38 protein-coding genes and 3 pseudogenes are annotated in these 45,686 nt (G+C 69.7%); 5 read left to right on the top strand and 36 right to left on the bottom strand.

Translation table 11 applies throughout. From position 1 onward, the window contains the following. The 6 genes and pseudogenes from ACZ518_RS09020 to ACZ518_RS08995 form a co-directional block, all read right to left on the bottom strand. Positions 1-2,772 (bottom strand): AAA family ATPase, encoded by a 2,772-nt coding sequence (locus tag ACZ518_RS09020; RefSeq protein WP_469112324.1) that lies wholly within the window; start codon positions 2,770-2,772, stop codon positions 1-3. A 217-nt stretch (positions 2,773-2,989) separates the two neighbouring features. Continuing rightward, positions 2,990-3,859, bottom strand: a complete 870-nt coding sequence (locus ACZ518_RS09015) for a P-loop NTPase family protein (protein ID WP_469112323.1) — start codon at positions 3,857-3,859, stop codon at positions 2,990-2,992. A gap of 256 nt (positions 3,860-4,115) precedes the next feature. After that, positions 4,116-4,532 (bottom strand): hypothetical protein, encoded by a 417-nt coding sequence (locus ACZ518_RS09010; RefSeq protein WP_469112322.1) that lies wholly within the window; start codon positions 4,530-4,532, stop codon positions 4,116-4,118. Between the two features lie 63 nt (positions 4,533-4,595). Next, a complete protein-coding gene (locus tag ACZ518_RS09005) occupies positions 4,596-5,717 on the bottom strand; it encodes a DnaB-like helicase N-terminal domain-containing protein (RefSeq protein WP_469112321.1) in 1,122 nt (373 codons plus the stop codon). Between the two features lies 1 nt (position 5,718). Beyond that, the gene (locus ACZ518_RS09000; protein ID WP_469112320.1) at positions 5,719-6,960 is read right to left on the bottom strand and encodes a DNA cytosine methyltransferase; all 1,242 of its coding nucleotides are present in this window, start codon (positions 6,958-6,960) and stop codon (positions 5,719-5,721) included. Continuing rightward, positions 6,957-7,580, bottom strand: a pseudogene (locus ACZ518_RS08995) (hypothetical protein); the annotation flags it as partial. The pseudogene ACZ518_RS08995 and the gene ACZ518_RS09000, both read right to left, overlap by 4 nt. A 236-nt stretch (positions 7,581-7,816) precedes the next feature. Between ACZ518_RS08995 and ACZ518_RS08990 the strand changes: the two are divergent. Beyond that, positions 7,817-8,248, top strand: a complete 432-nt coding sequence (locus ACZ518_RS08990) for a hypothetical protein (protein ID WP_469112319.1) — start codon at positions 7,817-7,819, stop codon at positions 8,246-8,248. Between the two features lie 28 nt (positions 8,249-8,276). On the opposite strand, the gene ACZ518_RS08985 is transcribed toward ACZ518_RS08990, so the two are convergent. The 19 genes and pseudogenes from ACZ518_RS08985 to ACZ518_RS08895 form a co-directional block, all read right to left on the bottom strand. Then, complete coding sequence (locus ACZ518_RS08985; RefSeq protein ID WP_469112318.1) at positions 8,277-10,652, bottom strand: tyrosine-type recombinase/integrase; 2,376 nt, start codon at positions 10,650-10,652, stop codon at positions 8,277-8,279. A gap of 73 nt (positions 10,653-10,725) precedes the next feature. Continuing rightward, complete coding sequence (locus tag ACZ518_RS08980) at positions 10,726-11,922, bottom strand: tyrosine-type recombinase/integrase (RefSeq protein WP_469112317.1); 1,197 nt, start codon at positions 11,920-11,922, stop codon at positions 10,726-10,728. Between the two features lie 66 nt (positions 11,923-11,988). Beyond that, positions 11,989-12,312 (bottom strand): annotated as a pseudogene (locus tag ACZ518_RS08975) (adenine nucleotide alpha hydrolase family protein); the annotation flags it as partial. Between the two features lie 178 nt (positions 12,313-12,490). Further along, positions 12,491-13,315, bottom strand: a complete 825-nt coding sequence (locus ACZ518_RS08970; protein WP_469112316.1) for a hypothetical protein — start codon at positions 13,313-13,315, stop codon at positions 12,491-12,493. Between the two features lie 407 nt (positions 13,316-13,722). Continuing rightward, a complete protein-coding gene (locus ACZ518_RS08965; RefSeq protein WP_469112315.1) occupies positions 13,723-14,370 on the bottom strand; it encodes a hypothetical protein in 648 nt (215 codons plus the stop codon). Between the two features lie 608 nt (positions 14,371-14,978). Next, a pseudogene (locus tag ACZ518_RS08960) lies at positions 14,979-15,335 on the bottom strand (XF1762 family protein); the annotation flags it as partial. Next, positions 15,332-17,056: a type IV secretory system conjugative DNA transfer family protein gene (locus ACZ518_RS08955; protein ID WP_469112357.1), complete on the bottom strand. Its 1,725-nt coding sequence runs from the start codon at positions 17,054-17,056 to the stop codon at positions 15,332-15,334. The gene ACZ518_RS08955 and the pseudogene ACZ518_RS08960, both read right to left, overlap by 4 nt. Before the next feature lie 88 nt (positions 17,057-17,144). After that, on the bottom strand, positions 17,145-17,783 hold the full coding sequence (locus ACZ518_RS08950; protein WP_469112314.1) for an SPDY domain-containing protein: 639 nt from the start codon (positions 17,781-17,783) through the stop codon (positions 17,145-17,147). Positions 17,784-17,913: 130 nt separating this feature from the next. Then, positions 17,914-18,504, bottom strand: coding sequence for a hypothetical protein (locus ACZ518_RS08945; RefSeq protein ID WP_469112313.1), 591 nt, complete (start codon positions 18,502-18,504; stop codon positions 17,914-17,916). A gap of 40 nt (positions 18,505-18,544) precedes the next feature. Further along, positions 18,545-19,369, bottom strand: a complete 825-nt coding sequence (locus ACZ518_RS08940) for an SPDY domain-containing protein (RefSeq protein ID WP_469112312.1) — start codon at positions 19,367-19,369, stop codon at positions 18,545-18,547. 26 nt (positions 19,370-19,395) lie between these two features. Further along, complete coding sequence (locus tag ACZ518_RS08935; RefSeq protein ID WP_469112311.1) at positions 19,396-20,214, bottom strand: SPDY domain-containing protein; 819 nt, start codon at positions 20,212-20,214, stop codon at positions 19,396-19,398. Further along, positions 20,211-20,588, bottom strand: a complete 378-nt coding sequence (locus ACZ518_RS08930) for a type II secretion system F family protein (protein WP_469112310.1) — start codon at positions 20,586-20,588, stop codon at positions 20,211-20,213. Before ACZ518_RS08930 ends, ACZ518_RS08935 begins: the two co-directional genes overlap by 4 nt. A 270-nt stretch (positions 20,589-20,858) precedes the next feature. Beyond that, on the bottom strand, positions 20,859-21,260 hold the full coding sequence (locus ACZ518_RS08925) for a hypothetical protein (protein ID WP_469112309.1): 402 nt from the start codon (positions 21,258-21,260) through the stop codon (positions 20,859-20,861). Positions 21,261-21,436: 176 nt separating this feature from the next. Next, positions 21,437-22,051: a hypothetical protein gene (locus ACZ518_RS08920; protein ID WP_469112308.1), complete on the bottom strand. Its 615-nt coding sequence runs from the start codon at positions 22,049-22,051 to the stop codon at positions 21,437-21,439. A gap of 116 nt (positions 22,052-22,167) precedes the next feature. Then, the gene (locus ACZ518_RS08915; protein WP_469112307.1) at positions 22,168-22,917 is read right to left on the bottom strand and encodes a hypothetical protein; all 750 of its coding nucleotides are present in this window, start codon (positions 22,915-22,917) and stop codon (positions 22,168-22,170) included. A 32-nt stretch (positions 22,918-22,949) separates the two neighbouring features. Beyond that, on the bottom strand, positions 22,950-23,657 hold the full coding sequence (locus tag ACZ518_RS08910; RefSeq protein ID WP_469112306.1) for a hypothetical protein: 708 nt from the start codon (positions 23,655-23,657) through the stop codon (positions 22,950-22,952). 23 nt (positions 23,658-23,680) lie between these two features. After that, a complete protein-coding gene (locus ACZ518_RS08905; RefSeq protein ID WP_469112305.1) occupies positions 23,681-24,541 on the bottom strand; it encodes a hypothetical protein in 861 nt (286 codons plus the stop codon). After that, a complete protein-coding gene (locus ACZ518_RS08900; RefSeq protein ID WP_469112304.1) occupies positions 24,538-24,957 on the bottom strand; it encodes a hypothetical protein in 420 nt (139 codons plus the stop codon). Before ACZ518_RS08900 ends, ACZ518_RS08905 begins: the two co-directional genes overlap by 4 nt. 134 nt (positions 24,958-25,091) lie before the next feature. After that, positions 25,092-25,529, bottom strand: coding sequence for a hypothetical protein (locus ACZ518_RS08895; RefSeq protein ID WP_469112356.1), 438 nt, complete (start codon positions 25,527-25,529; stop codon positions 25,092-25,094). Positions 25,530-25,746: 217 nt separating this feature from the next. Between ACZ518_RS08895 and ACZ518_RS08890 the strand changes: the two genes are divergently transcribed. From ACZ518_RS08890 to ACZ518_RS08875, 4 genes are all read left to right on the top strand, one after another. Continuing rightward, entirely contained in the window at positions 25,747-26,859 is a 1,113-nt protein-coding gene (locus ACZ518_RS08890; RefSeq protein WP_469112303.1) for a tyrosine-type recombinase/integrase, read from the top strand. Between the two features lie 16 nt (positions 26,860-26,875). Next, the gene (locus ACZ518_RS08885; RefSeq protein WP_469112302.1) at positions 26,876-27,253 is read left to right on the top strand and encodes a helix-turn-helix domain-containing protein; all 378 of its coding nucleotides are present in this window, start codon (positions 26,876-26,878) and stop codon (positions 27,251-27,253) included. A gap of 18 nt (positions 27,254-27,271) precedes the next feature. Then, positions 27,272-29,788 carry a hypothetical protein gene (locus ACZ518_RS08880; protein ID WP_469112301.1) on the top strand — a complete coding sequence of 839 codons (2,517 nt, stop codon included), beginning with the start codon at positions 27,272-27,274 and terminating at the stop codon, positions 29,786-29,788. A gap of 538 nt (positions 29,789-30,326) precedes the next feature. Then, on the top strand, positions 30,327-31,292 hold the full coding sequence (locus tag ACZ518_RS08875) for a hypothetical protein (RefSeq protein WP_469112300.1): 966 nt from the start codon (positions 30,327-30,329) through the stop codon (positions 31,290-31,292). 183 nt (positions 31,293-31,475) lie between these two features. Here ACZ518_RS08875 and ACZ518_RS08870 read toward each other — a convergent pair whose 3' ends face one another. From ACZ518_RS08870 to ACZ518_RS08820, 11 genes are all read right to left on the bottom strand, one after another. Then, entirely contained in the window at positions 31,476-32,924 is a 1,449-nt protein-coding gene (locus ACZ518_RS08870; RefSeq protein ID WP_469112299.1) for a hypothetical protein, read from the bottom strand. Positions 32,925-34,841: 1,917 nt separating this feature from the next. Further along, complete coding sequence (locus tag ACZ518_RS08865; RefSeq protein ID WP_469112298.1) at positions 34,842-36,167, bottom strand: MFS transporter; 1,326 nt, start codon at positions 36,165-36,167, stop codon at positions 34,842-34,844. 271 nt (positions 36,168-36,438) lie between these two features. After that, positions 36,439-37,686 (bottom strand): hypothetical protein, encoded by a 1,248-nt coding sequence (locus ACZ518_RS08860; RefSeq protein ID WP_469112297.1) that lies wholly within the window; start codon positions 37,684-37,686, stop codon positions 36,439-36,441. 270 nt (positions 37,687-37,956) lie between these two features. After that, positions 37,957-38,307 carry a hypothetical protein gene (locus ACZ518_RS08855; RefSeq protein WP_469112296.1) on the bottom strand — a complete coding sequence of 117 codons (351 nt, stop codon included), beginning with the start codon at positions 38,305-38,307 and terminating at the stop codon, positions 37,957-37,959. 449 nt (positions 38,308-38,756) lie between these two features. Next, the gene (locus tag ACZ518_RS08850) at positions 38,757-39,194 is read right to left on the bottom strand and encodes a hypothetical protein (protein WP_469112295.1); all 438 of its coding nucleotides are present in this window, start codon (positions 39,192-39,194) and stop codon (positions 38,757-38,759) included. A 649-nt stretch (positions 39,195-39,843) separates the two neighbouring features. Continuing rightward, positions 39,844-40,080, bottom strand: coding sequence for a hypothetical protein (locus tag ACZ518_RS08845; RefSeq protein ID WP_469112294.1), 237 nt, complete (start codon positions 40,078-40,080; stop codon positions 39,844-39,846). 33 nt (positions 40,081-40,113) lie between these two features. Continuing rightward, the gene (locus ACZ518_RS08840) at positions 40,114-40,632 is read right to left on the bottom strand and encodes a hypothetical protein (RefSeq protein WP_469112293.1); all 519 of its coding nucleotides are present in this window, start codon (positions 40,630-40,632) and stop codon (positions 40,114-40,116) included. 112 nt (positions 40,633-40,744) lie between these two features. Continuing rightward, on the bottom strand, positions 40,745-42,253 hold the full coding sequence (locus ACZ518_RS08835) for an ATP-binding protein (protein WP_469112355.1): 1,509 nt from the start codon (positions 42,251-42,253) through the stop codon (positions 40,745-40,747). A gap of 39 nt (positions 42,254-42,292) precedes the next feature. Beyond that, complete coding sequence (locus ACZ518_RS08830) at positions 42,293-43,216, bottom strand: D-alanyl-D-alanine carboxypeptidase family protein (RefSeq protein WP_469112354.1); 924 nt, start codon at positions 43,214-43,216, stop codon at positions 42,293-42,295. A 157-nt stretch (positions 43,217-43,373) separates the two neighbouring features. After that, a complete protein-coding gene (locus ACZ518_RS08825) occupies positions 43,374-44,906 on the bottom strand; it encodes an FG-GAP-like repeat-containing protein (protein ID WP_469112292.1) in 1,533 nt (510 codons plus the stop codon). A gap of 244 nt (positions 44,907-45,150) precedes the next feature. Then, complete coding sequence (locus ACZ518_RS08820; protein ID WP_469112291.1) at positions 45,151-45,678, bottom strand: hypothetical protein; 528 nt, start codon at positions 45,676-45,678, stop codon at positions 45,151-45,153. Positions 45,679-45,686: the final 8 nt, after the last annotated feature.

Below are 45,686 nucleotides of genomic sequence, written 5' to 3'. Positions count from 1 at the left end.
CTACTCCCCAGACTCCCGCCCACGACCAGCGCGAGCACCCCGGGGACCGGTCACACCAGCCCTTTGACCTGCTACTTCAAGTTGGCGAAGGCTCAGTTGGGTGCCGGTGGTCAGGTCCCAGACGGTCACGGTGCCGTCCTGGCTGGTGGTGACGGCGATGGGGGTTCCGTCAGGCCCCATCGCGGTGGCAACGGTTTCCACCCGGCGTGTAGGCAAGGTGAGGACGTGCAACCGGCTGCCGGAAGTTAGGTCCCACACAATCGCGGTGCCCTCGGTGCTGGCAGTGATGGCAAGGGGAGCGCCGTCGGGCCGAGTCGCAGTTGCGATGGGGGTTGCCCGGTTAGTGCTGACCTTTAGCGTGTGCCGACGTGCCGGGTGGGCCTGGCGGGTGGCCCAAAGAGGGACCGCGTCGGCGGGACGGCCATAAAGCGGCACATTGGCGATCGCTAGGGCGAGATCGGGTTGTTGCCAGCTCGCCGCGTCGAGGGCGAGCAAGTCGCGTCGCGCGTCAGGGTAGTTGCGCCAAAATTGGTGAGCTGTGGTGGTGCGGTAGATATGGGCGCGTAGGAGACCCTGTTCAGTGCCAGCGTGGTGGAGGTGGGGGCTGAGGGTATCTGGTTCCGCGTGGACCAGAAATTGCGGATCCTCAAGGAGTGAGTCGAGAGAGCTACTGTCTGCGGCTGCTGCGTGGTCGGCGGCGTGGTGCAGTAGATAGGGCTGAGCGTGGGCCCAGTCGGGGCTGCTGCCGGTGGTGATCGTGTTGATCAGGGCGTTGTAGATGGCTGTCGGGTCGCCATGAGGTTTGGTGTGGTCGGTTAGGGCCTGGTGGAAGTAGCGGTAGAGGAGGCGCTGCTCGGTGTCGGGGGTTGTCCGCAGGTAGAACGAGGCTTTGGTGAGGGCGCGGCGCGTGTCGCTCAGCTGGGGCGTGGACTGCTGCGGGGCGGGGGGCTGGTTGGCGAGGGCGGAGGCATGGATGAGGTCGAGGGGCATGCCCTGGCCGCGGGCCTGGCCGAGGACGGTGAGGACGGGAAGAATCCACGGGTCTGTGGCCGCGAGAGCCTCTGTGTGGAGCTCGAAGACCTCGGTGATCGTGCAGGGCGGGTCGCCACTGATGGGCTCGTCGCAAGCAAGTAGGTGGGCGGCGTACAGGGCCGCAACGAGGAATGCACCACTGTCGCTGTAGACGGCGAGCCTGTCGGCTATGCGTTTGATCTCCGAGCGTGGGTAGCGTCGGCGGGGGAGGAGCTTGATTAGGTAGTTAGCTAGGTCGTTCGCGAGAACACGGCGGTCGTCGTCGGTGGCGGGGTCGAGGTCGAGAGCCGCGCCGGGCCGATCGGTCAGGTATTGCTTGAGGGCGGGCAAGGTATCCCACCAGGGCCGGGTGCCGATCACGATGCGACAGTGGGTGGCTGGCATGCTGTCGTTTGCACCGGCCAGCGGCAGGAGGAGTTCTTCGACGACGGCCGCTGGGTCGGCGGCCTCGTCGAGGGCATCCAGGACCACCAGCACGTCGTGGGTATCCCGCAGTTCTTGTAGGAGCGCTCTCGTGCTCCCCAGGTCCGGGAGGTCCGGGCTCTCTGTGTGTGAGCTGTCATTGGGGCTGGTACGGCCGGCGGTCTGACGGTGGAGCTGGTGGCACAGTGAGTCGGTGATCTGCTGGAGCGTGAGTTGGCGGGCGTGGACCGCCAGGACGATGCTGGGCATGCGGGGTTCGAAGTGATCGACCGCTGGGCCAACTAGAACGCCCAGGGGCTCAAGTTCGGGGTGCACCAGGCAGACCGTCACGCCGAGGAGCGCTGACTTGCCGCTGCCGGGACCGCCGGTGACCACCAATAGCCGGCCCTGAGCACCGTCGTCGTTGTTGATCCAGCCTTGCATCCGCTGGAGCTGAGAGCGACGGCCGGAGAAGTGGATGGTACTCGCGGTGGGGTTGCCAGCGGCTCGGGTGGCGAAGTGTAGGGGGTCCAGGCCGGGGGCGCAGCCGAGGGCGAACTCGCGAAGCAGGGGGTTCATGCCGGTCAGGAGGCGGGCCCCTGGTTCGTTGGTGTGGGCGGGGTTTCGGAAGAACGGTTGCGGCTCCGGAGCGGCTTGGATATGCGGGCTGTGTACGACTGTCTGAGCGGGGCGTCCGACAGCGTGATCGGTTCGGGCGAGTTCGCGGTCGATGGCGGCGGCCAGGGTTTCGACAGGCACGTATTCCAGGGTGGGGGTGATGTCGAGGTTGCCGTCGACCAGTTGGTGCAGAACTTCGGCGGTGGCGGTGGTGAAGCGGGCGCCGTAGGTGATGGCGTTGTCGGTGCAAGCACCGATGATCCACACGTTGCGCACCGCGTCCTGCCGCCGCCTGGAGGCTAGTTCGAGCAGCTGCTGCTGGACGATAGCCTGTCCGGCCTCGCAAACGTCCAGGATGAACAGCACAGGCCGACTGCCGTTCTCCGCTGTTCGCAAGAGACGGTCGAAGCTGACGCAGGTGTCTTCCAGTAGATCGTCGCGCGCCTCACCGCCGGCCGTGGCCAGGTAGAGGGCACCGCCGTCATCGGGCTGGGTGCCGTGGCCGGCGAAGTGCACGATGAGGGGCTCGCCGACGCCAGCATGCTGACGCAGCTCCTTCCACCGGTCCATGAACTCGCGCTCGTCGCAGTCCAGCAGCGGGTCGCCACCGGTCGCGGCGCTGGCCCGGTTCAGGGCGGAGGCTAGAGTCCGCACCGCATCCGTGACAGCAGGTAGTGGCGTGAACGCTTTGACGCCGTCGGCCTGGTCGTCCTCGCTCACGTACGGATCGGGGAAGCGCCCTACCCCCACCACCAGTGCCTTTACCACCATCCCCCCAGTCAGCCACGCTCAGCGGCTCCTTGCCGCACGCCACACAGCCACAACCGCGCCCCGGCCGCTGCTCCGCCACAGAGACAACTCGCCCAAATGTCCACTAGGACCACCACCAACGTTTGGACGAACCCCTGTGCAGAGCACAGCAACGGCCGATTCCCAATCACGAAAGGTAGGGGGCGATGGCAGCTGCCACCAACCCATTCCCCAGATAGCCGCTGAAGCCGTGGAAGCCCAACCCGTTGTCGCAGGTGTCCTCGAAGTCGACAGGGAAGACCTCGCCCAGCTTCGGCGGGATTGCAACGAAGTCACCGACATCGGCGACGTTGACCCACCGATCCACCCCTGCGGGCTTGGACCCTCGCCCACTGCGCAGCCCAGGCTCCAGCCGACGCAACAGAGATGGAACCCGCAGCGGTGAGCCCACCGTGACCAACAGTTCCACCTCAAGATCCGGGAAAGCGTGCAGGGTCTCATAGGTGACGAAGGACCCCAGCGAGTGCGCCACCACCACGGTCGGCCGCTCACGTCGAATCACCGCGGCGACACGCTCACGCACCAGTCTGCGTCGGTCCGACCACGAACTGTATGCCTCCACCTCGCGCAGGTTCGTCACGAGCGCGCGTTCCACGCGGCGCATCGTCTGCTCACGTACCGCTCCGACGAGGTGGCCGCCGCGGTCGCCGAACAGCCACCCCAGCATCTGCCGTAGCGGCGCGAGCCCCACGTTCTGCGGATCCTCGGGCAGCGGAGCACCTGCCGTCGCCAGCCACTCCGCTGCCTCCACCCGCTGCACGCCGGTGAGATCCTCAAAATTCGCGTCGTCCCCGACCGCTTGCACCTGTTCCGGCAGGTCCACCCGTAGCAGGTCCGCGTAGTAGGCCATTACCAGCTCTGGTACGTCCACCGAAAGACGCCCGAGGCTTTCGGCGAACTTCGGACGGCAGTCTGCCATCCGGCGCAGAGCCGCCTGCTCGGGCGTCGCTCCGCGAACGTGGTTGAAAATCCCGTGCACCAGCACGACGGGCGCCATCAAACACTCCCCGCTGACAGGCCGGGTCCGCCCCCGGCTGCTTGCCCTGCGCCTACCGAACGCCTACATCCCACCACACCAAGGTCTCCGCCCCTCGGCAAATCCTAATGTCAACTAGCCGTTGAACCCGCGGACTCTGATCTCGCCCCACACCTCGGAGCCCGAAAGATTCCGCGAGACGCCCGCGACACGGGAGACGGGAGAGATCACCGGGCGGCAGCGTGTCTGGGCCAACTTCGTCAGCTCGATCGACACCTCATGAGACAGATCTGAACTGTCCCAAGAAGAGGTGGATCTTCAGGCGGCCGGCGGCGATGTCGTCGTGGATGTGCTGCGAGGTGGCGCTGACCTGTCGGATCTCCTCGCGTGTGAGGTGGGTCATGGGGTGGTTGGCCCAGGTCCACTCCGTGTCGATCTCTTCTTGGAGGGCGGGCTCGATGTCGACGTCGTAGTCGTGCTGGAGGTCGTGGGCGGTCTGCTGGGTGTAGTGGGGCTCTTCTCGGTCGATGCGGGCGAGCACCATGGAGCCTGCGCCGGTGTCGCGGAATCCGTGGGCAGCGAGGGCGATGCGGGCCTCGGCGCTCCTGGGGCCGGTCACGATGGCGGTGACGGCGGGCGGATGGTCGGGGTGAACTGAGGAGTGGATGCGGGTGTCCGGTGTCGGCTGGGGCATGGTGCGCCTTCGGGGTTGCGGCTCCGGCCGGTGGGGTGCCGGCCGGAGCCTGGGACGGATGGGTCAGCGGGCGGCGCGCGCGGTGGCTGCGGGCCGGGGTGGGACAGGACCGGCCCGGGGTGGGGCCGGGCCCGCGGACTGGGTCGTCCTGGGCAGGGTGGGATGGGTGGCACGGTGCCAGCGGGCGCGGACGGCGGCGAGGTCGGCGAGGGCGCGGCGGGTGCCGGTGAGGAGTTGGTGGACGGTGTTGGTGTCGTCCTGGGTGTAGGCGAGGACGGTGAGGCCGGTGGTGTGGGCGCGGGCGAGCATCGAGCGCCGCAGGACGGCCTCGGCCCAGTGCTCCGTGGCCACACCGTGGCCGTCGGTGAGGATGCCGAGGAGGTCGGCCGGGGGCAGCGTGGGTGTGATCAGCCCTTGGTGTTGGGCTTCCCACAGCACGGTGACCGGGTCGATGGGGTCGCCGCGCCGGGCGACGTTGAGCAGGCAGCCGAAGAGTCGGCCGTGCAGAGGGTCGAGGAAGTCGCCGGGCTGGAGCCAGCGCGCGGCCTCGGTGGGGCGGGGGCGGGCGCTGAGCGCCGCGAGGAGCAGCCGCTCGTCCTGGACGTCCTCGTGGTCGGGGTCGCGGACGGGGTGAGCCGGGGCGGGGGTGCGGGGCAGGGTGCTGGAGTGGGCGGGGAACCGGCCGTCGAGGTGCTCCAGGGCGTCTGCGAGTTTGTCGGCGGCGGTGAGGGCGGCGCTGGGCTGGTCTTCCAGCATGGGGTCACCGGCGGTGTGGACGAGTTGTTCGGCGTGGGCGGTCAGGGTTCGGCGGGCGTGGCCGGCGCGGACGATCGCCTCGTACGCGGGGGCGTGGGCGGGGTCGGGGCAGGTGCTGACGAGATGGTGGAGGTAGGCGGCGGTGAGTCCGTGGGCGGCGGGCCGGGCGTGTTCCAGAACGGCCGTGAGCCAGACCGGCTTGCTGGCGTGGACCTCGGGCGGGGGCGGGGCGAGGGTGATCATGGCGTCGAACACCGCCAGGTGCCCGGCGTGGGCGAAGTCGGCCGGGTGAAGCGTGCCGAGGGTCTTGATGCGGTCCGGTTCGAGGAGGAGCGCGCCGAGGAGGGCCTGCTCGGCGTAGTGGCCGGCGGGAGCGGGCGGGATGTCGAGCAGGTCGAAGTCGGCTTCGGGGAAGACGGATTGGGGCAATCTAGGCGGCCAGGGTGAAGTTGTCGCGGGTGAGGGTGATGCCCACGTGTGGGGCGAGGAGGTGGGCGGCCAGGCGGGGCGGGACAGCGTTGCCGATCTGGGAGAACTGCTGGCCCTTGTTGCCCTGCCAGGGGTAGTTGGCGGGGAAGGACTGCAGGGCACCGGCCTCGGCAGCAGTAATTCGGATCGCCTCCGGCGCTGTACCTGGTGGGCCTTTCAGGCCTGGATTCGTGGCGGTGGGCTCGGCCACCCACACGCACTCGTTGGCACGGTGCCCGAAGAACAACGTCCCGGCCGGCTCGTCAACCGTGCGGACGGTGGCGTTGGCCTGGTTGTTGCTCCGCAGCGACCAGGACCACGCCCCTCCGCCACTGGCCTTCCCGGCCGGGCCGACGCGAGGGGCGCGCCCGCTGGCGCGGCTGACGGCAGGGTGCTTCCACCGGCCGCGCTCTCTGGCGTCGGCGAGCGTCTTGCGGGCGCCGGAGGGAAACGGTTCGGGGCCGCCACCCGTGCCGCCGCCGGCGCACACGGTGGGGGTGGGCCGGTCGGTGGCGCCCCAGCCGAGTGCCTCGGCCATCGACACCCACCGCTCGCGGCCCGGCCCGAACAGGGACTCGGGCTCCGCGACGGGCGCGTGGGTCGGTGGCGGCGGCTCGGCGGTGCGGACCCGGGAGGCGAGCAGGATCGCCCGCCGCCTCGTCTGGGGTACGCCGTAGTCGGCGGCGTTGAGGATGCCGGTCCACACTGAGAACCCCCAGCCCCTGAGGATGGCCGCGTACTGGCGCCACAGAGGAAGGACGTCGGGGACTTCCTCCATCGCTATCCACTCCGGCTCGCCCACAGAGTTCAGGGCGTGGAGGTAGCGCATGGGCTCGGCGGCCAGCAGGGAGCGGGCGTCCTGGCAGGCGGCCAGCAGCTCGGCACGGGTGTCGCGTCCGGCGGCGAGGTCGGCGACGGCCTGGTGGACCAACGGCTGGTCGACCAGCCCGAGCCGCTTGCCTGCCATGCTCCACGCCTGACAAGGAGGCGACCCCAAGACCCCCCAGACCCGGCTGGCCAGCGGCCAGGTCGGATACAGGGCCACGTCGGTTCGAATCGTCAACTGCCCCGCTGCGGCCCGGGTCTTGCAGGCCCACTCGTCCCACTCGAGCCCGACCTCGCGTATGCCGAACACCTTCAGGGGGTGGCCCCAGCCGCCTGCGCCGGCGAACAGGTCCAGGACGAACTGGTCGTGCGCCCTCACGCGGTGAGCCCGAAGTCGTCCTGGACCGGCTCTGCTTCGCTGCCGCGGCAGGCCCAGGGCGAGCAGCCGTTCTCCACACCCTGCTCCAGCTCCTCCAGATCCGCCTCGCCGGCATCGGCTGCGGCCTGCTGGGCGGCCCATTCCGCAGCCGTGACGTGGTCGATCGGAGCCTGGTCGAGCGGGACGCGGGAGCGGTGCAGAAAAGCCTGCCCCAGAAGCCGGTTTCCAGTAGCGTTGGCGCGGGCGTTCCCGGCCCGGACCGCCGCATCGAACTCCACCACATCCGCCCACTCTGCGGGCGAATTTTCGCGGATACTTCGCCACTGCGCGTTGCCGTGAAATGGGCACCCAAGGCAGCTTGATTTCGGCGTTTCGGCCAGCCCTAGGCCGGTGAGATAGCGGATGCAGTCCGAGCGGGACCAGCCCATGTCGATGAGGGGGTGCCGGTTGCGCATGTACTTGATGTTGGAATCCTTCGCGCGATGAAACTCGTCGGTGGAGATGCCGACCCACTGCTCGACGAACACGCCCTTCGGAACCCGCTGCGGTTACGGGTGACCAAGGAGTTCGCGGATTTGTCGTTTAATCGGCTTGATTTTATATTCCCCGGTGCTTCTCTGCACTTCACCCGATTGGGTGCATTGGGGTATGTGAGGTGTCAAGGCGACTCCGAGGCGAGGGGAAGGATGATTGGGGAGCGGTGACGATTGCGGGTGCACGTAGTGGCTTGATGCGCGGATGACTCGGGCTCATCCCGCCAGTGGCCGATCTGGCACTGCGCCCAGCACCTTTTGCGCGTGGTCGCGTTGCACTGAGGGTCTGGGCGATCTAGCGCCCCATGCGAAGGGACCACCTTGTGAAGACTCATCTGCGCCGCATCGCCACCGTGGGATGCCTGGTGCTTGCGGCAGCCGCCGCGACGCCCGCGGCGCAAGCGCAGCAGGGCGATGGCGGGAGCTCCCAGCCGGTACCTGCCGCAGCGAATGAGGTCATCGGCCTGCTTGAGGATGACCCCGAGGCGGTCGGATACCTCTTCGACACCCTGGACAAGCTCTCCTCCCAGGACAAGAATTCGGGCGAGATCATCAAGGACGTCATCGTCAAGCCCTATGGCGGGAACAAGCGGCTGGCCAGCTACATCGTCAAGATCAGCAAGGAGGTCTACAAGCAGAACCCGAAGGGTTCCAAGGTGCTCATCGACAAGCTGCTGGAGGCGCACGGGAAGCACGACCTCATCTCCGATGCGCTTGCCAAGGAGCTGGCTGAGCTTTCCGCATCGATCCGGTAGCGGATTCCCTGGCGGACGCCGGAACGGCTCAGCGCTGGGGCTTCGTCGTGCTTGTTCGGGTCTTCGGGATGCCGAGTTCGACTACGGGGCGCCGTGCTCGGCGCTGGGTTTCGTGCCGCTTTTCACGGAGGAAGGTGAGAGTGAGGTCGATGCCTTCGACCTCACCGACCCAGCCCTCGGTCTCGGCGCGTGCTCGGCGGCCGAGCAGGTCGGCTTCCAGCTCGATGAGACGGGTCAGCATCTTGGGGTTCACGTGCAGCATCGGGCAGCGGATGCAGGCGTGTTCGTGCTGGCAGGGGGTGCCGTAAGGGCGCCCGCAGGAGCCGAGCTCGACCTTGCGGCGGTCGAAGTGCTCCTCGAACTCGGTCCACTCCTGCTCAGTGGCGTCCCGGTATTCCTCCGAGGGCCGGACCTGGCGCCGCTGGTGCAGGTGGGCCTGGTAGTGGCGGATCACGTCCTCGTCGAAGACAGCGACGTATCCGCGGGTGGTCTGGATGCTGAGGTGGCCCAGCAGGGCGGCGCCGATGTGGATGGGCAAGCCGCTGTTGACCAGCTCGGTGGCGAAGATCCTCCGGAAATCGTGCGGGGTGAACTTCAACCCGCGAAACCCGGGGTGAGTCTCGGCCAGGTCCTCGCATCGCCGGCTGATCATCTTCTGGATGGTGCCGGGGTTGAAGATCTTCGATCCGGTCGCTCCGTTCTGACGTTGGAAAAGGAAGGGCATGGGAGCGCTCCAGACCTTGTCGTGCGGGTCATGGCGGCTGACCAGGGGGATCGGCCTTCCGCGCCGGCCGTGGCGGCGGATGATGGAGGCGATGACGTGGAACAGTTCGGCGGACATCGGGATGACGCGCTCGCGGTCGGTCTTGGACGGGGCGATGACCAGCAGGGCGATGACCTCGCCGTTCGCGCGCTGGTACTGGCGGATGCTGAGGTGGGTCAGCTCGCACAGCTCCTCGATGCGGACGCCGGAGTGCCGCAGGGTTTCCACTGCCGCCCAGTCCCAGAAGGCGGCCTCCTCCTCGGTGCCGAGGTGCACCAGCTCGCGGGAGTCCAGGTTCAGCACGCGCGTGGGAACGACGTCGCCGTGCCGGAGGCGCTTCCGGTCCGATTCGCTGATCACCCGTCGGTAGGCGGTACCGGCGTGGGTGAACACCTCGCCGTCGGCGGCCTGGTCGGCGCGTTCGAGCAGGAGCCTGGCCTGGTCGTAGCGGGACTCGACATGCTCGACCAGGACAGGCAAGAGGGGCTGGCGCTGCCGCGTGCGGTCCGCGGAGCGTTCGCTCACCTTCCGTCGGCGGACGCCCAGGCCGTGGAGCTCGCCGGGCGGGACGGGACACGGTGCGACCCATGTGGCCCAGCGTTCGGGTTCGGCAGCAGCCCAGGTGTGCAGGTCGTAGTAGAAGCTGCGGACCGAGATGACGATGTCGTCCTGGCCCATCCTGTGGGAGCCGTCGTCCTTGAAGCGGATCGTCTCCCGCCAGCGCGTGTAGAGGTCCGGAGCGATCCGCAGGCCCTGCTGGCCGGGGTTGAGTTGTTCGATCTTCACCCAGAAGTGCTTGACCAGGAGGAGCGCGAGCTGTTTCAGGCTGGCGTAGTCGAGGTCAGCGCGGCGTCGGCCGAAGTAGTCGATCAGCAGCCCGCGGACGGCTTGGTCGCGGACTCCGTACTGGTCGATGAGTTCTTCGATGGTCCGCTGGCCGCGCATCATGGCCGCCCGCATAGTCGTCGGCGTGGAGGTCGGGAACCGGCCCATGCCGATGAGAGCCGTCCACATTCCGTGCCCGAACAAGCGGTTGGAGGCGGGCTGACCGGGCTGGAGACGGCAGCGGGCCAGACGGTTGTCGTGCGCGTACTGGAGGATCGACGCCGGCGTGACGTCGGCCACCGCGACGCCCTGATAGGTCAGGAGGGTGCACATGTCGAGCACCGCCTCCCGCTGGTGCTTGAGCCGCAGCTCTTGTGCGGCGATGTGCTCCTCGAAGGTGATCAGCAGCGGGTCGTTCTGCGCGGAGATGAACAGGGGCGTGAAGTTGTTCAGCTGGTTCTGCCGGAAGGCGAGCATCGAGGGCTGGACGACGCGGAGACAGAACAGCGTGCGGACCCCAGGGGTGACCGCGAGGCCGGTCGTCCGGCGGGATCCGAGACTGTTCGCCTTGATCAGCCCCCTGCCCAGAGGACTGGCATCCCAGCGCTCCTGCCAGGTCTGGCCCGGGTAGGTGGACAGGTACTGGAGGATCCCGCGGGTGGCCTGGCTGCGCTGGTGTCGGGTGACGGAGGGAGCGTCCGCCCAGACGTCGAATGCCAGTCGGGAGATGTGGTTGATCGAGGCGGCAGACAGCTCTCCATGCGGTCGCGGCGGGGTATCCGCGACTGCGGCCTGCGGCTTCATGGGACCGCCCACGAACCGGATCGGGAAGGTGAGCCCTTCTACGATGGGCCCGTGCCGGCGGCTGACCCCGGTGGTCGTGCTGGACCTAGCCACCGAACACCGCCTTGATGTCGTCCGCGGAGTACCCGGTGGGGTAGCTCATCGCCGGCCGCGGCGTGCTGTAGTGCTCCGCGAGCTTGTCGAACATCTCCTCCACCCGCGCGGCCAGGTAGCGGCTGGTGGTCTGGATGTTGGCGTGCCGCATGATCGCCTGGACCTCGACCGGGGTGAGCTTCCCGCCGTTGGCCATCCGGGACGCCGCCGTGTGCCGAAGGTCGTGCAGGGTCCAGTTCGTGCCCAACAGCTCGTTCGCCCGCTGCATGATCCGGCGCATCGCCCAGTAGGACAGGGGGCGATCGCTCCCGCGACGGGTCCGCCAGACCGGCTCGCCCCGTGAGGGCGTACCGGCTTCGTCGAGATACCGGGCCAGCCGGACGAACGCCTGCGGCGAGGCCGGTACCGCTTCCCTCTCCCGGGTGCCCTTGGAGATCACGTAGACCCTCTGGCCGGCCCAGTCGATGTCGTCCACTCCGACCCCGAGCAGCTCGACCGCGCGGGCGCCGCTGGACACGTAGAACTCCAGCAGAGCGCGGTCGCGCTCGCAGCCCATGCGGTCGAACAGCTCGTCCCAGAGCCGGTCGGGAATCGAGCGGGGCGGCCGGTCGGAGACCTTCTGCCGCAACCGGGCCCGCCCCACGACCGCCCGCGGCTCCAACGGGCTTCGGTGAGCAAGGGCCCGTCGACGCTGCGGAGAGATGGGGACGGGATTGACCACCGGCCCGTTGCCCTGATGGGCATGGAACCCGTAGAAGCCGCTGACCACCGACAAGGCGTGGTTGATCGTCCTGGGCGCATACCCAGCACGCAGCGCAGGCTTGCCGGTCCTCAGATTGACCGACCCCGGTGCGGCGCCACCTGCCTGTGTCCGCTGGCGCTGCGGATTCGAGGCCGTCCGCAGCCATCCCGCCAGCACCGCGACCTCAGACTCGGTCGCCTTCTCCCACGCCACCCCCAACAGCCACAGCAGCCGGAACCACCGCAACAGGCCGTACCCGTAGCTGCGTACCGTCAACGGGCTGCAGTCGTTCAGCGCCAGGTCCCGCAGGTAGGCGGTGGCCGCCTCGATCTCGTCGTCGTACGCGTTCACGACGACGTACGGAGGGTGGACTCCCCGAGCGGGGACAACGGCCCCCACCCGGGGCAGTTCGGCCCGCCCCTCGATCAGTTCATGTCGCAGTTCCACGGTGTTCCTCCTCGTTGATCGCACTGACCATCACGCTGATCAACGAGGGGACTTGGTGCAGATAACTGTGCATTGGCGTCGGGTCATTCCTGGACGCCCGTCCTGGTTCAGGATGTACAGGGGCATGGACGCGAATCTGTGATTCGGATCCAGGGCGTCATCCCTGATGTTTCCAGCTGACACGCGGAGGATCGGAATTCCGGCCGGACGGGCAATCTCCCGCTCCAGGCGGTCGAGATGCTCGTAAACGGCTCTGGGTTCCCATCCGGTGTCAGCGAAAATTGCGTAGTCGACCTTGGGGAGGGTGCCTTCCGCGGAAAGGCAGAGTAGCGCGGAAGATTGTATTCCGGCACCCAGGGAGAGTGCCTTAAAAGCGGGGCTGTCTGGCATGGCTGGTTCCTTGTTTGCGGGGATCTCTGGGCAGGGTGGGCGTGGTTGTGGTGGCGACCGGGGGCGGGGGCGCCGTCGCGGTTGGCAGGCATGGTGAGAGCGTCGCTGTGGCAGGCCGCTGGACGGTGCGCGTGCCGTCCGGGCCGGTTCCGGGACGGCGGGTTCTTCGGCCGTGCGGTCAGCGGCGAGAGGGCCTTCGGGAGGAGGTCTGGGCGGCCGAGGTCGGGGCCCCGGCCATGCCGGGCACGTGAGGCGTGGGACTCGGGCGGGAGCCGGTGGGGTGCGAGGGCGCGCGCTGCTCAGGGGTGGAGGAGAGTGGCCGGGGGCGTGCGGGCGGTGCGGGCCGTCGGACGGTGAGGAGGGACTCGCCGCCGCTTTCGGCGGTGGCGATCCCGAGGATCCGGTCACCGGGGCGGAGCTGCGCGGCCGGGACTGCGATGAGGTCGTGCACGGTGCCGGCCTCGGGGTGGGGGCTCCAGCCCAGGGCGTGGAGTGCGGACTCCAGGGGCAGCCCATGGCGGGCGAGGGTGTGGCGCAGCGTACTTACGGGAATCTGTGTGTGGCGGGCCCAGTCCTCCAGTCCCATGCTGCGGCCGAACGCGCGGTGGGGAACGCCGCTTCCCAGCGTCGATCGGTTCTGCGGCTCCTCCGTGATCGCCTGTTCGGGCTCCCAGCCGTCGGCCAGACGGCGCCGCATCGTGGTGGCTGTGCAGCCGGCGCGGGGGTCGACGGCCCAGTGGGCGAGGGGCTTGGTCTCGCCGAACGCCGTGACGGGCAGGACGAAGTCAGGGCCGTCGGAGCCTTTGAGGAGGGCCTCCTCGAACGTCATCCCTGACGCCGTGAGGCGCTTGTACAGGGTGTGGTACTTGATTCCTGACTGCTCCGCCCAGCCGCGGAGCGTCAACGTCCGCCCTTGGTAGGTGTGTTCCAGGGTCGGCTTGTCGTGGCGCTCGCGGGTGAGCGCGTCCTCGGGCAGCCATCCCAGGGCGAGCCGTGTCCGCAAGGCCTCACGGTTGACGGCGCATCGCGGGTCTTTGGCCCATGCGGCAAGCGGTTTCGCTTCGCCGAACGCGGTGATCGGGCCGCGGGCCAGCTCCCAGTTGTAGCGGTCCGGTCGTTGCTGCTCGGCTGGCCGGGAAGGCCGGGGTGGGTCAGCGGGAGGCGCGGACGGCCGGGTCTCGGTCGAGGGCTCTCGGTCGTGGGAGGGCGGTGGGAGCGCGCGGGAGGTGTGCTCGGTCAGAAGGGGCCTCCGTAGTGGGTACGCGGGCGGAAGGTGCAGGGGCGTCGGCCGCTGGCGGTGTCGAGCGGCGAGGCGCGGGCTCTCCACCGGGGTCAGGGTGTCGATGCGTACGCCGTGACTGTGCCGATGGCCGGCAGGGCGCCTGATGGCGGTGCGGTCGCGATGGGTGCTCAGGCTCTTGCGCGTGCGGTCGTCCTGGCAGGTGCCTTCGATGCCGCTGCGGCAGCGGTGGTGCGGGTGGGCCGGGTCGGGCGGCGGCGGGGCGCGGAGCTGGCGGCGAGGAGTGCGCGGATGCCGGCTGCCGTGACGTGCAGGCTGTGGTGGCCCGGATGCTCCGGGAGGGCCTTCAGGCTGACCAGGCCCCGGGACGCGAGGGCGTCGACCGTGGTGGCCCGGACCGAGAGGTACGAGGCTGGTGCGGCGATGATCTCCCTGACGCCGTGCGCTTCGCGCAGTACGGCGTCGCCTCGGGCGAGGGAGGCCAGCGCTCGGCGCTGGGCGTCGCTGACCTTGATGGTGGTCTGGTCCGGAGCGGGCTCCTCCTGAACGGGGAGGCCTTGGGCGTGGAGGTAGCCCTCGTGCCGCTGCAGGGCTTCACCGACACGGTGTACTGCCGTCGGTGTTCCGGCGAGGTGGACAGCAGCCTGTGTCAGGGAAACGGTTGCGGACGTGGTGTCGCCGTGGGCGAGGTCGCAGACCGCGTCCGTCGCTCGCAGCGCGGCCAGCGAGGCGGCCTCGGCGAGATGCCGCAGGAGCGCGATGGCCTCCCGGCCGTCGACGATCCCCCTCGCGCTGCTCAGGGCTGCTGTGGTGAGCAAGTTGCTGGTGGCCAGCGGTGTCTGCCGTATCGCGTCTGCGGTGCGGACCGTGGCCAGCAGATCCGGCTCCGCCCGTTGCTGCTTGTGGAGTTGATCGAGTTGGACCGCGTCGGCGAGCAGCCGCCGGGTGAGGGGGAACAGTGCGTCGGTGAGGTCGAGTTCGTAGGTCAGTGCGTGCCTCCTGGTGTGGTGGCGGCCGGTGGGGCGGCGAAGTCGTCGTCGAGGCGGCTCAGACGCTCGACGGCCCGGGCCGCGGTCGGGTTGGCTTGATCAGGCATGTTTCGGTGCTCCTGTGTAAGGCCGCCGGCCGGGCGGCAACGGCGTCGGCCTTCAACGCCCGCCCCGTGCACGGGTACCGCTTGCGCTTGCTGCCGCCGGGCCTGGGTGGATCGGGTGGGCTCGGCGGTCGTTGATGATGGCGTCGACGGCAGCATGCGGGCTGAGGTCGTCCAGGTCGCGCGGTTCGTACAGAACGGTTTCCGGATTCGGGGCGGATGGAGGCTGGATGTCAGGGGGCTTGCCACAGGGTGCGGGCGATGTTCTCGGTTCCGCGCGGGGTGCGGGGCCGGGAGGGTGTGCCAGCCGGGACGGGGTGGGCGGCGGGCGATCACCCGCCACCCGGCCCCGCGCAGCGAGGCTCCGGACTCTCCGTCCTGCGTGTAGGTGACCAGCCTTCGGTATCCGAGGGCCTTCGCCGCACGCCAGGCGGCGCCGTAGAGAATCGAGTTGGCATTGAAGACGCCGTCGGTGCAGGTGCGGGTGACTTCCAGGGTCTGTCCGTCGTCGAGGTGCCGGGCGACGGGCCGGCCCACGGTCGCGACCGCGCGGAGGGTGCCTTCCTCGTCTGCGGCGCCGATGGCGAACACCTGCCCGGCCGGTGGCGGATGGTGCCGGTGCCAGGCGGCGACGAAGGCCTTAGCGTCCTGGGAGCGGACCGGTACCAGGTGCAGCCGCTGCCCGCTCACGCAGCCGTCCCGTAGTCGGACTGGCGCGGCGCGGCCTTGGCGACCGCGCGGGCGGTGATCGCCTTCGATGCGGCGGCAGAGGCAGCGGACAGCTCATCGGCGCCGGGCTCGAGGTACCAGGGGCGAAGGTCGAGCATGGCGGCCCGCATGCCGGTCGCGAAGCACAGCGCGGTGCCCTTGGGGAGCGCACGGATCGCGTCCGCGGGCAGGATGCGTTCCTGCCGCATGCTGATGGAGGTGGACTTGCCCGAGTCGGAGACGCTGGTGGACTTCGTCTCGACGTCGTGGTCGCCGATCAGGCGGGACAGCTTGTCGGCGAAGTCGGGGTCGTCGATGCCGGAGCCGATGACCTTGACGGTGGAGGCGGACCACATGGCGTCCATGCCCGCGTCGCCCCACACCTTCTGGCCCTGACGGTAGGACTGCAGGATGGTGATCGGGATGATCCCGCGCGACCCGAGGTGCGAGTACAGGTCCGGGAGGTCCGAGATCTTGCACACGTTGGCGGCCTCGTCGAGGATCGCGAGCATCGGCGGGTCCAGGCGTCCGCCGGCGCGTTCGGCCTGGGTGGTTGCGGCCCGCATGACGGAGTCCGCGCACGCGGCGATCAGGGCGCTCGCGCCGCCACCGCCGTCCTTGCTGAGCAGGAACAGCGTGTCGCTGCTGGTGACGAACTCCGACGGCCGGAACTCGGCGATTCCCCGTTGCGGGGTGACCCAGGAGGCGATCTCGGTGTTGAGGAGGGCGGCGGCGTACTGGCGGGCGGTCTCGTAGATGCCGTCGCGGGTTTCCGGCGGGCCTTCGACGGTGCCCTTGAGCTGGGAGGCGACCGCGGTGAACTGGTGGTCGCGCAGGATGTCGAGCGGGGTGCGGTCCGCGGGGAACGCCAGCCACTGCATGACGTCGGTGATCGGCCGTTCGTCCAGCGCTGCGGCGAGGAACAACTGGCTGAGGATGTTGGATCCGGCCTTGGACCAGAAGTCGCCCTGCTGGGAGGCGTCGACGCTCGCGGCGAGGAAGTGCCCGGCGAGGCGGCCCGCTCCGTCGAGGGTGCGGGCGTCGGCGAGGGGGTTCCACCACATGGCGCGTTCGGCGTGGGCGATCTGCTGTGGGTCCATCGACCAGACCCGCCCGATGTGGCTGCGGGCGTCGAGGGTGGCGGTGTAGGCGTCACCGGCGGCCTTGTTCGAGGTGAGCAGGACCGGTCCGGGGGCACCCAGGATGGCGGGGATCGCCAGGCACGTGGTCTTGCCGGAGCGCGGGGCCATGATGGCGACGGCCACGTCCTCGTACCCCATCCGGACCTCGTGCCGGCTGCCCTGGAGGTTGCCGAGGAGGACGCCGGTGTCGGCCGGGTCGATGGTCTTGGCGTTCTTCAGGCTGGGGCGCAGGGAGCGGGCCTTGGCGGTGATGGCCTTGGCGAGCAGCGGCTCGATGTCGCCTCGCTTGGCCATCCCGGAGATACCTTTCCGCTTCCCCCCGCCGGCGCCGCGGCGGTGCCACCATGTGAGGCCGCTCAGGGTGAGCGCGATGAGGATGAGGGCGGGCAGCATGCGGGTGGCGATCAGCAGTGCGGTCTCATCCGCGGCGGGCCACAGCTGGTCGGGGTGGAGGAGAGCGGCGGCCGGCTGGTAGGGCACCCAGTCGCCGGTGCCGGTGGCCCAGGCGAGCAGGTTGCCGCCGAGCCAGGCCAGGGTGGATGTGGGGATGATGACGGCCATGGCGCCGAGTAGCGCCTTGAAGGCTATGTCGTTGCCGGAGTTCGAGGAGGAGTTGGGCAAGGGGAGCGGTTCCAGAAGGGGGAGAGGGTCAGCGGAGGCGGCGGGGCGCGGGCGTCGACCGCGGCGGTGGAGCGGGCGCGGGTGTGGCGCCGGGGCGGCGGGCGGTGAGGGCGTCGATGCGCCGTTCGAGGGCGAAGGCCACGTCGGCGGCCGGTACCTGCACGGTGGTGGTGTGCAGGTGCTGGCCGAGGTGCGTCAGGGGGCTCGGGTCGCGGGCGATGGGAGTGGGGTCGGCCAGTGCGCGGGTGACGGCGGTGACCAGGCGGGCCGGGGTGGTGCCGCTGAGGTAGGCCTTCCAGACCTGGCCTTCGGGGTCGCCGCCTACGGCGACATCGATGAAGCAGCTGTTGAAGCCGCGGCCGGTGAAGTGCTCGACGTGGGCGATGCCGTCGGGCGAGGTCAAGCCGTCATGGTCACCCCTCGGCTGCCAGCCGGCGTCCAGAAGCGGCTCGTACGGGCTGCCTGCCGCGGGGGCGGCTGTGGGTGCGGTAAGGGCGTCGGTGAGGGCGGCGATGATCTCGACAGGGGTGCGGGCGCCGAACTTCACCGACCACGCGGGGTTCGCGTCGGTGCGGTGGTGGCGCACGATCCACCAGGGCAAGTCTGGGTCAGGCGCCAGGGACAGTACCGCCAGCTGGTCGGGGCTGGTGAGCTGCGTACGTGGCACGAGCGGGTCGTGCCCGTGGCTCCACCCGGCGGCGCGGTGCAGGGCGGCGGTGACCCAGGCCGGGTCACCGGGCCGGCGAGGTAGCGGGGATGGACGAGGGCCTGTTCGACGAGGGGGCCTGCGGTGTCGGTCAGAGGGTTCTCCTGGAGATGGGCGTTGGCCGGGGAACGGCGGTGGCGGCGACCGCCGTCGTGGTGGGGGCGGCGGGGAGCAGGTGGTGCTGGGCGGCGGTGTGGATGTCCAGGATGGCGTGGCCGTGGCCAGCCCAGGTGTAGAGGTGGTGCCAGGCTTCAGCGTTGCGTTCGGCCAGCGGCTCGTCGTACTCCTCGGTGCCCGGCACCGCCCGGTCCGGCAGCGTGCCGAGCACGGTGAGCCACTCGGCCTGGAGGGTGTGGATCGCGGTGAGTGAGGTGCGCAGTTCCTTGAGCTGCCAGGCGCACCGGGGTGCGGCGGCGGTCGGAGCGAGGTGCCGCAGCTGTTTCTCCGCGGTGTACAGGTAGGAGGCGGCGGTGCTGCGGATCCGGGTGAACGCGCGCCAGGTGTCGGCGTCGCGGCGGCGTTGCCGCGCGTCGTAGGCGGCGGGGTCGTGCGGCCAGTCGTCGGCGTCGGTGTGCTCGTCGGAGTAGGCGTCCCAGGACGCGAGGATCTCCTCGGCCTCCGTGATGTACCGGGCGAGCCGGTCAAGGGAGCGCTGTTGTAGTTCTTCGGTGGGCAGGGGCACGCGGTACGGCTTCCTAGGAGCAGCAAGAGGGGCGGCGGGCCTATTGGGTGGGGCTGGCTGTGGTCGCACCGGCGGCGGGCGCGGGGACTGCCGCGCCCGGGGTGTGCTGGACGGGGCGGGGACGGTGGCGCCGGGCGTGGGCCAGGCGCCGCTTGTGGGCGGCGACCATGGCGTCGCCGATGGCGCACTCCGCGTCGACGCGTACGTGGGGGCTGGAGACGTGGTCGAAGCGGGCGCGCAGGACGGGGGCGGGGTGGCACACGGCGGCGGTGACGGCGGCCAGGAGGTGGGGCGGGGTGGTCTCGCGGAAGTCGGCCCGCCACAGCAGCCCTCGGGGGCCGAACTCGTCATGATGGGAGGCGGCGGTGAACGTCCATCCGGTCACCCCGATCGAAGGAGAGACGCGGAGTTCCGCCTGGGCGGTGCCGTCCGGGGACAGCAGGGTCTGCGTCCCTGCCTCGTCAGTGGTGTGCTGCCAGCCGCGGGCGGTGAGGATGTCCGCGACCGAGCGTGCGGAAATCTTGGGTTCGGGCCGTATGAGGGCGTCGGTCAGTCCGGCGACGATCTCCACCGGCGTGGCGGTGCTGAACGAGGCCGACCAGTAGGTGCGCCCGAAGTCGGTACTGACCCTCCAGCCGGAGCGGTGCTCGGCGAAGTTGATGTCCAGGCGCAGCGAATGGTCGGGGCTGTCCATGCGGAGGGATGGCTGGAGAGGGTCGGAGGAGGCGGTCCAGCCGGCGGACCTCAGGGTGTGGGTGACGTGCCGCGGGTCGCCGGGGCCGGCGAGGTAGCGGGGGCTGACGGGTGAGCCGTAGACATTGTGGTCGGCGGCGAAGGCGGCCAGTTGCCGCTCACTGATGCTCACGGAGGGGAGCTGTCTCCTTTCAGGGGTTACCGCCGGCCGCGTGCGCCTGCTGCCGCGTGAGGGCCGGCGGAGGGCGTGGGGGTGTGTTTGCGGGGGCGGGCGGCGGCCCAGGAGTTGCGGGCCCAGGTCGCGGCGCGGGCGGCGGTGATCCGGGCCTGCTGCCATGCGCCGAGCTCGGAGGGCCGTACGGACACGGACGTGGTCGTGATCCACTTCGTGGCGGGGACATGCCCGCGGGGCCGCATCACCGGGGTGGGGTCGGCGAGCGCCGTCGCGAAGCCCTGGACGAGGTGGAGGGGGGTGGTGGAGCTGAACACCGCGTCCCAGGCGCGGCCGTGTTCGGTGCGGGCTCCGGCCCACCAGTGGGCCTGGCCGGGTTCGCTCTGGTGGTACTGGACCCAGGCGTTGCGGTCCGGGGAGACGGCAGTGAAGTGCTGTCCGCGTTCGGTCTCCCACTCGTTCTCCTCGAGCGGGGCCCACACGTTGGGGGCGTGGGCGGAGCGCGGCTTGGTCAGGCTGTCGGTGAGGCCGGCGACGATCTCGACGGGGACGGCCATGGTGAACGTGGCCTGCCAGGCGGGCTGGTGTTCGCCGACGGCGTGCCCGGAGACGGTCCAGCCGCCGGGCATCGTGGTGGGGTCGTAGCCGATGCGCACGGTGCGGTCGGGGCTGTCGAAGACGTACGGTCCGCCGCTGCGGGTGTGGTCGCTCCAGCCGGAGGCGCGCAGGTACTCGGCGATGTAACGGGGGTCGCCGCCGCCGCCGAGGTGGCGGGGTTCGATCAGGTAGTGCTGCTCGGCCTGGTCGGCGGCAGGCCCCCAGCCGGTCCACTGCTGCTTCTTCACCGGTGCCTCCGTGCGACGAGGGCGGATGCGACCGGCCGGGCTGTGGCGGTTGCCGGGGCCTGGGTGAGTCGGTAGAGGTCTTCGGTGTGCTCGGCGAGGTCACCGCATATGGCGTCGAGATCGTTCGAGGCGCGGCCGAGGGCGAGCCACACCTTCGGCGGCAGAGCTCCGGCGGTGGCGCGGTCCTTGGCGAAGCGGGAGCCGGCGGCGACCAGGCCGGTCATCCCGTCTAGGACTCCGTCGGGTGCCAGGACGTGTCCGAGGATCTGGGCGGCCTGCCGAGGCGGCGCGCCGGCAAGGTGTTCGGTGAGTCGGCTGATCTGTTGGGCGATGTGCCGTGCCAGCAGTACGGGGTCGGGGGTCGGGTCGGTCATGGTCCTCCCGGTCAGGGGCGAGGGGATCGGCGGCGGGATTCATCCAGCACGCCGAAAGGTCCGGTGGCGAGTACGTGGTGGCGGTCGGCGGCTGCGGCGGTCACGGCGCGTAGGTAGCGGCGCATCAAGAAGACGGCAAGGCGCGGACGGCGGTCTGCCGTGATCGGCGCAGGGAGCTGCGGGGGCTTGGTGATCGTGGGTGCTCCGGTGGGTGACGTGGCCCGGCCGGCCCGGTGGGGCCGGACCGGGCCCTTGTCTGAGGGCTGGGGGTCAGCGGGTACGGCCTGGGTGGGGGCCCGCCGGGCCCGGGGGCGGAGGGGCCGGCGTTCCTGAGGTCTGGGCCTGGGCCTGCGCGGTGCGGTGCTCGCGAAGGTTCTGCGCCCAGGCGGTCACGTCGTAGACGTCGGGGTCGATGTTGACCTTGTAGTCGGCGATCAGGAGCGGGAGCACGGCGCGGGTGACCAGCTGCTTCTGCGCGGCCTCGCTCAGGCCCTGGGGGGTTTCGTGCCAGGTGTAGATGGCCTCGGCCTTGCGCTCCAGACCGGCGCCGTCGAGGAGCGCCAGGAGTTCTTCGGGAGCGTCGGCGCGGCTGACGATGTGGATGGCGTCGGGAGTGAAGGCCCGGCGGTAGATCTCGACGTCGGTGCCGGATTCATCGGCGAGATTGCCCAAGGCGGGGACTCCTTCAAAAGGGGGACGGGGTTGGGGTCAGCGGCCTGGGGCGGAGGTGGCGCTCGGCAGGGCCGGTCGGGGGGCGGGCTGCGTCACGGGAGTGGCGGCCGGGGCTGGGCGCACCGTGACACCGACGCCGATCTGGGCCAGGTGCTGGGCGGCCATGTCGATGCGGGCTATCTGCTCGCGGTCGTCCAGGGAGGCGGGGAGCAGGAACATCCGCTGGTAGGGGTGGAATTGGAACCCGGCGCCGTACAAGGCGGAGGTGGCGGCGCGGGCCCGGTGACGGCGCCGACCACGCCGTCGGGATACCAGGCGATGCTCACCATTCCGGTGATCACGGGTGGTGCCGGCCGCCGCGGCGGAGGGTGTGCGGTGTTGTGCCGGACCTGGCGCAGGGCGGCCTCGTAGCGGGGCAGCAGGCGGCGGGCGACCTGGGCGGCGGCTCGGGCGGGGTCGGCGGGGACGGTGATGCCGTTGGGTTCGGCCACGCCGTGGAAGGCGTCGTGGTGGGCCTCCGGCTCCAGGGCGCCGACCATGAGCTGGCGGGGGTGCAGGGGACGGTCGAAGAGCAGCAGGCGGGCGCCGTCACGGCGGGCGAGCACGGCCTGGTGGTGAAGGACGTAGTTGGACGCGGCGTATCCGACGGCGCCGGCGTCCCAGACTGCCGCGGTGGTGGGGAGCTGGTCGGCGTAGGCGGCGTGGCGGCTGTAGGCGGTGGTCCAGGTGCCGGGCAGCCGGGTGGCGAGGGCGCCGGCGTAGGCGGCCAGGTCGGGGCGTGCGGGGGGCATGGGTTCCTCGGGCGGGAGGGAAGGACGCGGCGGGGGCCCAGGGCATCAGCGGGTGCGGGCGGAATCCAACGCCGCGATCAGGTTCGTGCGGGGGTCCGGCGAGCCATCGGGCTTCTTCACCGGGACCGGGCCTTGCCCGCCGTGTGCTGGCGTGGGACCGGGACGGGGGTCGTGTCGATGGCGGGGTGGGCGGCGGGGTGGCGCAGGGCGACGCCGATGCCGAGGGCGGCGAGCTGGGTGCCGGCGGTGCGTACGTGGCGGGCCTGGACGGCGGTGTCGTCACCGGAGAGGACGTACGTCTGCCGGTCGGGGTCGTGGATGAATCCGTTGGCGGCGAGGATCTGTGCGGCCTTGTCGCTGGTGGCCGCGGCGGTGAGGGAGCCGTCATCGGTCCAGGTCATCTCGACGGTGTGCGGCCCGGCCGCGGTGGCTGTGAGGCGGGCGGGGTTGTGGCGGACGTGGGCGAGGGCGGTTTCGTAGCGGGGCAGGAGGCGGGTGGTGATGGCGTCGGCGGCCTGCTCGGGGTCGTCGGGTATCGCGATGCCGTCCGGCTCGGGTACGCCGCGGAAGGCTTCGGCGGCCGTGTCCGCAGGGGCCATGGCGGCGATGAGTAAGGTGTCCTCGTGGCGGGGGTGGTCCATGAGGAACAGGCGCAGGCCGTCGTCGCGGGTCAGGATGGCGTCGTGCGTGAGGGTGGTGGTGGCGATGGCTTCCGCGACCTGGTTCATGTCCCACACGTCGGAGGTGAGGAAGAACTGGTCGTCGTGGGCGGTGTGCAGGCGGAGCTGGTGGGTCCAGGCGCCGGGCAGGAGCTGGGTGAGGATCGCGGCGAAGGCGCCGAGCTCCTCGTGGCGGTGGGCGGGCATGGATTCCTCAAAGCGTGACGGGACGGGGTGGGTCAGCGGTGTCGGCCGGCGGGGCCGGGCGGCAGCGCGGCCGGTGCGGAGGGCAGCCGGGTGGTGACCGGGACGGGGCAGGGACAGACGGTTGACGCCTCGGTCTCACCGGGACCGACCTCGCCGGTGCAGGTGCTGCGGTGGGGATGAGTGGTGTGCCGGTCGGCGAGTTCGTTGCGCGTGGTGCGCAGGTCGGCGTCGATGACGGCGAGCCGCTCCCCTGACAGGTAGCGCAGCCGCCTCGCGGTGTAGCGGTCGGCCGGTCCGCCAAGGTGCTCGTAGAAGTCGGCTGCGGCGGACAGGACTTCGACCAAAGCGGGCAGGATGCCGTCGTGGTCGGCGGTCAGCTCGGTCAGGGCTGCCGCGACGTCCTCGGTGGATTCGGCTTCGCGGATACGGGCGGCGAGGTGCGCGACCTGGGCGCCGAGGGGCAGGTAGTACGGCTCACGGTGTTCGGTGGCGAAAGCGGTGTCCGCCTCGACGGCGTAGCCGACGGCCTGCAGGCGGGCCACGGCGCGCGTGGCCAAGTGCTCCTCCTCGGCCCGGCCGAGGTTCTTCGGCAGCCGGTGGTAGCGGTCGTGGTAGCGGATGACGGGGACGAAGCCGGTGCGCTCAAGGATGCTGCGGGCGACGGCGTCGCCGCCGCGGGCGAGGACTTCACCGGAGTGCGGGTCGCGCCGCAGGGTGAGGTGGCGTTCGGCCAGGGGCAAACAGGCTCCCTTCGATGACGGGCTCAGCGGGAGCGCCGCGCCGTGCGGGCGGGGCGCCGAGTGGAGCGGACCAGGGCGTTGCGCAGCAGTGCGGGCGGGTTGGCCAGCGTCTCGGCCGTGCCTTCGAGGTCGTGGAGGAGCCCGTACAGACGCCCGGCGGCCCACTCCAGCTGGTGCGCGCCGCGCCGGGCGTACACCTCGGGCCGTGTCGCCAACTGGTGGCCGGCCTGTTCGGCCAGGCGCCGGGCCTGGGCAAGGCTGCCGTTCACCTCGTCGGTGAGGGCGCGGATCTGCTCCGCGATCTGCGCGGGCGTGGCTTCCGCGGCGACCAGGGGGTCGGCGATCACCTGCTCCTCGCGGGCGGCCGGGGGCCGGGCGGGGACGAGGTCGAACTCGGACTCGAGGATCCGGGCCTGCCGGGCGAGTTCCTCGGCCAGCCGCCGCGGGGCGCGGGTCAGGGTCCCGTCCTCGCGGACCAGGCTGGCGATCACATCCAGTCGCCCGTGGCGGAACTGGAGAGCAATCCACCGGCAAGGCTCGCCGTCCGCAGGCGCTGCCAGGCCCGCGGTGCGGGCCAGACGATGGGCGATCTCCGACCACTGCGCCGGGGCGAGCGGCCGGTCCATGCGGTGCAGCCGGATGCCGAAATGAAGGAAACGAGGCGAATCGCCCGCCTCCGAGCGCGGCTGTGCCTGGCTGAGGTGCGCGGCCCATTGGACCTCGCTCCATCCCTCCCGCTCGGCAAACTCGGAGCGCAGGTCCAGCCGGTCCCAGGACGCCACGATGCGGTGGCTGAGCTCGCGGGTGAAGCTGACCGGACGCTCCAGCGCGTTGCCCAGCGCGGCCTCGGCGGTGTGCTGCCGGCGGTGCAGGCGGGCGATCACCGGGCGCTCCGCTTGTCCGCGGCGTGGACAAGCTGGTTCAGGTCCACGATGGAGTACCAGCCGACGTCCACGGGCTTGGTCCCGCCGACCTTCGGCAGCAGGTAGTCCGCCAGGGCGCGCTGGTAGATCAGGCAGTCCGGGCAGCACTCGGAGAGGTGGACGAGGTAGCGGGAGTGCCCGGTGATGAAGGACAGCGCGCCGCCGTTGGGATCGCGCAGCCGCCATCCGTCCTCCTCGGTGGGGGTGTGCCAGGACGGGGTGACCACCGCCATCGCGTCGCCCCACAGTTCACCGTCCGCGACGCCCTTGATCACCACGATCTGGTCGCCAGGGGCGAAATGGGCGTGGGTGATGTCCCGGTCGCGGGTGATGGTGTCGGCGGGTATGTACGCGTCGCGGGAGACGGCTTCGGGCACGGCAAAATCCTCTCTGCGAAGAGCACGGCTGGCGGTGGGGCCAGCACTTTCAATGGTCTGGAGGATCCCCGGTTTGGCTAACCGGGGATCGTCCGCTATACATGTCCGCCCCTGTCGTCGTCCCGGCGCGGCGGTCACCGGAACGGGTTCTCCGTACCGCGGTCCGCTTCGCCTGCTGCGTCGAGCAGTTCCGGCAGGTCGGTGCCCTCGGCTTCCCGCTGGTCGATCCACCACCCGGCCCGAGTGACCGTGCGGACCTTCTCCTCCAGCACGGCCCAGTCCGCCTCGTCCCAGGTGCCTTCGGTGACCAGCGCGGTGTAGGCGGCGGTGGCCAGCTGGTAGCGGGAGCGCTCGCCCCACTCCAGGGCACGCTCGGGGCCCTCCAGGGGCGGCATGTCGAACTGTTCGGTCCATGCCTTCGCGGCGGCCTGTTCCTCGGCGCGGCGTGCGGCCAGCCAGGCTTCCTTCGACGCGGTGTCGTTGTCGCGGGCGGCCTTCCAACAGTCAGTGCAGTCGCGGCCTGCGAGCCAGCGGGCGAAGGACGCCCGGCAGTCGGCGGGGCGGTCGGACAGGTCGTGGGTGACTTCGTGTCCACAGCTGTGGACGGTCTGCCATTTGGTGCGTACCCCCGGGGAATTCCGTTTGATGGGCGATACGTTCGAGGTCAGGCGGTTGTTCTGCGGCTTCAAATCGAGTGCCTTTCATGGGCGGTTGGGGTGGTGACCTGCGCCGTTGCGGAGGGTCGTGCATTGGATGCACGATTCATGCGACGGACGGAGGTGGTCTGGGGTGCTTGGCGGTGGTCTCGGGGACGCGTCCGCGCGGCTGGTGCTGTTGCAGGGGGTGTCCCTGCTGCGTCCGGAGGACGCGGTCTTCGAGGCGATGCTGGAGGGCTGGACTCGACAGCAACGGGGCGGCCGGCGGTTGCAGCCGCAGACGATCGGGGACCGGCGCCGGGTAGTGGAGCGGTTCGCGGAATTCGTGAACACTTACCCCTGGCAGTGGACTGCCGGCGACCTCGATGAGTGGATGACGCACCTGATCGGCGTGCTACACCGGGCCGAGTCGACGATCCGCGGGTACCAGGGCGCGATCAGGATGTTCGGCGACTACATCACCTCGCCGCACTACCAGTGGCCGACGGAGTGCGAGGAACGCTTCGGCACGCACCCGGTGCAGATCTGCCACGAGTGGAACACCGTGGCCCACCTTGTGGAGTGCGAAGGGCGGCCCGGACGGCGGCCGATGACGCGGGCCGAGCTGCAGGCGTTCTTCGACTACGCCGACGAGCAGGTCGAGCGGGCGGTCCGGCTCGGCCGGAAGGGTGCCCTGGCGGCGTACCGGGACGCGACGGTCTTCAAGGTCATGTACGGGTGGGGGTGCCGGTGCACGGAGACCTCGCGGTTGGACACCGTGGACTTCTACCGCAACGCGCAGGCACCGGAGCTGGGTGAGTTCGGTGCCCTGCACGTGCGGTACGGGAAGCGTACGAAGGGCTCGCCCTGGCGGCGGCGGACGACGTTGTCGGTGATGCCGTGGGCGGTGGAGGCGGTCGCGGACTACGTGCGGCATGTCCGGCCCCGGTACGCGGGGGCCGGGTCGAGTCCGGCGTTGTGGTTGACGGAGCGGGGCGGGCGGCTGCAGCCGCGGGAGATCGAGGAACGGTTCGCCTCCTATCGAGACGCATTAGGGCTGGATCCGGATCTGGTGCCGCACTGCCTGCGGCACAGCCACGTCACGCACCAGATCGAGGACGGTGCGGACCCGGCGTTCGTGCAGCGGCAGGTGGGCCACCGCTATGCCTCGACGACCGCGCTCTACACGGGCGTGAGCGGGGACTTCATGAACACGATGATGAGGCGGATGCTGGACCGGGCCCTCGGCGCCGACCAGGGCTCGTGAGGCTGGGGAGGGTTACGTGGTGCGGAAGTTGGACTACCGGTGGCACCTGCGGGAGGTGATGGCGATGAAGGGGATGTTCTCCACGACGGACCTGAAGGCGCCGCTCGCCGAGCGGGGGATCGTCCTGTCGCCGTCGCAGACCTATCGGCTGGTGACCGAGCGTCCCGAGCGGCTGAACCTGGCGATCCTGATGGCCTTGATGGACATCTTGGACTGCCGGATGGAGGACCTCATCGAACCGGTCGCGGCCCAGGCGACAGCTGGTCGCCGGGCGGCGGGGCAGTCCCAGCAAGAGCGCGGGGGCGCGGGTGGCGTGGGGGAGTTCCGGCCCCGCCGTGCCCGGGTCCTGCCGCAAGCTGACGGCGGATCCGGGGCGCCGGACGGAGCGAGGTAGGGCAGAGGTATGGGACCGGTGCGCTGGCAGACGGAGCCGGAGGCGGTCGTGGAGGAGGTGGTGTGTGCCGCGGATCCCTCCTGTGCGTCGCTGGGAGTGGCTGCGATGGTGGAGAAGGTGTTCCGCCTGCGGCCTCAGCGGCGCGAACTGGCTCGCGTCCTGGAGGCCGAGCCGGATCTGCTGACCTCAGGCCGTCCGCAGGGGCCGCGGGCGGTGGAACGGCTGATCAGCACTTTGATCGACGCGGGTGCCGACGGTGTGGTCATGCCGTTCTGCGCCGGGTGTGGGAAGCAGCGTCCGCTGACGGCGGTGTCCTCGCAGGGCCGTACGTGCACCTCCTGCTACAACCGGACCAGGATCGAGGAGATCCGCTGTGTCGAGTGCGGCCGAGCGGACTTCGTCGGCCGGGACCGGGAGGGCCAGCCTCGTTGCCGCTCTCACCCGCCGGACCCGGACCTCGATCCGGTCGCGGAGATTGCCCGGCTGCTGACCGCGACCACCGGGCTCGGGCACCGTGACCTCGAAGCGCTGGTCCGCCGTGTCGAGCGCACCCGCTCCGGCCAACTGCGTCTGTGGTGGGTGCTGGAGGGTCGGCCCGAGCTGCTGACCGGCGCCGGAGCCGAGGGCCCCAGGGCGATCTCGACCCTGGCCGCTGCCCTGGTCGAGCGTGGTGCCGCAGGGGTGGTGGTGCCTGTCTGCCCGTGGTGTCGCACCACGACGGATCTGCGCAGTCAGCGAGAAGGAAAGCGGTGTTGCACCCGCTGCTGGAACGCGACCCGGCTCGCCCTGTGCACCCTGTGCACCCTGTGCGGACGGGAACGGCCTCGCGGTGGGTACGACGGCGAAGGCCGTCCTGTGTGCGCGCCGTGCCGGCAGCGGGATTCCCTGCACCATCAACGCTGCGACGGATGCGGCGAGCTGCGGCTGCGAACAGTCCGCACGGCCGGCGGCGGACTCTGCCCGGCTTGCCGCACCAACCCCTACGCGCTGTGCGCGACCTGCGGGGCCTGGCGACCGTGCTGGTTCGCGGCCACCCCGACACCGCGCTGCCAGCCGTGCACGGCCAAGGCCCGGACGCAGGAGGTGTGCGTGCGCTGCGGACAGCACCGCCGGGTCAACAACCGTACCGCGGCGGGGGAGCCCATCTGCTCAGCGTGCGGCCACACTCCCCGCCCGTGTGCCGGATGCGGCAAGACCTACCGGTCTGCCGGGCTTACGCAGGACGGCCGGAGGCTGTGCCAGACCTGCTGGGCCAAGGACCCCCGGGCCAAGAAGCCCTGCACCCGGTGCCGCACCGTGGCCCGGCTCTACCACCGCGGCCTGTGCGCCGGGTGCGCCCGCGAGCGGAGCCTGCGCGCGGTACTCGCGGGCCCCGATGGACGTATCCGGGCCGAACTTGCGCCCGTCCTCGCCACGCTGATGGCAGTCGATGCCCACACGGTGCTGCGCTGGATCCACAAGACCCCGGTACGACGCGACGCCTTCCTGAAGCTCGCGGCCGGCACCGGCCCGGTCACCCACGAGACCCTCGACGCCGTGGCCGACGGTACGGTCGCCGACCATCTTCGGGCCCTCCTCGTCGCGGGTGGCGCGCTACCTGCCCGGGACGAGCACCTGGCCCGCATCGAGGCATGGCTTCCCAAGGTGCTCGCCCGGATTCCCGATCCGGGCGAGCGGCGGATCGCCGAGCGCTGGGCCCGTTGGCAGCCCCTGCGCCGGCTCCGCCGACAGCCTGCACACCAGGCCACCACCCGCGGCCAGGCCGACGGGATCCGGCACGAGGTGCGCGCGATCGTCCGCCTGCTGGAATGGCTCCCCGGGCAAGAAGCCAGCCTCGCCTCCTGCACCCAAGACCACATCGACGCCTACCTCACCACCGGTACCCCCGGCCGCCAGCTGGTCCGTGCCTTCCTCCACTGGACCAGCCTCCACGGGCATACCCGGCCTCTGACCGCACCCCTCTACACGAGCTCCTTCGCCGCCGACGTCCTGGCCGCCGACGCCCGCTGGAAACTGGTGCACCGCCTCGTCCGGGATCCAGCCATCGCTGTCCGCGACCGCACGGCCGGACTGCTCCTGCTGCTGTTCGCCCAACCGCCGGCTCGGATTGCCTGCCTGGGCCACGACGATGTCCTCGACGACGGCACCATCCTGCGCCTGCGCCTGCGCCTGGGCACCCACCCAGTGGAGATCCCGGCTCCACTGGACGCGGTGATCCGCGAGCTGGTCGACCACTCGGTCGGTAAGGCCCCCGTCCTCGACCACGGGCCCCGACGCTGGCTGTTCCCCGGCGCCCTCGCCGACCGGCCCATGGAGCCGGCCAGCCTCTCGAAGAGGCTCAAAGCCCTCGGGATTCGACCCCGCCCTACCCGCAACGCCTCCCTGATGGACCTCGCGGCCGAACTCCCCGCCTACGTCTTCAGCCGACTCCTCGGCTTCTGCCCGCAGACCGCAGCCAACTGGAGCGCCGAGACCGGCGCCTCCGACGCCGGCTACGCCGCCGAGCGAACCCGCCGCCGGGACCGGGCGACGTGACGTACCGCTCTGCGGATCGGGACGCGGCCTCGTGCGGCGGCGCGTGACGGGCGGTCTTGACCGCCGCTGGACGTGGTCCTGATTCCCGCCCTCACGGTGATCCTCCGGGTGACTGGCAGCCGGTTACCCTGCGAAGCGGGTCGACGTGTCCCGGCTTCTTGCTCGACGGCGCATCGTCGGCTGGACCCCTACGAGTTGTTCTGAGTGGCAGATTCCCTACTCAGCAGCCCGTGTCACACCCATGCTGCATTCTGGCCTGATGATCGTTCGAATCACCGTCGTCTCTGTGCTGCTATTGATCTTGTTCTTCACGCCGATCGCTGTGTGGCACCGGATAGTGCGTGATCCCTGGCGGCGGCTGCGTAGGGCGGTCCAAGGGCGGCATCGGCAGGCAGCTTTGCGCCTCTCGCGCCTCGTCTTGGACCCCGCCAGAGAGGTCCTGCCTCAGGTACTGCCTGGCCGGCCAGCTCCCTCCATGGATCTACCGAACTCCGTGATCCGTTGGTGCGCAGCGTTCTTGGTATGGATGCCTGTGCGCATGATCCTGTTGCTCTCGGTGCCCATCGCTCTATCACTAGCCAACGAGTTCCATCGCAGCGAACCACGTCCGCTGCCTCCGCCCTCCTCGGCCGACCCTCTAGGAAGCCTCTTTGCAGGCGTCTACGACATAGTTCGCTGGATGGTCGCACCGTTCGTGTTGCTCTTTGGTGACATCGATAACCTGCAGGATCTCCGTGCACAGGCACCCAGGTGGTTGGATCTAATCCGTGAGCATCCCGGGGTCGCATTGAACTACTTGGCCGGCCCTGCGTTCATGATCTGTCTGATCATCGGTAGCGCAGCCTTCTCCCGGACAGCGGCATTCTTCGGCCGCGATGGCCAGCGCAGCCAACGACGACGCAGTTTGGGTGACGAACGCCTGGCGGAGGCTCGCTTCCGCCCCGTCGGGATGCTGCTCTCCGCGGCTACCCAGGCAGCTCGTGCCTACCTGGAGACAGAAGCGGCGCCTTCCCTCCTGGACGCACCACGGATCAAGGTGCACCGCGTCGAGCGCGTCATCCGCAACGCCTGGCGGACGCGCAACGGCAGGCCCAGACGACACCAGCGCCTTGAGTTGAAGCTGCACGCCGCGAAGGTTGTGATGGCGCTGCGACTCGCCGAAGCCCAACAGGACATCGAACCGGGCCCTGCGTTGAAGGAGATGACACGGATCTTGGTCACCGTTGCTGAAAGGTACGCGGAAGGCAAGGTCGGCGAACTCCTCGATCACGACGATCACGCCCTTGCGGGCATCGACCCCGCACCGGACTACGAACCGCTCAGAATCGCTGGGGTCTTCGCGGCTGGAGTCGTCGGCGCGGTACTGGCCTCGCTCTTGGAACTCCCGGAACTGGCACAGACACTGCTCGCAGCCGGCTTCGCGATCGTCATGCTGTTCATTTTGTTCAAGAAGACCGCTCGCCCGATGCTTGACGCTTTTGGATCGTTCTTCGGGGGTCCGTAGCCTCATTGTATGGCCGATGGTCGGCCTACCAGGTCTCCGCGACGCTACCAGCACAGGCGCCCCGGCCCCCGCAGAGTGCCAACCAATCCGCAGGTTGGAACAGTGCGCCTTACCACTGACTCCTGAGTGCTTCGGACTAAGTGGCGCCCCGTTCGAGGTCCGCTGACCCGCTGGTGGGCGCAATCAGCCGGTCAATGCCTTGATTTCCTTGTCCACCGCTTCAGCAGCAGGGGTCAAGTCACCATCCAGCGAGTCCAGAATCAATATAAGGGCGGCCTGCGGGTAATACTCCCGCCCGTGCAGCGGCCGATGGCCTGCGTTCTTGAGGCGCGCCAGCATCCCCTTCTCCGCCTCTCGGGCGGTCCCCTCAGGAAGACCGGCGAAGAGCCGGTGTCGCGTGTTGTAACCGTCGCGGGCGTGCTGTGAAAGTCGGGTCTCTCCGTACCCATTGCTGATGCCGAACTTGACCCCGGGTTTGCCGGTCACCCGGTCTGTGCCTGTAACGACATAGAAGACGTCTTTTGGTTTGGCGTCCCGAGCTTGAGCCGCCCTGGCCTTCCGCTCGGCAGCAGCGGCGGCGCGCGCTTCCCGTGCCCGGACCGCAGCCTGCCGGTCTTCCATCTGCTTCTGCAGGGATGCCTCGCGCTTGGCGCACTCAGCTGCCTCGCGCTCAAGCCGAAGGGAGGGTTCACGTGCTTCTGCGTAGTTCCGCTCAGTCGCATGCACACGCATAACCTGCATGTAGACATGAAAGCGGTCGTAGTCGATGCCTGGCTCGAACCGCACGATCGCCTCGGCGATGTGGGCCGTGTTCAGCGTGTACTCGCCATCCTGGTGTTGGTCATTCTTCCCACTCGCATCGACGACGCCCTGGAGCCTTGACGTCTCGATACCTCGCAGGCCAGCCAGGTGGTAGTTGACCTGAATGAGGTATCTGCCGACCGGGTCGTCCCAGAACGGATCGTAGATATCGGGGCCGGGAATTCGATGGTCAGCGTTATTCGGAACGGCGGCGTGGACACCCCTCAAGCGGTGCTGCGAAGCGGCGTACGTTTCTACCCCTGCGTCACGCGCGACTGCGCGCAGAGCTGTTATGGCCTGTGTCAGGGCTATTCCTGCAGCAGTGACAGCCTCCATACAGGCGATCACCTCGGTCGATTCGCCGACTTGATTCGCGCGCCCCTCAACCTCAGCTGGGTCTGGCTGCGGCACCGCTGCTGGCACAAGCGGCGCCACACTCGCAAGTGCAGCTAACAGGTGATCGACGTCCGTCCATGGAAGCGTGATGTGCACGAACCCGGAGTGAGGGCCTGTGGAGAAGGTGGGCCGATTGCCGTAGTTGGTGTGCTCACCGTGACAGGTAAGGTCGATGCCAACCTGCTCGGCGAGAAGCCGGATCCCTCGGACTGCTTCGGCGGCCCAGGAGTTCCGGACATCGATGGGCGCGCGACCGTACCGGTCCAGGTCTCCCTCATATGGCGGAGCAGAAATCTCAATTACTACACCACCGTCGCCCCTGGCGAGAAACGCCTCCGCATCCGGAGCACCTCCCTCCCTGAGAACCGTCTCAAGGCCCCGCCCCAGCCTCTGCTTCTCTTCCTCCGTGTACCTGGACCACTTGCGCACGTGCATGCTGACTCCCCTTCGATGACTGGCCACTTGGACTGGACGCGACCCTAGTCCGAGACTCTGACATGTCTGCCGAACGGGGACGTTGAAGCATCGCCAAGCAGGACGGGACCGTCCGCGCCGTCGACGTGCGGACACCGGCGGTCAGTGTGGGACCTGGTAAGGCCGTTGCAGCACTGGGCATTCTCCGCATCTTGGAACATCGCTCTGTACCGGCAGAGCCTCGCTCCCTCCTGCCCGAACGGTCCGGACGGCGAGAACGGCTGCCGTTGCGACCTCGACCTGCTCGACGCTGGGGCAGAAGCGGACATATCGCCGGTGGCAATCACCAGACGACTTCTACGTGGACTGGGAGCCGGCTGAATTCCTCTACCGGGACCGATGACTACCGTGGATCTCCACGGGATGGAGGACCACTCCGCAACTTCTGATAGCCGGACTTACCAACAACTCCCGTGGATGCCGTACTCGTTCATGAGATCTGCCGATCCGTATCGATCCAGTCGTCTACGAGATTCAGAATGGTTCCCAACGCGGTTATGCGGAAGTACTCGCGTCCCCGGACGGGCATTTCTCCAATGCCACGCATTGCAGCTAGACAGTTGTTCTCCAGCTCACGCACCTTGGAATTTCCTTCGATCAAACGAACGATCTGGTCAAGGCCGTGACGCTTATGGTGAGACAGACGTAGACGTGGATCTCCGGAAGTGATGCCGAACTTGACGATCTCGCTTACGTCATCCGTGACGACGTAGAAGACGTCCCATAGCTTCCCTGAACAGATGCGGCATATGCCACATCCTGCTCGCACGTTAGACGGGGTGGGCGTTCCCAAATGCCCATTGATGCACCGCACGCGATGCGGCGCGTGATTGCCGAGCCACTTCGGCTCAAGGACCGTGCCTCCAAGCTTGGCAACTCTTGCATGGAAGGCTATTTCGGCGGTTTTTGGATCCTTTCCGGCGCAAACTCGGCAGATCCCCTGGCCCCGTTGGACAGCTGACGGGTACGGAAAGCTCACGTGGCCCTGACCGCATCGGATTCGATGCGGCGTGCCTGCTCCTAGCCACCGTGGCTCGAGAACGACGCCTCCCAACTCCATGATGCGTGCCCTGAACCTCGCTTCGACAACCTTTGGGTCCCTGCCGGTGCAGGTTTGGCAGATTTCTGTGCCGAGTCGCAACAGGCCCGGTCTGGGGCGGCATTCATGTCCGTTGGAGCAGCGAACCCGGTGCGGCTCGCCTGATCCTAGGTAAATCGGCTCAAGGAGGGTTGCACCTAACCGTGCAAGAGCGCCCCGGAATGCTTCTTCGGCCACTTGTTTATTGTTTCTGGCGCATGTAGAGCAGATTCCGTCACCTTGCTGTACATGGGACGGTCGCGGTGCGCATTCGTGCCCCTCGACACAACGAGCTCGGTGAGCCTCGTGGTTGCCAAGCCAACTCTCCTCAAGCACGATCCCGCCAAGTGCAGCCACCCTTGCCCGGAAAGCTTTCTCGGCCGCCTGGGAACGCGCCTGGTTGCTGCAAGTGCGGCAGATGCCCTTGCCAGCCAGGACATTGGTTGGATAGGTCAAGCTCTCGTGCCCCCCCTTGCATCTCACTCGGTGAGGTTTCCGAGTGCCGAGCCACTCGGTTTCAATAACCTCGCCCCCCAGGTCGGCCACACGCGCTCGGAAGAGGGCATTGGCTCGCATGGAGCTCGCCCTCGACGCGCTCATGATCCAATTTCCCGGTGAGAAGCCAGGATGCAGTCCGCCCAGGAGGAGGGGCCTGTCGTCTGATGTTCGGCAAGGTGATGCTGGCCTGCCGGAAGGGCTGCTGGCGTCACGTGGCCGGTCGCATCTGCACACCTACATTGCTCCATGACGGGCGATGGTTCCAGAGACCACTGACATCCGAGAGTCAGACTGAACTCTCGTCAGCCCTGATACAGCGCCGAACAACAACTGCGCAGGCAGGGGGCATTCCGCAGGTTGGAACAGCCCGCTGTACCAGCAACAGCCATAGGGGTATCTCCTTCGGAGGCAAGGGAGTTCGCGTGCGAACGGGGGGTGGCCCGGGGGCGGCGGTGGCGTCCGGGTCGGCGTCCGGGCCCGAGCTTCGGGCGGGCCAGGAGCAGGACGAGCAGGGCGGTGGCGGCTCCCGCTGCGGGCAGTGCGGCGAGCGTCTGCGGGTGGTCGGCGAGGGTTCCGGCAAGAGCGGTTCCGGCGGCCTGGCCGACGCCGACGGACAGGATCAGCCACGCGTAGGCCTCGGTGGTGCGGGAGGCGGGGGCGAGAGTGTCCACGGTGTGGAATCCGCAGGTGATGACCAGGGTGAGGAACAGTCCCGGCAGGAGGGCAAGTCCGATCGCGGTGCGGGGACCGGGCTGGGCCAGCAGGGGCAGCCAGCCCAGGAGAAACAGGGAGCTGGTGGCCAGGAGCTGGGTGGTGGTCGTGCCCGGCCAGGCCCTGCGCGCGTAGATCAGGCCGCCGAGGAACGACCCGGTGGAGAACGCCGCGGGCAGCACCCCGGACAGCAGGGGCTGGTGGTGGGTGGCGGCCATGCCTGCGGCCCACACGTTCATCGCGCCGAGGGTGAAGCCGGTCCCGGCGAGCCCCAGGAACAGCAGGACGAGGGCAGTGTTCATCAGCCGCCCGCTGCCCGCCGCCCCGCTGCCGGGGGCGGCGGGGCGCCAGGTCCGCGACGGGGCGGAGGTCAGCACCACCGCGGTGCCGGCCAGGCCCAGTACGGCGGTCACGGCCAGCGCGGCATCGGGCGTGTACGTGGTGGCCAGCCAGGAGGCGAGGAGGGGGCCCGCGATGTAGAGGAGTCCCTGCGAACCGGTGTCGAGGGCCTGGGCGACGCGCCGCTGCCCGAGGTCGGTGAGCACGGTCGGCCACATGGCCCGCAACCCGGCCTCCAGAGGCGGAGTGAACACCCCCGCCACGCCGACCACCGTGGTGACGGCGGCCGGGTGCCCGCTCGCACCGATCCAGATGAGGGCGAGCAGACAGCCGGAGTTGACCAGCACCGCCGGGGCCGAGACGCGCATCTGCCCGTACCGGTCCATGAGCCTGCCCTTGACCGGCTGGGACAGCCCCGAAGCCAGCCCGTACAGGGCGGCGAGCATCCCGGCGAAGGCAAGGCTCCCCCCGGCTGCGGTGATCCACAGGACGAGGGCGACGGGGACCATGCCGTTGGGCAGGCGACCGGTCAGGGTGCCGGCAAGCAGGCGGGCGACGTGCCCTGCCGAGAACGGCACCGTACGTGGCAGGCGGCGGGGTGGCGGTCGGGTTGGCGGTCGGGGTGGCGGCCAGGGCCAACAGGGCAGGGCTTTCCGTCAGATGGCGTGCGAGATGAGGTTGAGGAGCTGGGCCGGGCCGCTACCGGCGTTGGCCGGGCATCGCGCTGGTCGGCGGTGCGGCGGCTATCGGGGTCGTGGTCAGTGCCGGGGCGGTCGGCGCCTGGAGGTGGCGGGGGGCCGGGATGCGGAACGGGGGCAGGACGGCGACCGCGGTGTCAGGAAGGTTGGGCTATCGGCGGCCGGGGACGGCCCCGGCCCGTGGGGGCAGGGCAGCTGGAAGAGCGCTCGCAACGGCCGCCGAGCGGCTGCGCACGGCGGCGGCCGGTGCTGGGGTGAGCGCTGGGTGGGCCGTGCGGGCCAGGCCGATCAGCTCGCTTCCTTTCATCAGCCACAGCGCCAGGGGATCAACGGCGGGGACCGCCGCAGGGGGGTCCGGGCCGCTGCCGGGCGGCTGGGCACCGAAGACGGCGTCCATGCGCTCTACGAACGCCACCTCCTGCGCGTCGACAGTGCCGTGGGAGGCCTGGCGCACGGCGGCAATGAGGCCAGGGGCGTGCGTGGTGAAGCGGGTGAAAGCGGCGGCCAGGTCCGGCTGTGGCGGACTCTGCACGGTGCCGGGTTCGAACGCCTCCTGTGCCCAGGCGAGGTCATCGGCCAGGTGGTTGAGGGGGGATTGCAGGACGGCTCGGCGGTATTCGGCCAGCAGCACGGAGGCGACCCGGCGCGCTGCGGTGACAGCGGAGGGCTGCACGGTGATGCTGCGCGGTGGCACCACCTCCTCATCCAGGTACATGTCCCTGGGGGCGAGCGAGCCGACGTGGTACCTGGTGTCGTCGGGGGCCTGGACGACGGCGAGTTCGACTCCGGTGTCGCTGCTCAGCACGGCCGCCCATGGCACCCGGCGCTTGTTCACGGTGTGCAGCAGCGGTCCGTAGAACTCGGCACCAGGCTGGGGGCTGGTGTCCCACACACAGGCTGCAAGGTCCTCCTGCCAGAGGGGCAGGGAGTAGTTCTCGACCTTCACGGTCCACTGGCCGGGCAGGTGCTCGGCCATGTCCCGGGCGAAGTCGCCCACGTAGGGCTGGTGGGTGGCGGTGACTTTGATCTGGCAGGCGCGGGCGAGTTCGTGGACGTCGGTCAGGGCCTCGCGGATCCGGGGCAGGTTGTCCAGGGGCAGGACGTAGTTGCCGTCGCCGTCCTTGGTGAATCCGGCGACCAGCAGGATCTTGCGGGCCCAGCGCCAGTTGTTGCCGGTGACGAGGGCGACGATGCCGTCGTGCTTGCTGGTGAACAGGTTGATCTCGGCCGAGTTCAGTGAGGTGTCCTTCCTGGGGAGGGGGCGGCGGGTGCCTGGTAGGGCCAGGTGGCGGCGAGGTGGTCGATGCCGAGCTGGTGAAGGAGCCGGTCGGCGACGTCGAGGAGGTCGCTGGTGCGCTGGTAGCGCTCGCCGAGCCGGGCGTGTCCGTGCTCGCGGCACCAGGTGCCAGCGGTGAGCAGGAAGTCCCGCAGCGCCAGCAGTGTGCTGTCGTGGGTGCCGGTCACGGTGTCGACGAGGACGTGGAACTGGGCTGGCGTCTCGGCCTCGGCCAGCCGGCGTGTCCAGTCCCGCAGGATGTCGGCGGGATCTGGCAGCTCCAGAAGGTCGAGGAAGGGGCTGGCCTCCGTGCGGGCCTGGCGGCGCAGCTCGCTGGGCGAAGGCAGGCCGCGGTCGGGTTCTGGGGTGGTGGTCATGGGCAGGTCCTGGTGGTCAGCGGGTACGGGGCACCGCTGCGGGCGCAGCCGGTGCCGGGATGGGGCAGACGCCGGCGCCCTGGCGCGTGTTGTTCCGTGCGGGACGGTCGTCGGGGGTCAGGGCGGGGTCGAGGCGGGTCGCGTAGCGGGCGGCACGGAGCATCTCGGCTGCGTAGGAGGCGTGTTCGTTCTCCCACTCCTCGCCCATGTCGAAAGGGAGCCGGTGCCAGGTGCCGCGAAGGGTGGGCTGCCTGATGAACCCGGCACGGTCCAGCAGGGCGGAGGCCAGTGCGTCGATGGGGCCCTCGGCCTCGACCTGCCCGCCCCTGCCGCGCGTGATGGAGATGATCGCGGTGTCCTTTGTCAACGGCTTCGCCCCGGCCCGGCGGCTGCTGGTGAGTTCGCCAGCAGCCCGGTGGCGGCAGCGGGCGCGGGGCGGGCGGGAGCGGCGGGCCGGTACTGCGGGGAGCGGACCGCGGCGGCCTGGGCCACGGTGGTGCGGTACCACGAGCGCGGGTCCGGTGCCGGGGCGTTCTGATCCGGTGGGATGTTGGCGGGGTCGAGGGAGTAGTCGGCGTGGACCGGGTAGCCGCTGGCGCGCAGGCTGGCGACGGCCTGGCGGGTGCGTCGGGGACCGTCGTATGAGGGGGCGGTGAGCAGGTAGACGCCGTGCAGGCCGTAGAGCGGCTGGAAGCCGAGGCGGGTGAGGTACCACTCGCTGATGTGGTGGGGGATACCGGTGGACGAGGCGACGTACCCGTACTCCGGGTGCGTGCCGAGAACGAACTGGCCGGACAGAGGCGGGCTCCTTACGGGTCAGCGGCGTATGGCGTGCGTGGTGGAGGCCGGGGCGGCGGCGGGCGGCACGGCGGTGGTGGCCAGCTTTGGAGCCGGCGAGGGCGGGCGGCCGGGGACCGGGCCGGCCGGCTGCCACAGCGCCGGGTGGTCGCTGAACCGGGTGCGGGGGTCGGTCGCCCATCCGACGACGGGGCCGTGCTGTTCTTCGCGGAGGCTGATGACTTCGATGCCTTGGTCGTGGAGGACGTAGCCCCAGTCCAGGCCGGATGCCTGCCCGTCTCGCACGGTCATGCGGGTGGGAGGCGATCCGTCGGGGGTGATGACGTCGAGGTGGTCGCTGGCGTACCGCTCACCGCGGGTGAGGGCGGTGACCAGCTCGTCGGGAGCGCCGTCGAGGAGGTCGGTGCCGAGCGCGGACCAGCCGACGGGTACGTCGTCGATCAGGTGGCGGGCCATGGCGTCGAGGTCGCCGGCGAAGCGGTGCTGGTAGGCGGCCAGCAGGAGGGGCAGGTGGTGGCTGGGGTAGCCGTCCCAGTGGACGTAGATGCCCTCGTAACTACCGGGTTCGATGGGTCGGGCGATGAAGGAGCGGGTGGCCAGGGGATCCTCCGGAGGACGTGGGTAGGCGGTTAGCGGGAGCGGCCGGGTATGGGCCGGGCGGTGCCGACGGGGACGGCGGAGCCGAGGGAGCGCGGGGCGCGCACGGGTGAGGGCGTGGTTGCGAGGGCTCTCCTGCGCTCGGTGGCGTCATGCAGGGTCTCGCCGACGTCGCGGAGTTGGGCGGCGGCCTCCTCAAAGTCGGCGCCCAGGTCGAAGGAGTCGTCGGCCTCGGACTCCTTCGCTTTCTCCCCGGCGGCTTCGAAGAAGTCGGCGAGACGGGCCAGCAGCCCGTCGGCGGGGTCGAGGATCTGGTCGACGAGAACGGCGGCGCGGTCAAGGTCCGGGGTGCCGCTCAGGCGATCGGTGAGGTCGAGGAGCAGCAGGCCGTAGGCGTATCGACCACCCGGATCCGTGGGGGTGGTCAGGGGTTGCGGGCCCGGCGTCCAGGGAGTGGGCTGGGAGGGTGTGGGCAGAGGGTGGCTCCTGGATTGGTCGGCCGGGCGGGTCAGACGCCCGGCTGCTGGTGGTGGAAGTGGGCGACCGGGTGGCCGAGCGCGGTGAGGGCGTGGATGGCCTGGTGCACCAGGTGCTCCTGCTGCTCGACGGGAAGTTCGGACGGTGCGACGTAGGCGTTCAGGCGGGGGCGGTAGGAGAATCCGCGCCCCCACAGCACGCGGTGGACGGGGTCGGTGCGCGGGTGGGTCATCGGTGCGGCGGTGTGGGCACCGACGTGGATGCTCACGGGGTGATGGAGCACGAGCGTGCTGCCTCCAGTTCATTGGGTTCGAGCGTCGGCGCAGGGCTGGATGCGGGAGGGGCCGGTGGAGTCGGCGACTGCTGCCCGGCGCCGTGGTCTGTTCGGGCCGAGGTGCCGACGGCCCGGATGGTGCGCCGCTGTGGGCCGGCTACGTCTTGTCGGGGCTGGTATTGCCGTGGAGTCGTATGCGTGGCGGAGGGCGACCTCGACGGCGTGTGCGGCAGTGTCCATGGAGGCCAGCAGGCCGCTGGCGGCGCTCCATGCCGCCTTCTGCGGCGAGTTCGCCGTGGCCTGCGGGGCGCGCTCGAAGCGGTGGCCGACGGCGACGAGGTATTCGCTCAGGGCCTGGATGAACGGTTCGGCGGTGTCGAGGACGGCGTTGGTGACCGCGCAGGCCTCGGCGGGCGTGGACGCCTCGGCCAGGGCCAGCAGGAAGGGCCGCAGGTCGGGGCCGTTGATGGGCGGCTCGGGGAGAGGGCGACGGGCCAGGAAGCCAGCGGCATCCCGGCGTGCCCACCGGCTCAGGTCGTCGTTCACGGTAGGGGACTTGGTCTGGTGAGCGCTGACCTACTCGCGGTCGCGGCCGACGTTGTCGTACAGCTCGAAATCGGGATTCAGTGAGGGGTCTCCGGTTGTGAAGCTGGCGCTTTCAATGCATTCGGGCATCTGTGTCGAACAAGTGCTGTTCGGCCGGATGGAGAAGATGTTGAACGATGAATGATCTGCCTGCGACTTTCCACAGGCCGCGTCCGCGGCTGAGGTGGGCAATGGCTTCGGTTTCGACGCTGGTGAGGCCGAGCAGGGCGGCGGCTGCGTGGAGCTGGTCGGTTTCCTGCCGGTAAACGATGCGGGTAGAGCAGTCCGCGAGGAGGCCCTCGGCCAGGGCCCGGCCCTGGGATCCGGCGTCGCCGGCGGTGAGCAGGTCGGAGAGGCGGTGGACGACCATGAGGTTGGCGATGCCCAGGCCGCGGGAGAGTTTCCACTGGGCCTGCATGCGCTGGAGGAGGGCGGGGTGGCGCAGGATGCGCCATGCCTCGTCGTAGACGATCCAGCGGCGTCCGCCGCGGGGGTCGGTGAGGGCGGATTCCATCCAGGCGGATGCGCAGGTCATGGCAAGGACGAGGCCGGTGTCGTCGCCCGAGCCGCCGAGCCGGGACAGGTCGATGCTGAGCATCGGGGTGTTCGGGTCGAAGGCGACGGTGGAGGGGGCGTCGAACATGCCGGCCAAGTCGCCGTGGACCATGCGGCGCAGGGCATGGGCGAGGTCACGGGCCGCGTCGCCGAGATGACCGGAGACGGTGCCGGCGGCCTGGTCGAGGAGGGCGGGCTGGGCCAGGGTGTGGGCGATGTCGCCGAGCAGCGGGGTGCGCCCGGCGTGGGCGGCGGCCTTCACGACGCCGTCGAGGGCGATGTCGAGGGCGGTGTGCTCCATCGGCATCAGGTCCCGGCCCAGCACCGTGCGGGCGAGGGAGCCGAGCAGGAGCAGGCGCCGCTTGCGGATCTCGCCCGCCCAGTCCGCTTCGGGTACGGACGGCGGCCTCGGCGCTGCGTCGAGGGGGTTGAGGCGGCCGGGCAGGCCGGGGCCCAGCGCGATCGAGGTGCCTCCGAGCGCCTGGGCAACGGGAGTCCACTCGCCCTTCGGGTCGCAGGGCACGTAGACGCGGTAGTCGAACGCAACCGACCGCAGCGCGAAGGACTTCGCCAGAGCGGACTTGCCCTGGCCGATGACCCCGGCCAACAGCACGTTGGGGTTGGTGAACCCTTCGACCTTGCCGTACAGGGTGAACGGGTCGAAGGTGAAGGCGGCTTCGGCGTGGACGTCGCGGCCGATGTAGATGCCGTCGGCCCCGAGTCCGCCTTCAGCGAGGAACGGGTACGCGCCGGCGGCGACCGCGGTGGTCATGCGGTGGGCGGGCAGCCGCAGGCGGCTGCCGCGGGCGGAGGCGGGACCAAAGCGCCCGGCCGGGGGGTGGACTGCCAGTGGCACTTCTGCTTCGGCGGGCTCGGGTCCGTGGACAGCGGTGGCGGCTGCGCGGGCTTTGGCCTCGGCTTCGGCGAGCTGCTTGCGGGCGGCGCGGCGGCTGGCGCGGTCGGTGCCGTCAGGGCGGCGATCTCCTGGAGCGTCTTGCTGCCGCCGCTGGTCGGCGTCGGCAGCAATACCTCGGGCGGATGCGGTGGTGTCCAGTTCGAAGCAGGGTCAGTCGAGGATGTCGGGGATGGGGTCGGTGTTGCTGCGCTGGAGGGCGTTCTTGGAGCCGGCGGCCGGGCCGAGGGCCCAGTCGGAGAGGGCCATGGAGTCCATGTACCGCTCCTCGTCGTTCAGCAAGACCCCGATGATCGTCTTGCCGTTGCGGATGACCGAGAAGACGAGGCACTTGCCGGCGGGGGTGGTCCAGCCGGTCTTGATGCCGATCGCGCCCGGGTACGCGTAGCCGGTCGTACGCGGCTGGATCAGTAGGTTGGTGTTGCTCCATGCGGCGGTGGTGGCGGTGCCGCCGGTGCTGTAGGTGGTGGTCTTCACCAGGGTCTGGAAGACGGTGTTGGCCATCGCGTGCCGGGTGAGGCTGGCCAGGTCGCGCGGGCTGGTGAGGTTCTTGCCGGTCGGCGAGATGCCGTCGAAGGAGTCGTAGACGGTGTTGGCCATACCGAGTTCCTGCGCCTTGGCGTTCATCTTGGCGATGAAGTCCGCCGTGCGGGCCGTCGTCGTCGAACCCGAGCCGAAGGTGTCGGCGAGGGCGTACGCGGCGTCGGAGCCCGACGGCAGCATCAGCCCGTACAGCAGCTGACGGACCGTCGGGGTCGCCCCCACCTTGAGCTGCGCCGAACTCGCCCCCTGACGGGAGACGTAGTCCAGGTACTCCTGCTTGACCGTGACCTTCTGGTCGAGGTTGAGGCTTGGCAGGGTGGTGACCACCAGGGCAGTCATGATTTTGGTGGTGCTCGCCATCGGGCGCTTGGTGTCTGCGTCCTTGGCCATGAGCGTGGCCCCGTTGGCGCCGTCGACCACGATCGCGCCGGCCGCGGTGAGGGCCGGTGCGGGTGCGGCCTGGGCGGGTGCCGTGGCCGTGAGCAGGGCACCGGCGGCGATGGTTACTGCGAGCGCGCCCTTGGCGCGTCGCATCAGGTTGGAGATCACTTCTGTCCTTGATCGTGTTGAAGAACCCCGGACGGGACGGGAGGTGCCGCAAGGGCGCCCGTCCGGGAAGCGCATGTCGGACCATTGGATTGCTGTCAGCCGAATCCGCCGCGATCCGGTGGGCAGGCCGCTGGGCCCTGGGTCAGGGCTGGACGCCCTCGAAGGTGCCGTTGCCCCTACCGCGGTGGAAGGACATCTTGGTGCCCTTCCAGCTGACGATGTCGAGCTTGCCGTCACCGTCGACGTCACCGGTGACGATCTTCAGGTCCGTCCAGGTGCCGGCCGCGGCCAGACCGCCGGAGTCCAGCGTTCCGCCGGCGTTGCCGGTCCAGCGGACCAGGGCGCCGTTCTCCCAGACGCCGACGACGTCGTCACGGCCGTCGCCATTGAAGTCACCGGTGCCGAGGATGATGACGCTCTGGAAGGAGGCGTCGGGCCAGATCTTCTTGCCGCCGCCGAAATCGAGCTGGCCGTTGGTGCCGACCTTGTAGGCGTACAGCTCGCCGTTGGGGCGGGTCGCGAGGACGCCGTCCTTGGGGCTGGCGGGGTCGAGCTTGTAGCGGGTCAGGTGCTTGAGCTGGGCCCAGGTAGCGTTCTGGGGGCTGAGGGTGACGGTGGTGGCGAAGGTGCCGTCGCCCTTGCCGGCGTGCAAGAGGATGCGGTCGCTCTCCCAGACGGCGGCGATGTCGCGCTTGCCGTCGCCGTTGAAGTCGCCGGCGAAGACCCGCTGGACCGTCTTCCACACCCCCGGCGTTCCGACTGCCGTCGGGGTCGCTTCGAAGGTGCCTTCGGCGCGGCCGCGGTAGACCTGGAGGGTGCCGTTCTTGTCGACGGCGGCCAGGTCGGCCTTGCCGTCCCCGTTGAAGTCCGCCAGAGCACGGTGGTCGGTCAGGTTGGTGGTGTCGGGGCCTGGCACGGTGATGTTGCTGTTGATCCACTGCCCGAGGTCGTCGACGCGGACGGCACGAGCCCCCCGGCGGGTTTCACCCTCGGGGGCACCGAGGCAGGAGCCGAGCCAGGAACCAGTGGTCAGGGCGACCACCTCGTGCCGGCCAGCGTTGTCACGCGTAAGCGGACCGCCCGCGTCGCCCTGGCACAGCGCCGCGTCACCGACGGGCTCGAGGTCGACGACAGCGTCGACGGTGGTGGCGGTCACGTTGAACTGGCCGCTGTTGAGCAGGCCGGGGACCCAGCTGGTCTTGGTACGCCCGAAACCGGCACTGTGCAGGGCCTGCCCGGCGGCGGGAGCCGGGCCGGCCAGCACTGCCGGGGCGACGTTGGCGACCGGTACGCTGAGCTTGAGCAGGGCGACGTTGCGCTCCGGGTGGACGACCACATCGGTGGCCTCGACGACCGCGCCGGTGGTGTCCGTGTTCAGGTCCGCGCGGCCGACGGTAACGGTGGTCTTCGCCTGGAGCTTGCCGCTGACGGGCGTGGCACTGGTGGCTGAAACGCAGTTGGCCGCGGTGAGGACGTAGCCCTTGTCGACCAGGACACCCGAGCAGCCCTTGAGGTGATCACCGAAGACGATCTTCGCGGTGAACGCGCGGCTGCCGTCGGTGACGGGCGCGCCGGACACGGAGGAAGCGGGCGTAGCGGTGAGCACGACCGCGGTGGCCGCAGCGGCTGCGGCGGCGGCCGCGACCCGTGGGCGACGGGAAAGGTGAGAAGGCATCAAGACAATGTCTTTCGTGAGGGTGGGTGCGTGGTTTGCGTGGTTGGTGTGGCGGGTGACGAGACGCCAGGACCAGGAGTGATGACCAATCGGTCGCCGAGCTGCAGTTCAAGGAGCGGCGATCGGGCGGGGTTGGGCGTGGTACCCGGTCGGTGCCACTACGCCCTGACTTTGCGCCCGTCCACGTCTGGGCCGGTGGGTCACCGCTAAGGGGCGCCCTCGGCGATCCGGTGGAGGCGACATGTCATCCGGTGACGCGCAGGCTCACGAGTACAGAGCGCTTGGCACCCGAGGGAATGTCACCCTCGCCCACGGGCTTGAAGTCGTCCTGCGGTACGTCGATCGTCTTCGTTTGCCCCTCGGCGGTCAGATCGGCACTGATGGGGTGGTCTGCCGTCTCTAGCGACGTGACACGCGGGAGCTCCAGCGTCAGGAAGCCCGCCTTGCCCACGGCCGTGAAGCAGTACAACCCGGCTCGGCCGGAGGCTGCATCGGAGACGGTCCTCACCCTGATCTGAGAGACAGCCGTATTGCAATCAGCAAGGAGAAGGCGGCCATCGCCCTTTATGAGCTTGATCCCCTTTTCGCTGAGAACATTTGCTGCATTCGGGTAAGAGAAATCTTCAACGGCGAAGGGCGGACCGTCGTCCGCCGCGACGGCGGCGGGCTTCCCTTCAGTGGGCGATACGGCAGAGGCGACGACCGGAAGGCCGATCACGGCCGCAGCACAAACGACTCCACCGGTGAATATGTTTCGCATGAGCGGCGTCATTGGTTTCC

This window comes from Streptomyces sp. NPDC033966, assembly GCF_055575955.1.
The sequence above is the reverse complement of the archived record's forward strand: the minus strand, read 5'-3'. Positions and strand labels throughout refer to the sequence as shown.

Coding starts and splice junctions, on each gene's coding strand:
- ACZ518_RS08870 (WP_469112299.1), bottom strand. CDS start 32,924: ATGCACGTGCGCAAGTGGTCCAGGTACACGGAGGAAGAGAAGCAGAGG.
- ACZ518_RS08930 (WP_469112310.1), bottom strand. CDS start 20,588: ATGACCGACCCGACCCCCGACCCCGTACTGCTGGCACGGCACATCGCC.
- ACZ518_RS08875 (WP_469112300.1), top strand. CDS start 30,327: ATGATCCTGTTGCTCTCGGTGCCCATCGCTCTATCACTAGCCAACGAG.
- ACZ518_RS09010 (WP_469112322.1), bottom strand. CDS start 4,532: ATGCCCCAGCCGACACCGGACACCCGCATCCACTCCTCAGTTCACCCC.
- ACZ518_RS08830 (WP_469112354.1), bottom strand. CDS start 43,216: ATGCGACGCGCCAAGGGCGCGCTCGCAGTAACCATCGCCGCCGGTGCC.
- ACZ518_RS09015 (WP_469112323.1), bottom strand. CDS start 3,859: ATGGCGCCCGTCGTGCTGGTGCACGGGATTTTCAACCACGTTCGCGGA.
- ACZ518_RS08820 (WP_469112291.1), bottom strand. CDS start 45,678: ATGACGCCGCTCATGCGAAACATATTCACCGGTGGAGTCGTTTGTGCT.
- ACZ518_RS08920 (WP_469112308.1), bottom strand. CDS start 22,051: ATGCCCCCCGCACGCCCCGACCTGGCCGCCTACGCCGGCGCCCTCGCC.
- ACZ518_RS08955 (WP_469112357.1), bottom strand. CDS start 17,056: ATGGCCGTCATCATCCCCACATCCACCCTGGCCTGGCTCGGCGGCAAC.
- ACZ518_RS08850 (WP_469112295.1), bottom strand. CDS start 39,194: ATGGCCCGCCACCTGATCGACGACGTACCCGTCGGCTGGTCCGCGCTC.
- ACZ518_RS08825 (WP_469112292.1), bottom strand. CDS start 44,906: ATGCCTTCTCACCTTTCCCGTCGCCCACGGGTCGCGGCCGCCGCCGCA.
- ACZ518_RS08915 (WP_469112307.1), bottom strand. CDS start 22,917: ATGCCCGCCCACCGCCACGAGGAGCTCGGCGCCTTCGCCGCGATCCTC.